Origin of the sequence: Salinibacillus xinjiangensis, assembly GCF_009649735.1 — a bacterium.
GTDB lineage: Bacteria > Bacillota > Bacilli > Bacillales > Alkalibacillaceae > Salinibacillus > Salinibacillus xinjiangensis.
In genome coordinates this window covers 1-56691 of the sequence record NZ_WJNH01000015.1, presented here as the reverse complement: position 1 = coordinate 56691, position 56691 = coordinate 1, and the positions used below count along the sequence as shown (strand labels likewise).

The following is a 56691-nucleotide window of genomic DNA, read 5'->3' as shown; positions in this document are numbered from 1 at the left end:
TCATCAAATTGGATTTCGCCTCCAACCGTCGGGATGCCAATACAATTTCCATATCCCGCTATGCCAGCCACTACTTCTTCAAACAAATACTTGCCTCTTGGCGTATTAAGGTTGCCAAATCGAAGAGAGTTTAATAACGCAATTGGCCGTGCTCCCATAGAGAAAACATCTCGAATAATTCCACCTACGCCAGTTGCTGCCCCTTGATATGGTTCAATGGCTGAAGGATGGTTATGGCTTTCAATTTTGAACACAACCGCTTGCTCGTCATCGATATCTACTATCCCCGCTCCTTCACCAGGTCCTTGTATGACTCGTTTCCCCTCCGTTGGGAATTTCTTCAAAACTGGCTTTGACGTTTTATAGCTACAGTGCTCCGACCACATAACCGAAAAAAGACCAAGCTCTGTATAGTTCGGTGTTCTCCCTAAAATTTCTTCAACTTTTAGAAATTCTTGTTCACTTAATCCCATTTGCAGGTATAGCTGTTGGTCCTTAATATCCGATGTATTTGGCTCAAGAAGTAATGACATGTTTTTCCCTCCAGTGCTTTAAAATCGATTGAAATAAACGAAGTCCATCCTCACTACCTAGCAAATTACTTACAGCTCGTTCCGGGTGTGGCATCATACCAAGGACATTTCCTTGTTTATTGATAACGCCAGCAATATCGTCCTTTGAGCCATTTGGGTTGTCGCCGACATAACGAAAAACAATTTGGTTATGTTGCTTCATGGCTTGCAAGGTTTGTTCATCGCAGTCATAGTTTCCCTCTCCGTGAGCAATAGGAATTGTAATCTGTTCTCCTACCTCATACAGAGATGTAAACATGGTGTGATTGGTTTCGACTCGTAGTTTGGTAGGACGGCACATGAATTTTAAATCACGATTTTGTTTCATGGCTCCAGGTAGTAATCCTGTTTCTAGTAATATTTGAAATCCATTACAAACACCAAGTACAGGTTTACCCGATTGGGCAGCCTCCTTGACCGCTGTCATAATAGGGGCAAACCGAGCAATCGCTCCCGACCGTAAGTAATCCCCATGGGAGAATCCACCTGGAAGTAGAACACCGTCAAAGGCAGATAAATCCGTATCTGTATGCGAAACATAGGAAACCTCTTCCCCTAATTCATCTTGAATCGCATGGTACATATCGATATCACAATTGGAACCTGGAAAAACGATGACCGCAAACTTCATTGCCCGACGACCTCCTCAATTTCATAGCTGTACTCTTCCATCACAGGGTTGGCTAACAGTCGCTTACACATATCCTCTATTTGAGCCTCCACATTTTCTGTATGGTCAACGGTTAATTCCATATATTTTCCGATTCTCACCTCTTCAACCAGTTGAAAGTCCATACTGTGCAAGGCACCCTTAACAGCCTTCCCTTGAGGATCTAAAACTCCTTGCTTGAGCGTGACATAAACCTTTACTTTAAACATGATGTACCCCCTTTAATCGCGTTAAGATTTCTTCGTATGCATCGGTTAAACTTCCGATATCTCTTCTAAACACATCTTTATCAAGCTTCTGTTCTGTAGCCTTATCCCATAAACGACAGGTATCTGGAGAAATTTCATCAGCTAAAATCAATTTACCTAGGTGGTTTAATCCAAACTCTAGCTTGAAATCCACCAGCTTTACTTCACACTGGTCAAAAGAGGCTATTAAAATATCATTGATTTTATAAGCCAATTGTTTGATCTCTTCCAGTTGTCTAGGCGTAGCCAATTGCAAGACGTCAATATGATCTTCATTAATAAGCGGGTCATCTAATTCATCGTCCTTATAATAAAATTCAATGATAGCTTTCGGCAGGATTGTTCCCTCTTCTTTACCAATCCGTTTGGATAGACTACCCGCCACAATGTTTCGTACGACCACCTCTATTGGAATGATTGTCGTTTCTGCGACCAATTGCTCTGTAGCCGAAATCTGAGTAACAAAGTGGTTTGGAACCTCATTTTCGTGCAATTTTTGAAAAAGAAGAGAGGATATTTCATTGTTGTAACGGCCTTTCCCATCGATGGTTGCTTTTTTAGCAGCGTTAAAGGCTGTCGCACTATCCTTATACTCCACCCATAGCACATGTCTTTGATTTGTTTGATACAGCCGCTTAGCTTTTCCTTCATAAACTAAGGTCTCTTTTTTCAATCGAATCCCCTCCGTTAAATCAATCTCATTATTTCACGCCTGAAGCTTCGTCCTGCATATGCCAAACATTTAAACTTGTAATGTGATCAAGAATAGTGACAAGCTCACTACCCGTAACGTTTATGTGCCCCACTTTCCGCTTCGGTTTCACACCATTTTTTCCATACAAATGCAAATGACCAGAACGGAAATTAGGTATATTTGCTACAACCTTATCGACATGCTCGCCCAAAATATTCATCATGACGACTGGGGTTTGTAATTCCGTTGACCCTAATGGCCACTGACAAATTGCACGAACATGTTGCTGGAATTGTGTCGTCTCACAAGCATTCAAGGTATAGTGCCCTGAATTATGTGGCCTAGGTGCCAGCTCATTAAGATAAATATGGCCCTCTTTCGTTAAAAACATCTCGACACCTAAAGTTCCAACCATATCAAGAGATTCAGCAAGGTCTATTGCAATATGTTGTGCTCGTTCATTGATAGATAGTTCAACCCGGGCCGGCACAATGGTTTGGAGTAAAATGTGTTCGTGGTGAATGTTTTCACCTACTGGAAAGGTCTTTGTTTCTCCTTTGCCATTTCGGTTGACAATGACAGAAATCTCTTTATCAAAATCAATAAACTTTTCCAATATACATGGGCCTTGCTCAAGCAGTTTCGCTGCCTCTTGAATATCGGACTGTGATTTCACCATCACCTGACCCTTTCCGTCATAACCCCCAGTACGTGTCTTCAATACACTAGGTATTCCGATTCTATCTATGGCTTGCTTCAGCTCATCATAAGAATTCACTAAATGATAAGGCACAAACGCTGCTCCACTTTTTTCAATCGCAATCTTTTCATTTGCGCGGTCCTGTGTCACTTGGATAAGCTCACTGCCTTGAGGTAAATTGGCGTTATCCTCTAGCCACGTTAGGACATCGTAGTCCACATTCTCAAACTCATATGTAACCACATCACTAACATCTGCAAGTTGTTTAGCAGCCTCTAAGTCGTCATAGGGTGCCACGATTTCTACATCTGCCAGCTGGCCAGTTGGTGAATTTGGTGTCGGGTCGAGCACCGCAACTTGGTAGCCCATCTCTTTAGCAGCAACGGCCATCATTCTCCCTAGCTGTCCTCCACCTATAATTCCAATTGTGCTTCCAGGTAAAATGATATCCATAGATTTATAGCTCCTTACTACTTTGTTCAGATTGTATACGTATTTGTTCACGACGTTCTTGAAGACGGTTATCAATCTCATCAAATTGTGTAGCTAACATTTCACAGGCTAGAAGACCTGCATTCGTTGCTCCTGCCTTACCAATGGCAACTGTTGCAACCGGCACACCTCCAGGCATTTGTACAATAGACAAAAGAGAATCGAGTCCATTTAGTGCCTTAGATTGCACAGGTACGCCAATTACAGGTAAAGTTGTTTTCGCTGCCACCATACCTGGTAAGTGAGCCGCTCCTCCTGCTCCTGCCACAATCACTTTGATTCCTCGTTCCTTTGCCTGTTCTGCATATTCAAACATCAAATCAGGAGTACGATGAGCCGATACCACTTTCTTTTCAAAGGGAACATGGCATTCCTCCAAAACCTCACACGTATGCCGCATCGTTTCCCAGTCTGATGTACTTCCCATAATCACACCGACAAGCGGTTTAGTCATGAAATCAACTCCTTTTAAGGTAAAAAAAGGTGCAGACCGCACTCTCTCAACATAAACTGAGAGAAAGCAGTCTGCACCCTTAATATCATAAAACGCATTATGATTCGTAGGTATACGAATACTTCCTCTCATAGTCTAGTTATTTACGGTAACTAGGTAGAAACTTTTGGGCCATATTCCCAACTTTATATGAGAGGTAATCATTTATTTTATTTTCATTTGTTAAATTCAACATCATTATAACATCTATTTCAGGTAAATAAAGATGTTTTTTAAAATTCACGAACATAAAACGATAATAAACAAACAATATTCGTCTTTACTCATAGGTCACCTTCCACATGAATAATCCCTGTGGTGGAGCCGTTAACCCTGCCAATGTACGGTCCTTGCCCGCAAGTATCGTTTGAACTTCCCCAGGACGCTTCTTCCCCTGTCCAACTTCCACTAGCGTTCCGGTAATAATGCGTACCATATTATATAAAAAGCCACTACCTTCAACTCGGATGGTCAGCTCATTTCCCTCTTGCAAGCATTCAACACGATAAATGGTTCGCACACGATCCCCAATAACCGTCGTTTTTGCTGAGCTAAATGAAGTGAAATCATGCGTTCCCTCCAAATATGGACAAGCCTCTTTCATTTTTTCTACATCCAACGGAAAGGGAACATGCCAATGATACTGACGTGTGAAAATGTTAGGGTCATACTGGTTTAAAATCTGATAGCGATATTCTTTAACTTTAACGCCAAAACGTGCATGAAAATCTTCAGGCACTTTTTCAACAGCCACGACGAAAATATCACCAGGTAATAAAGAGGAAAGGGCTTTTTTCCACTTTGATTCCTCAATATCTAAGAAAGTATCAAAATGAAAAACCTGCCCTTTTGCATGAACACCAGCATCTGTCCTTCCCGATGGGGTAATGCGAACGAACTGATTTCTGTGCATGCGCTTCAATGCCTGTTCAATTTCTCCCTGCACCGTACGCTTGGTCGGCTGTATTTGAAAGCCATAAAAAAAGGTGCCATCATACTGAATTGTACATTTCATTCTTTGCATCATCTTCATCCTTTACGACCTTGAAATCCAAAATCCTATCAATACAAGTATGAAAAAAATGAGAACAAATAGATCAGCCTTTTTCAATTTCAACTCTCTAAACTTAGTTCTACCTTCTCCACCGTTGTATCCTCTAGCCTCCATTGCCATCGCGAGCTCCTCAGCACGCTTAAAGGCACTAACAAACAACGGAACCAGTAATGGAACAACCGCTTTAATTCGTTCTTTGATAGGGCCTGTACGGAAATCGACCCCTCTTGATGCCTGTGCTTTCGAGATCTTATCGGTTTCCTGCATTAATGTCGGAATAAAACGAAGCGATATGGACATCATGAGAGCTAATTCATGAACAGGGAAACGAATTTTATTTAAGGGATGGAATAAACTTTCAATCGCATCTGTTATCGAAATCGGTGTAGTCGTTAAGGTTAAGAGACTAGTCATTAAAATTAATAAAAAGAACCGGAGAGAGATTTCAAGTCCCTTCCATATGGCACCTGAATAAATATCAAAATTTAAAACGGAAATTAACACGTCTCCTTCTTTTGTAACAACAAGATGAAGGATAAACGTGAAAATAATCAAAAACCAGACAGGCTTTAACCCTTTGAGAATAAAGCTTGGTGCAATTCTTGTTGAAATCGTACTTAGTAAGGCAAAAGCCGTTAAAATGGAGTAGCTCACCCAATTATTCGCTAAGAAAATAACAATAACAAAAATAAAGATTATAGCAATTTTCATTCTCGGATCTAAGCGATGAATCGGAGAGTGTCCAGGGACATATTGGCCAATAATAACGGAATTACTCACGCTGATGCCCCCCTTCTACAATCCTCGCGATCACTTCTGCCAGCTCATCCATGGATTGTCCATGATAATCAATGGGCTTTTGAAAGGTTTTTTCAAAGGAGTCTAGAAAGTCAATAACCTCCGGAACATCTAAACCGACTTTCTGTAATGCATCTCTTTGCCTGAAGACCTCAATTGGATTCCCCTCCATGTACAATTTCCCATGGTCCATAATGATGACATGATCTGCATATTGTAACGCATCCTCCATACTGTGTGTCACCAAAACGGTTGTCCGGTTCTTTTCCTTATGAAGACGATAAAACATATCCATGATTTCTTTTTGACCTCGAGGGTCTAGTCCTGCCGTCGGCTCATCTAACACCAATAAATTAGGTTCCATAATGAGAACGCCAGCAATCGCCACTCTTCTCATTTGTCCACCACTTAAATCAAATGGCGAGCGACTTAACAATTGGTCAGAAAGCTGAACAGACTTTAAGACTTCTGGTAATCGTTGATTGATTACCTCAGGCTCTACTCCAAAGTTTTGGGGACCAAATTTAATATCCTTTTCAATTGATTCTTCAAACAACTGGTGTTCAGGATACTGAAACACGACACCCACCTGTTTCCGCAGCTTCATAATATCCTTTTGTTTTTTGTCAGCAGTCAATACAAAATTGCCCATTTGGATTTTGCCCTCAGTTGGCTTAAGCAAGCCATTAAGGTGCTGTATAAGTGTGGACTTACCACTTCCAGTATGGCCGATTATAGCCACATACGAGCCAGAGGAAATGTGAAAGGATACATCCTCTAATGCTTTATATTCAAATGGGGTATTTTTTTGGTAGATATGACTTACCTTGTCGAATGTAATGTCCATAGTTCATCCATCAAATCCTTATGTGTTAAGGGCTCCTTGTGTAAGGAAATCCCTAGTTTGTTTAAATGTCTAGAAAGCTGTGTTACAAATGGCGTATCCAAACCAATTGCCTGTAGCTCGTCGTGTTTTTGGAATACTTCTCTTGGTGTTCCTTCAAACCAAACATTACCTTCATTCATGACAATCACTCGATCTGCAAACAACACTTCATTCAAGTCATGGGTAATGGTCACAACGGAAACATCACGATCTTGTCTCACTTGATGTACCGTATTCATGATTGAATTTCGGCCTTTGGGATCTAACATAGCTGTTGCCTCGTCTAAGATAATCAGTTCTGGCTCTACCGCAAGCACACTTGCAATGGCTACCCGTTGCTTTTGCCCACCTGAAAGATTATGAGGCTCGTGATTCACATATTCTTCCATATTTACAGCTTTTAGGCTGTAGGATATTCGTTTTTGCATATCCTCTCTAGGTATACCGTGGTTTTCTAAACCGAAAGCAACATCATCAATGACGGTTGTACCGACAAATTGATTATCAGGGTTTTGAAATACCATACCTACCTTTTTCCGTACATCCCAAATCGTTTCCTGATTTATAGGCAATTCCTGCACATGGATCGTACCTTGTTGAGGAGATAACAAACCATTCATCAACTTTGCAATCGTTGACTTTCCTGAGCCATTGTGGCCAATAATCGCTACCCACTCATTTGGTTTAATATGAAAAGACACACCCTTTAATGCCCAGTCTTCGCTATTAGGGTACTGAAAGGATACATCCTGGAATTCTATATAATGTCTCGGCTCCACTATAACCACCTCTTCTCTACTCCACTATTTCCTTGGTAATAGAATTTCATTTCCAAACTAACCTCTTAATTTTAACATAGAATACGTGCTAGTTATAAATTCAAATATATAATAACGGTCAAGATGTGTTAAAACAGCTTCCATTTGGACAGAGCCGGGATTCTGTCATTATGCTGATTAATCTTGTCTAAAGCTATAGCATACCTGTCAGAGTTAACATCCATTCAATTCAGACTTCCGAATATTCCCGTCACTTCTTCTCTTTATTCAGTCTACACCCTTCATTCATGTCACTATTCTTAATAATCCCGTCATAATTTCGCTTATTCACCTTCTTTTATGCCAAACAAAAAAGGCCGGTTCCACATCAAACGATGTAAACCGCCCTTTTCAACTAATCATTAAACTAGTTCAATGATCACCATTTTTGCACCGTCGCCACGTCTCTCACCAAGTTTTAGGATACGAGTGTAGCCACCTTGACGATCTTCATATCGTGGTGCAACATCAGTGAAAAGCTTTTGCAATGCGTTTTGCTCTCCCTCTTCACCTGCATCAACTTTACGTAAAAATGATTCTGCTTGACGGCGTGCATGCAAGTCACCGCGTTTACCAAGTGTAATCATCTTTTCAACTACTGAACGAAGCTCCTTCGCTTTTTGTTCAGTTGTCTCAATACGTTCGTGAACGATTAAGTCTGTTGCAAGATTGCGGAGTAACGCCATGCGTTGATCCGTTGTACGACCAAGCTTAGCATTAGCCATTTCGATTCCCTCCTTTTCATGAAACTCTCAAGCTGCCTTTTATCTTTAATCGTCGTTACGCAAGCCTAAGCCTAAATCATGAAGTTTGTGTTTCACTTCGTCGAGTGATTTACGTCCAAGATTGCGGACTTTCATCATGTCTTCTTCTGACTTCTGAGCGAGTTCTTGAACTGAATTGATTCCAGCACGCTTTAAACAGTTGTAAGAACGTACAGATAAATCCAATTCTTCAATGGTCATTTCAAGCACTTTTTCTTTTTGGTCTTCTTCTTTTTCTACCATGATTTCTGCGTTTTGTGCTTCATCTGTAAGGCCTACAAAAATGTTTAAATGCTCTGTGAAAATTTTAGCACCTAAAGATACTGCTTCTTCTGGTCGAATGCTTCCATCGGTCCAAACGTCTAATGTTAACTTATCAAAATTCGCCACTTGCCCTACACGTGTATTTTCCACCTGAAAGGTTACACGAGAAACTGGGGTGAAGATAGAGTCAACAGGAATAACACCGATTGGTTGGTCTTCCTTCTTGTTTTCTTCTGATGGACGATAGCCACGACCACGTTCTGCCGTAATGCGCATATGGAAATGTGCATTGCTTGATAGTGTTGCTATGTGAAGATCTGGATTTAAGATTTCGACATCACTATCATGGGTAATATCAGCAGCCGTAACAGTTCCTTCTCCCTGAACATCAATCTCCATCGTTTTAACATCGTCAGAGTAGATTTTTAATGCTAGCTTCTTAAGATTTAAAATGATGGTTGTAACATCTTCTACGACACCTTCTACAGTTGAAAATTCATGAAGTACTCCATCGATTTGAACAGATGTTACCGCAGCACCTGGGAGTGAGGATAATAGGATACGACGCAAGGAGTTACCCATTGTTGTTCCATATCCACGTTCGAGTGGTTCAACAACGAACTTTCCAAATGTTGCATCTTCACTTACTTCAACCGTCTCAATTTTTGGCTTTTCAATTTCGATCATTTATTAAAACCCTCCTTCAAAACGTCGAAACCCCGGCTAGACCCATGTCTAACCGAAATTCCTCAGGTAGGCAAGTTCCCCCGTTGTTATCACGTGAGATGAAAATGTCCTGTTGTGGCGTGCATGGATGTATAAAGCTATCATAACCCATTATAGACAGGGTAACAAATGTCTATACAAAACGATATTAAACACGACGACGTTTTGGTGGGCGGCACCCATTATGAGGTACTGGTGTAACATCAGAGATTGCTGTTACTTCAAGACCTGCAGCCTGAAGTGCACGGATTGCTGCTTCACGTCCTGCGCCAGGGCCTTTAACAGCTACTTCAATTGTTTTCACACCATTCTCCATTGCTGTTTTAGCAGATGCCTCTGCAGCCATTTGAGCCGCGAAAGGAGTAGACTTACGAGAGCCTTTAAAACCTAAAGCACCAGCACTGCTCCAAGCAATAGAGTTACCATGCGTATCCGTAATGGTTACAATTGTGTTGTTAAATGTTGAACGGATATGCGCGACACCTGATTCTATATTCTTTTTGACTTTACGCTTTCTGCGAGTTGCAGTATTTTTACGAGCCATTTAGTAGCTAACCTCCTTTATTTATTATTTACGTTTATTTGCAACAGTACGTTTTGGACCTTTACGAGTACGAGAGTTGTTCTTCGTGTTTTGACCTCTTACTGGTAATCCTCGACGGTGACGAATACCACGATAAGAACCAATCTCAATCAAACGTTTTACGTTTAATGATGTTTCACGACGAAGATCACCCTCTACAGTAAGGTTGTTTACTTCTGTACGGATACGACCTAATTCATCTTCAGTTAGATCACGTACACGAGTATCAGGAGAAACTCCTGCATCCTCAACAACTTTTGCTGCAGCTGATTTACCAATTCCATAAATATATGTTAATGATATTACAACTCTTTTATCACGAGGAATATCTACACCTGCTATACGTGCCATTTAGCCAAGCACCTCCTTATCCTTGTTTCTGTTTGTGTTTAGGGTTTTCACATATTACCATGACTTTCCCTTTACGGCGAATGACTTTACATTTTTCACAAATTGGTTTTACAGACGGTCTTACTTTCATTTCTCTTACCTCCTTTACTGGAGATTCACTTACTTATAACGATAGACAATTCGTCCTCTTGTTAAATCATACGGAGAAAGTTCAACTGTTACTTTATCTCCTGCTAATATTCGAATGAAGTGCATACGAATCTTACCAGAAACGTGAGCCAACACCGTGTGGCCATTTTCTAACTCAACTTTAAACATTGCATTCGGCAAAGTCTCAACGACTGTGCCTTCCATTTCAATAACATCATCTTTAGCCATCGAGTTGATCTCCCTTCTTCAAATCAATCAAATTCTCATTGATAAATTTTGATAAGGCAAAACGCAATTTACCGTTTGTAACTCGACCAGTTTCTAACAAGCTATTTCTTACTTCAGGTGATACATAATCACAAAGTTCAATGTGCTGTAAGTTTTTCAGTTTTGGTTTGTCATATTTTCGCTTATCACCATCTGCTAATGAAACAAATCGCTCATCAACAATATCAATGATAACCGCATATTGACCAAACTCTCGCCCCTGGACGACCCGAACAATTTGACCTATTCTGGGACTCGACTCAGATTCACTCAAAAATAATCACCTTCACTTAGGCTTTTGTTATTATTTCAAAACCATCTTCTGTAACGACTCATGCGTGCCCTAGATAAAGCACATCGTTTTCCATCAACAGTTACAACGGTCTATCTATTGTCAAGCGTTCTTATGAATTTATTTTTTCTAGCTTTTGATCGATATCTTCAAATACTAGACTGATTTCTCGGTCACCATCTACGGTTACAAGATAACCTTTTTGGTGATAAAAGTCTAGCAACGGTTTTGCTTGACTCATATTTACTTCTAAACGGTTCTTAACCGTTTCAGGCTTATCGTCATCACGCTGAATCAACTCTGCACCATCGACATCACATTTACCTGCAGTCTTTGGTGGGTTAAATTCAACATGATACGTTGCCCCACATTCTGGACATATTCTACGTCCAGTAAGGCGATCAACAAGCTTTTCTTCAGGAACATTGATATGAATAACATAATCAAGGCTTGAATTCATATCCTGTAAAAGGTTCTCTAAAGCTTCAGCTTGGGCAATGGTTCTAGGAAAACCGTCTAGCAAAAACCCTTTTTTACAATCAGGTTTACCTAAACGTTCACGAACAATACCTATTGTTACCTCGTCGGGGACAAGTTCACCTTTATCCATAAACGATTTTGCTTTGTTTCCTAGTTCTGTTCCTTCTTGAATCGCTGATCGGAACATATCTCCTGTTGAGATATGAGGGATACCATACTTTTCAACTATTTTATCTGCTTGGGTGCCCTTACCAGCACCTGGCAGACCCATTAAGATTAAATTCAAGCTCTTTCCCCTCGCTCTCATTTATCCATTCTAAGTCTTTTATTTGATGAATCCTTTATAATGTCGTTTCACTAGTTGGCTTTCTAATTGCTTCATCGTTTCCAATCCTACGCTGACCACGATGAGCAAGCTAGTTCCGCCAATTTGAACGGCAGAAGGTAAACCTGCAGCTGAACCTAACAAAATAGGTAATACAGAAACGGCTGCAAGGAAGATAGATCCAACAAATGTTAGACGATACATAACTCGTTTTAAATACGTCTCAGTATTCTTACCCGGACGAATACCAGGTACATACCCGCCTTGTTTCTTAAGATTTTCTGCCATTTGCTCTGGATTAACTTGAACAAATGTATAGAAATAAGTAAATGCAATAATTAAGGCTACATAAATGATCATTCCGATTGGCTCTTCGTAATTAAATACGCGTTCTATAAACGATGCAACATCTCCTTCAAAGAATTGCGCAACCGTTCTTGGAGCAATAATAAAGGAAATGGCAAAAATGACCGGAATTACACCAGCAGCATTTACTTTTAACGGCAGATGTGTAGATTGACCACCAACAGGTGAGCGATTCACAAGACGCTTCGCATACTGGACAGGTATTTTACGTAATGCCTGTTGAATGAAGATAACCCCAACAACAACGGCCAAGATCACAAGTACGATTAGAGCTAGAATTACCACGTTTAAGAACAATTGATCACCGGCACCGGTAATATATTGATCATACAATTGGTTAACTCCTTGAGGGATTGCTGCCACAATACCAGCAAAAATTAGAATAGATATTCCATTCCCCACTCCATTTGCCGTGATTTGCTCACCAAGCCACATTAAGAATGAAGTTCCTGCTGTTAATACGAGTGCAATAACGATATACGTTAATGGACCAGGATCTAGGATGAGCTGTCCACCTGAGATCGCGTTAAAGCCGACAGACATTCCAATTGCTTGAACAAAAGCTAGGACAACTGTTCCATAACGTGTTACCTGTGCTAACTTCTTTCGTCCCATTTCACCTTGTTTTTTCCATTCCGTGAATTTAGGAACAACATCCATTTGTAGTAACTGAACTACAATGGATGCGGTAATATAAGGCATAATCCCCATTGCGAAAATGGAAAATTGACTTAAAGCCCCACCACCAAACGTATCTAATAATCCAAATACATTGGATTGGTTCATGAAGTGTAGTGCATCTTTATCCGAAAATGGAACCGGAATAAAAGTACCTAGACGGAAAATGACAAGTGCCATTAGCGTATAAAGGATTTTCCGTCTAATATCAGCTACGCGCATAAAATTGGAGAGAGTACGGAACATTAAATCACCTCAGTTTGACCGCCCGCCGCTTCGATAGCTTCCTTAGCTGAAGCAGAAAACTTGTGAGCTTTTACGGTTAGTTTCTTTTCAAGATTACCTTTACCAAGTACTTTCACTCCAGTTTTTAGCTTGCTTACAGCACCTGTTTCAAGTAACAATTCTGGAGTTACTTCTGTACCGTCTTCAAAACGATTTAACGTTTCAAGATTAATAATGGCATATTCTTTACGGTGAATATTAGTAAAACCGCGCTTAGGTAGTCTTTGGAAAAGTGGCATTTGACCACCTTCAAAACCTGGACGAACACCGCCACCAGAACGAGCCTTTTGTCCTTTATGACCACGACCTGATGTTTTACCGTTTCCTGAAGACATTCCACGACCTACTCGATTACGAGTCTTACGAGTACCCTTTTCAGGTTTTAATTCATGAAGTTTCATGGTAGCACCTCCTCTTAAAACTAATGTAAATTACGCTTCTTTCACTGCAACAAGATGGGACACCTTATTCACCATACCGCGAATCTGCGGTGTGTCTTCATGAATAACTGTTTGGCGAATTTTTTTAAGTCCTAGAGCTTTTACTGTTGCGCGTTGATCTTCTGGTCTTCCGATTACGCTTCTATTGAGGGTAATTTCCAATTTGTTTGCCATGTTATATCCCTCCTTATCCTAGCAATTCTTCTACTGACTTACCACGTAGTTTTGCAACATCTTCAGCTTTTTTAAGATTTTTAAGTCCGTTAATTGTTGCACGTACCATGTTGATTGGTGTGTTGGATCCTAAAGATTTTGAAAGGATATCACCAATACCGGAAAGCTCTAATACCGCACGTACTGGTCCACCAGCGATAACACCAGTACCTTCTGCAGCAGGCTTAAGAAGGATATTTCCAGCACCAAATTCTCCGATGATTTCGTGTGGAATTGATGTACCAACGATAGGTACTTCAACAAGATTCTTCTTCGCATCCTCAATAGCTTTACGTATTGCATCTGGAACCTCTTGTGCTTTACCTGTTCCAAAGCCAACATGACCATTTTTATCTCCTACAACTACTAGAGCTGTAAAACGGAAACGACGTCCACCTTTAACAACTTTCGCTACACGATTAACTGTAACTACACGTTCTTCAAGATCCAACTTGTTCGGATCAATATTTACACGCATTCTTTTCCCTCCTTTTACGATTAAAATTCAAGTCCTGATTCGCGAGCTCCTTCAGCTAGAGCTTTAATACGTCCGTGATACAAGTAACCTCCGCGATCAAATACGACTGATTTAAATCCATTATCAATAGCGCGCTTAGCAACTAGTTCTCCAACCTTCTTAGCTGCTTCCACATTTCCAGTTGTTTCAAGATCGAAATCTTTATCTACTGTAGATGCGCTCGCAACTGTCACACCATTAATGTCGTCAATAACTTGAGCGTAGATGTGCTTGTTGGAACGGTACACGTTAAGACGCGGACGAGCATCAGTACCGAATAGATTACGACGCACACGCGCATGACGCTTTTTACGTACTGCGTTTTTATCTTGCTTTGTGATCATCTAGGTCACTCCTTTCTGTTCCTTGCCTGAACATTATTTAGCAGTTTTACCTTCTTTACGACGTACATATTCGCCTTCATAACGGATACCTTTACCTTTGTAAGGCTCTGGTGGGCGGATAGCACGGATGTTAGCAGCAACAGCGCCAACCTTCTCTTTATCAATACCTTTAACAACGATCTTTGTGTTTGATGGTACTTCTACTTCAATACCTTCAACAGAATCAAGTTCAACTGGATGTGAATATCCAGCATTCACTACTACCTTGTTACCTTGCTTTTGAGCACGGTAACCAACCCCGTTGATTTCAAGAGCTTTTTCGAAGCCTTTTGATACACCTTCAACCATGTTAGCGATCAGGCTACGAGTAGTACCATGCAAAGCACGATGTTCTTTATTATCACTTGGACGCTCAACAGTTAGAACGTTATCTTCAATTTTAATATTCATGTCAGGGTTGAATGAACGAGTCAATTCGCCTTTTGGTCCTTTGACTACAACATTACCTTCGTTAACGTTAACCTCTACCCCTTCAGGAATTTCCAATGGTTTTAGTCCTATACGAGACATTCCTTACACCTCCTGTCGTGATGGTTATTCATTACCATATATAAGCAAGAACTTCGCCACCAACTGATTGTTGACGAGCTTCTTTATCAGTTAAAACACCTTTTGATGTTGAAACGACTGCAATACCTAAACCATTAAGAACGCGTGGTAATTCGTCTGCTTTTGCATAAACGCGTAATCCTGGTTTACTAATCTTTTTAAGTCCTGTAATAACACGTTCGTTGTTAGCTCCGAATTTAAGGAACAAACGAAGGATGCCTTGCTTGTCGTCACTAACAAATTCGTAGTCACGAATAAACCCTTCACGCTTTAGAATATCTGCAATCTCTTTTTTCAAGTTTGAAGCAGGTACTTCTAATTTTTCATGACGTACCATGTTAGCGTTACGAATACGTGTTAGCATATCTGCAATTGGATCTGTCATTGTCATTGTTCATTACCTCCTTCCCTATTTTCGGGATTACCAGCTTGCTTTTTTAACGCCTGGGATTTGACCTTTATATGCTAGTTCGCGGAAACAAATACGGCAAAGCTTAAATTTACGAATAACTGAATGTGGGCGTCCACAACGTTCACAACGTGTGTATTCGCGAACTTTAAACTTTTGGTCGCGTTTTTGTTTCGCAATCATAGATTTTTTCGCCATAATTGACCTCCTTTATTCTCTCGGAGCTATTTTTTAAACGGCATTCCGAGTTGAGTTAATAGTTCACGAGCTTCTTCATCTGTGTTTGCTGATGTAACAATCACGATATCCATACCACGAACTTTATCAACCTTATCATAGTCAATTTCAGGGAAAATCAATTGTTCTTTAACACCTAAAGTGTAGTTTCCACGACCATCAAAAGCTTTGTTTGAAATACCACGGAAGTCACGTACACGTGGTAATGAAACAGCAATAAGCTTTTGTAGGAAATCGTACATACGCGCTCCGCGAAGTGTAACCTTAGCACCGATTGGCATTCCTTCACGTAAACGGAAACCTGCAATTGATTTCTTAGCACGAGTAACAACAGGCTTTTGCCCTGTGATTAATGTTAGTTCTTCAACCGCATTATCAAGCGCTTTTGCGTTTTGAACTGCGTCACCAACACCCATATTGATTACGATTTTTTCAATTCCTGGTACTTCCATAACTGATTCGTAGTTGAATTTTTCCATTAGGGATGGAACGATTTCTTTATTGTATTGTGATTTCATTTCGTTCATCATATAGCCCTCCTTTCGCCGTTAGATTATTTATCTAAAGGTTCACCGGATTTTTTAGCGATACGCACTTTTTTTCCGTTAACTTCGCTGTAACCAACACGAGTTGGTTCACCTGATTTCGGATCAACCGGCATGACATTAGAAACATGAATAGCAGCTTCTTGAGTTAAAATGCCACCTTGTGGATTATCTTGAGAAGGTTTTGCGTGTTTTTTCACTTGGTTGACACCTTCTACAAGAACACGTTCTTTCTTAGGATAGGCTTCAAGAACAGTACCTTGCTTGCCTTTATCCTTACCTGAGATAACCAAAACTTTGTCACCTTTTTTTACATGCATGACTAGCGCACCTCCTTACAAGGCTTCATCTTAATTAGGTTTATAATACTTCTGGAGCTAGAGAAACAATTTTCATAAATTTGTTGTCACGAAGTTCACGTGCAACTGGTCCAAAAATACGAGTACCACGTGGGCTCTTATCGTCACGAATAATAACAGCAGCGTTTTCGTCAAAACGAATGTATGAACCATCCTTACGGCGAACTCCGCTCTTAGAACGCACAATAACAGCTCTTACAACTTCCCCTTTTTTGACAACGCCACCTGGTGTTGCTTGTTTTACTGAGCAAACAATAACATCACCAATATTAGCAGTCTTACGACCAGATCCTCCAAGTACTTTGATCGTAGATACTTCACGAGCACCAGAGTTATCTGCAACTTTTAACCGACTCTCTTGTTGTATCATAGCGGTGTTACCTCCCTTCGGAACAATTAACCTTTATCACTATTAAATAATAACCGCTTCTTCTACAATTTCCACTAAACGAAAACGTTTTGTAGCTGATAACGGGCGAGTTTCCATGATACTAACGATATCGCCTTTTTTAGCTTGGTTGTTCTCATCATGTGCTTTGAACTTCTTAGAGTACTTTACACGCTTACCATAAAGTGAATGGAACTTATACGTTTCAACCAATACAGTGATGGTTTTATCCATTTTGTCTGAAACTACACGACCAGTATAAACTTTACGATCATTACGTTCACTCATCGAGGCAGACCTCCTCTCAAAATTATCGATTATTATTCAGTAAGCTCTCTTTCACGAACTACAGTTTTCATACGAGCGATTGATTTACGTACCTCGCGAATGCGAGCTGTGTTTTCAAGCTGGCCAGTCGCAAGTTGGAAACGTAAATTGAAAAGCTCTTCTTTTAGTGATTTTACTTTTTGCTCAATTTCGGCAGTGGTTAGATCTCTGATTTCATTAGCCTTCATTATTTTCACCACCAATTTCTTCACGTTTTACGAACTTTGTCTTAATCGGTAGTTTGTGAGAAGCAAGACGTAATGCTTCACGAGCAACTTCTTCAGATACACCAGCAATTTCAAACATAATCTTCCCTGGTTTTACAACTGCTACCCATCCTTCTGGGGCACCTTTACCAGAACCCATACGTACTTCCAATGGTTTAGCTGTCTTAGGTTTATCTGGGAAAATTTTGATCCATACTTTACCACCACGTTTCATATAACGTGTCATGGCAATACGTGCCGCCTCGATTTGGCGACTTGTGATCCAAGCACCATCTAATGCCTGTAGTCCATATTCACCGAACGAAACATTAGTACCGCCTTTTGCACGGCCTTTTAAGTTTGAACGAAATTGTTTACGATATTTAACACGTTTTGGCATTAACATTTTGCTTATCCCCCTTCCTTAATTATCTTTCTTCGTTGGAAGGACCTCACCACGGTAGATCCACACTTTAACACCTAACTTACCGTAAGTAGTGTCTGCTTCTGCAGTACCATAATCAATGTCTGCACGAAGTGTGTGAAGTGGTACAGTACCTTCGCTGTAATGTTCAGCACGAGCAATATCTGCTCCAGCTAGACGACCTGAAACCTGTGTTTTAACACCTTTAGCTCCTGCGCGCATAGCACGTTGGATAGCTTGCTTTTGTACACGACGGAATGAAACACGGTTTTCTAATTGACGAGCAATATTATCAGCAACTAATGTTGCGTCTAATTCAGGTTTTTTCACCTCAACGATGTTGATGTGAACCTTTTTGCCAGTAAGGTTGTTTAGAGACTTACGAAGTGCTTCAACTTCGGAACCGCCTTTACCAATAACCATACCAGGCTTAGCAGTGTGAACTGTAATATTTAAACGACTTGCTGCACGTTCAATCTCAACTGAAGATAAAGCAGCATCCTTTAAACGATTTTCAATATATTCACGAATCTTAATGTCTTCATGTAATAGTTCTGAATAATCATTTCCTGCATACCATTTTGATTCCCAGTCACGAATAACGCCTACTCGTAGACCTACAGGATTAACTTTTTGACCCACAGATTATCCCTCCTTCTTTTCTGATACCGTAATCGTAATATGGCTTGTGCGTTTATTGATTTGTGAAGCGCGTCCTTGAGCACGAGGGCGGAATCTCTTAAGTGTAACTCCCTCATTAACGAATGCTTCAGAAACCACTAAGTTTTCTGGATCTAGCTCATAGTTATGCTCCGCATTTGCAATAGCAGATTTTAAAACCTTTTCTACAATTGGAGAAGCCGCACGATTCGTATGGCTTAGGATAGCAAAAGCTTCGCCAACGTTTTTTCCTCGAATTAAGTCAACAACTAACCGAGCCTTACGAGGAGCGATACGGACGGTTTTAGCAACGGCTTTAGCTTGCATTTTGTGTGCCTCCTCTCATTTAGCGTTTTGTTTTCTTATCGTCGCCAGCATGACCTTTAAAGGCACGTGTAGGTGCGAATTCACCTAGTTTATGGCCGACCATATCTTCTGTGATATAAACTGGTACATGCTTGCGTCCATCGTAAACCGCAATGGTTTGCCCTACAAAGTTAGGGAAAATTGTTGAACGACGTGACCAAGTTTTAATAACTTGCTTTTTACCTGTTTCGTTCAAGTCTTCTACTTTTTTCATTAAATGATCATCAACGAAAGGTCCTTTTTTCAAACTACGACCCATCAGTAAACCTCCCTTCGCGATTGACAGACTAAATGATTATCTGTGTCTTACAATCCCGCTATTTTTTCTTACGACGACGTACAATAAATTTATCGGATGCTTTATTGCGTTTACGCGTTTTAAGACCAAGAGTTGGTTTGCCCCATGGTGACATTGGAGATGGAAGTCCGATTGGTGCACGACCTTCACCACCACCGTGTGGGTGATCAACTGGGTTCATAACAGAACCACGTACTGTTGGGCGTTTACCTTTCCAACGATTACGTCCTGCTTTACCAACATTGATAAGTTCATGTTCAAGGTTTCCTACTTGACCAATTGTTGCACGGCAAGTACCAAGAACCATACGAGTTTCACCAGAAGCTAAACGTACAAGTACATATTTACCTTCTCTACCTAGAATTTGTGCTTGAGCACCTGCTGAACGGACTAATTGTCCTCCGCGACCAGGTTTCAATTCAATGTTATGAATTGTTGTACCTACAGGGATATTTTTAAGCTCTAAAGCATTTCCTAGTTTAATGTCTGCACCTTCACCAGATTGGATTTCTTGACCTACTTGTAGGCCTTTAGGTGCTAAGATATAACGCTTTTCACCGTCAGCGTAATGAATTAAAGCAATGTTTGCTGTACGGTTTGGATCATACTCAACAGTGGCAACGCGACCTGGTATACCATCTTTATCGCGTTTGAAATCGATAATACGGTATTTACGCTTGTGACCGCCACCTTGATGACGAGTAGTTAATCGACCTTGGTTGTTACGACCAGCTCTTTTGCTGAGTGGAGCAAGCAAGGTTTTCTCAGGTTTGTTCGTCGTGATTTCAGCAAAATCAGATGCTGTCATGTTACGACGACCGTTTGAGGTTGGCTTAAACTTTTTGATCGCCATCTCAATTTCCCTCCTTTAATTGTTTGTTATTTATTCGACACCTTCAAAGAAGTCTAGTTCTTTACTGTCTTCTGAAAGCTGCACAACCGCTTTTTTACGGTCTGGGCGATAGCCTCCATAACGTCCCATTCTTCTAAATTTACCTTTTTGGTTAAGAGTGTTTACTTTTTCTACTTCAACACCGAAAATAACCTCTACTGCTTTTTTGATTTCTGTTTTGTTAGCTTTCGGGTCAACTTCAAATGTGTACTTTTTGTCGACCATCAAGTCCGCAGAAGCTTCCGTAATGACAGGGCGCTTAATAATATCGCGTGGATCTTTCATTATGCAAGCACCTCCCCTGCTTTTTCGGCTGCATCTTTTGTGATGACTAATTTGTCATGCGTTAACAGATCAAGTACATTAACCTCTTCAACAGTTAACACTTTAACACCTTGGATGTTGTTTGCAGAACGTGCAACATTCTCATCATTCTCAGCAGTAACAATCAATGTGTCATTGTCTACTTTTAAACCTTCTAGCATTTTTACAACTTCTTTTGTTTTTGGTGCATCAAAAGAAAGAGCGTCTAAAACAACTACTTTTTCTTCTTGCACCTTAGAAGATAGTGCAGATCTAAGAGCTAAACGGCGCACCTTTTTAGGTAGCTTGTAGCTGTAGCTGCGAGGAGTTGGTCCGAATACAGCTCCTCCTCCTACCCATTGCGGGGAACGGATAGAACCTTGACGTGCACGACCAGTTCCTTTTTGACGCCATGGCTTACGGCCACCGCCACTAACTTCTGAGCGATTTTTCACTTTATGCGTACCTTGACGCAATGAAGCACGTTGAGCTTGAACCGCTTCATGTAAAACGTGAGTATTTGGTTCGATTCCAAAAACGGATGCTGATAGCTCGATATCTTCAAGCTTTGAACCGTCTTGTTTAAATAGTGCTACTTTAGGCATGACAGATCCTCCCTTCATTTAATAGTCTTTTACGCCTTTACCGCACTTGTAATTTCAAGATAAGATTTTTTGGCACCTGGTACATTACCTTTAATAAGTAATAGATTGTTTTCAGTGTCTACCTTTACAACTTCTAGGTTTTGAATTGTCACAGTGTTTCCACCCATTTGACCCGGTAATTTTTTACCTTTAAATACGCGCATTGGATCAATAACACCCATTGCACCTGGGCTTCTGTGATAATGAGAACCGTGAGTCATAGGTCCGCGAGATTGGTTATGACGCTTAATAGCACCTTGGAAACCTTTCCCTTTAGAAGTTCCTGTTACATCTATCTTTTCACCAGCTTCAAAAATATCTACCTTAACCTCTTGACCGACTTCATAGTCATCAAGATTTGCATTACGGATTTCGCGAATGTAGCGCTTAGGGTTTGTGTTTGCTTTTTCAGCATGACCCTTTTCAGGTTTATTTGATCGAACTGCTTTTTTATCGGCTACACCCAATTGAACGGCTTCGTAACCGTCGTTTTCCAATGTTTTAAGTTGTAAAACAACGTTTGGTTCTGCTTGAACTACTGTTACTGGAACCATTTCTCCATTTTCAGAGAAAAGCTGAGTCATGCCAATTTTTCGACCTAAGATTCCTTTCGCCATCCGTTACACCTCCTAATAATTCAATTATTTTATAGTTTAATTTCAATGTCCACGCCAGACGGAAGATCCAAACGCATAAGAGAATCAACAGTCTGTGGAGTTGGGTTCACAATATCGATTAAACGTTTGTGTGTACGCATTTCGAATTGCTCACGAGAATCCTTGTACTTGTGTACCGCACGAAGGACTGTGTAAACTGTTTTTTCTGTAGGAAGCGGAATTGGTCCTGAAACATTAGCACCAGAACGCTTTGCTGTCTCTACAATTTTCACAGCTGATTGATCTAAAATCCTGTGATCATATGCTTTTAAACGAATACGAATCTTTTCTTTTGCCATTACTTTCCCTCCTTCTTCGCCCATATTTAAATAGACATACTCCGTGAAAATTTCCTCAACGCCCGCCATGGCAAAGGGGCCGGGTGTTTCAGCAACCTTTCACATCATCGCCTTTAACGACCAACATTACTAATTATATAGAATTTAAAGGCGTTTTGCAACCATGAAATATATTATTCATGTTTGACACTTGTAATATTATACATACATAATCGTGTGATTTCAACATAGGAATTAAATTGGCTTAAATTTCCGTTTGCTGATGCTTTTTGTTTTAACGGAGAAGGACATGAACTTTACTGTCGATTCGTTTTCAAAACGTACTCCATCTTTCTAATATGCTAGGCACAAATATATTCCGAACAAAATAGAAAACAGGTAGCAAGATTATTGCTACCTGTTTATTACGGATCCGTTTAATTAAAACTTACTTTTCAATTGTTGATACAACGCCAGCGCCTACTGTACGTCCACCTTCACGAATTGAGAACTTTGTACCGTCTTCAATTGCGATTGGTGAAATAAGTTCAACAGTCATCTCAACGTTATCTCCAGGCATTACCATTTCAACGCCTTCAGGAAGTTGGATAACACCAGTTACGTCCGTTGTACGGAAGTAGAACTGTGGACGATAGTTTGAGAAGAATGGAGTATGACGTCCACCTTCTTCCTTTGATAGAACATAAACTTCAGCTTTGAAGTTAGTATGTGGTGTAATTGAACCTGGCTTTGCAAGTACTTGACCACGGTTGATATCTTCACGAGCAACCCCACGAAGAAGTGCCCCAATGTTGTCTCCAGCTTCAGCATAGTCAAGAAGCTTACGGAACATTTCAACACCAGTTACAGTAGTCTTAGAAGGCTCTTCAGCAAGACCGATAATCTCAACTTCGTCACCAACTTTAACTTGTCCGCGCTCTACACGTCCAGTTGCAACTGTACCACGACCAGTAATAGAGAATACGTCCTCAACTGGCATCATGAATGGCTTGTCAGTGTCACGGTCTGGAGTTGGAATGTACTCATCAACTGCATCCATTAGTTCATAAATTTTGTTTTGGTACTCTTCGTCACCTTCAAGTGCTTTAAGAGCAGAACCTTGGATAACTGGTACATCGTCACCAGGGAATTCGTACTCAGAAAGTAGGTCACGTACTTCCATTTCTACTAATTCAAGTAGTTCTTCATCGTCTACCATGTCGCACTTGTTTAGGAATACAACAATTGCAGGTACACCTACTTGACGAGATAGAAGGATGTGCTCACGAGTTTGTGGCATTGGGCCATCTGCTGCAGATACAACTAGAATAGCTCCGTCCATTTGTGCTGCACCAGTGATCATGTTTTTAACATAGTCAGCGTGTCCTGGGCAGTCAACGTGTGCATAGTGACGGTTGTCAGTTTCGTACTCAACGTGTGCAGTAGAGATTGTGATACCACGTTCACGCTCTTCTGGAGCACCGTCGATAGAATCATATGCACGTGCTTCACCTGTACCATACTTGTTGAAAAGTGTAGTAGTGATAGCTGCAGTTAAAGTAGTTTTACCATGGTCAACGTGACCGATTGTCCCAATGTTAACGTGGGATTTGGAGCGATCGAATTTTTCTTTACTCATTTATGTTTCCTCCTTAAAATAAATATTTCTTATGGATTTTTATTTATTATTTACTCGGAAGTATGTACACAGGATGGACATACTTCCAAGCCTCTACCTTCATTTATAATGGAAGATTATGAAAAAATCAATTATCCACCATTATTTTTTTTGATAATTTCTTCTGAAATAGATTTTGGTACTTCTTCATAGTGACTGAAGTGCATAGTATAAGTACCACGACCTTGTGTGTTTGAACGTAATGCAGTTGCATAACCAAACATTTCAGCAAGTGGTACAAAGGCATTAACAACTTGCGCATTACCGCGAGCGCCCATACCTTCTACACGTCCACGACGAGAAGTAACATCACCCATAATGTCACCCATGTATTCTTCAGGGATGACAACTTCAACCTTCATCATTGGCTCAAGTATAACTGGGTTACACTTATTCTTAGCAGCCTTTAATGCCATTGAAGCGGCAACTTTAAATGCCATTTCATTAGAGTCAACATCATGATAAGAACCATCATACAATGTTGCTTTAACGTCAATTAGTGGATAACCAGCTAACACACCATTTTCAAGGGATTCTTGAATACCTTGTTCAACTGATGGAATGTATTCACGTGGTACAACACCACCAACGATTTTGTTTACGAATTCAAAGCCTGCACCTTCTTCATTTGGCTCAAATTTAACCCAAACGTGTCCGTATTGTCCACGACCACCTGATTGACGTACAAACTTTCCTTCTACTTCTGCAGAAGAACGGAATGTTTCACGATAAGCAACCTGTGGCGCACCAACATTTGCTTCTACTTTGAATTCACGCTTTAAACGGTCAACGATAATATCAAGGTGAAGCTCACCCATACCAGAAATGATTGTTTGACCAGTTTCAGTGTTTGTTTCAGTTTTGAAGGTTGGATCTTCTTCAGCCAACTTACCTAGAGCAACTGACATTTTGTCTTGGTCTGCTTTAGATTTTGGCTCGATCGCAACAGAGATAACTGGTTCAGGGAATTCCATAGACTCTAAGATGACTTTGCTTTTCTCGTCTACTAGAGTATCTCCAGTACCAGTATCCTTCAAACCTACTGCAGCTGCAATATCCCCAGCGTATACAGTTGAAATTTCTTCACGGGAGTTAGCGTGCATTTGAAGGATACGTCCAACACGCTCACGCTTATCCTTTGTTGAATTCTTTACATATGAGCCCGAGCTCAATGTACCAGAATACACACGGAAGAAAGTCAATTTACCTACATACGGGTCTGTTGCAACCTTAAAGGCAAGTGCTGAGAATGGCTCGTTGTCGTCTGCTTTACGAACAACCTTTTCATCTGTGTCAGCAACATGACCTTCAATTGGTGGTACATCTAATGGTGATGGTAGGTAATCAATTACCGCATCAATTAATAATTGTACCCCTTTATTTTTGAAAGCAGAACCACAAAGTACTGGGTAGAATTCAACACTTAGAGTAGCTTGACGAATAGCGTTTTTAAGTTCTTCGTTGGAGATTTCTTCTCCTTCAAGATATCTCATCATTAGATCTTCATCTAATTCAGCTACCGCTTCAACTAACTTCGTGCGATATTCTTCTGCTTGGTCCTTGTATTCATCAGGAATAGGGCGTGCTTCAGCGCGCGTTCCTAAATCATCAAGGTAATAGTAAGCTTCCATGGTCACAAGGTCAATGATTCCTTCGAATTGATCCTCTGCACCAATTGGAAGTTGGATCGGGTGTGCATTTGCACCTAGACGTTCGTTTAAAGTACCAGTTGAGAATAAGAAGTCTGCCCCAATCTTATCCATTTTGTTAACAAAAACAATACGTGGTACTCCATAAGTTGTTGCTTGGCGCCAAACTGTTTCAGTTTGCGGCTCAACACCTGATTGAGCATCCAATACAGCAACGGAACCGTCTAATACACGAAGAGAACGTTCAACTTCTACTGTGAAGTCCACGTGACCTGGTGTATCGATAATGTTGATACGATGGTCTTTCCATTGAGCAGTTGTTGCAGCGGAAGTAATGGTAATCCCACGCTCCTGCTCTTGTTCCATCCAGTCCATTTGGGAAGCACCTTCATGTGTTTCCCCAATTTTATGGATACGTCCTGTGTAGAAAAGAATACGTTCTGTAGCAGTGGTTTTACCGGCATCAATGTGAGCCATAATCCCAATGTTACGTGTTCTTTCCAAGGAGAACTCTCTAGCCATGAATTTTTCTCCTTCCTAGAGTAAAGTTTAGTTGAATGAATGTTATTACCAACGATAGTGAGCAAATGCTTTGTTTGCTTCAGCCATTTTGTGCATATCCTCACGCTTCTTAACTGCTGCACCAGTGTTGTTTGCAGCATCAAGAATTTCGTTTGCAAGACGTTCTTCCATCGTCTTCTCTCCACGTTGACGTGAATAAAGTACGATGTGACGAAGACCTAATGCCTGACGACGTTCTGGGCGAACCTCAACTGGTACTTGGTAGTTTGAGCCACCAACACGGCGAGCACGAACTTCAAGTACAGGCATTACGTTCTTCATTGCTTGTTCAAAAACTTCCATAGCATCTTGGCCACTGCGTTCTTGAACTAGTTCAAAGGCTTTATATAAAAGTTTTTGAGCAGTACCACGCTTACCATCTACCATGATTTGGTTGATAAGGCGAGTTACTAGTTTTGAATTGTAAATTGGATCTGGTAACACATCACGCTTAGCTACTGGACCTTTACGAGGCATACGTTCCCCTCCTTTCATTTTGCGCTATCTTTCTAGTGAGTATAAGATTATTTCTTAGGTCTTTTTGCACCGTATTTAGAACGGCCTTGTTGACGACCTTCAACACCTGCAGTATCAAGAGCTCCACGAACGATGTGATAACGCACACCTGGTAAGTCCTTAACACGTCCACCACGAATTAACACAACACTATGCTCTTGAAGGTTGTGCCCAATTCCAGGAATGTAAGCAGTAACCTCGATGCCGTTTGTTAAACGAACACGAGCATATTTACGAAGTGCTGAGTTTGGCTTCTTAGGAGTTAGGGTACCCACACGAGTACAAACCCCACGCTTTTGTGGTGAAGATTGATTTGTTAACGTCTTTTTAAAGCTGTTATAGCCTTTGTTAAGTGCTGGTGAGTCAGTTGATTTAACTTTTGACTTACGACCTTTACGCACTAATTGGTTAATAGTTGGCATTGTTTATTTCCTCCCTTCTTCCATTGTTGTAATACCACACATCCAGGTGGTTCATATAAAGGTAAAAAACAAAGTCTTAGCGGGAAACTCCACTAAAATCTTTATTTTCTAATAGCGACTGTAGCTGCCCCAACATCTATGCCACACGCTTTTCCTAACTGTTTCATAGAGTCAACATGTGAAATCGGAATTCCTGTTTCCTTAGCAAGACGAACTACTTTTTCTGTTACTCGTCGCTCGGCATCTTCGGCAACAATCACTTCTTCGATCTCGCCGTTTTTTATAGCCTTAATTGTCTGTTTAGTACCGATTACGGCTCTCGACTTATCCTGTGCTACTTTTTCATAAGACATTTTTAATCCTCCAAAGCAACAAGGGGTAAATAGAACACCTTGAATATATTATCATCCTGAAATACGAAAGTCAACCATGATTTATGATTCAAGGTATTCTATTTCTTTACCTTTTCAAACACTTGTTACTGAGTTGTGATTTCTTCACTAGTGACTTCAGAAACAATTTCTTGTTGTTCTTGATTCTTCTTCATTTCAATTCGGCGATATCGATTCATACCAGTACCAGCCGGAACGAGTTTACCAATAATCACATTTTCTTTCAGGCCTAGTAATTCATCTCGTTTACCCTTAATGGCTGCATCTGTTAAGACTCTTGTTGTTTCTTGGAAGGATGCAGCTGATAAGAATGAATCAGTTTCAAGTGATGCCTTCGTAATACCTAGGAGCACTGGTCGACCAACAGCAGGCTGTTCACCATTAAGCAATGCTTTTTGGTTTGCATCCTTGAATTGGAAGGTTTCGATAAGTGAGCCAGGTAATACATCAGACTCTCCTGATTCAACCACACGAATTTTTCTAAGCATTTGTCGTGCCATAACCTCAACGTGCTTATCTGAGATTTCAACACCTTGCATGCGATAAACTTTTTGTACTTCCTTAAGAATGTACTGTTGTACACCTTGCGTGCCACGTACCTTGAGTAACTCTTTAGGGTCCACAGAACCTTCAGTTAGTTCTTGGCCGGCCTCCACTTGATCTCCAACACTAACCTTGAGTCGCGCGTTATACGGAGTCGTGTACGTACGGCTTTCAACGTCGCCTTGGACGACAATTTCTAACTTATCCTTGACTTCACTGACATTCTGTACAGTACCGTAGATTTCACTGATAACAGCTTGCCCTTTCGGATTACGCGCCTCAAATAGCTCCTGGATACGCGGTAGACCTTGTGTAATATCGTCTCCCGCAACCCCGCCTGTATGGAAGGTACGCATAGTAAGCTGTGTACCAGGTTCACCAATGGATTGAGCTGCAATAATACCGACAGCCTCACCAACTTCAACCTCTTGACCAGTTGCCAAGTTACGTCCGTAACACTTCTTACATACCCCGTGCCTTGTGTTACACGTGAACACAGAACGGATGTAAACTTCTTCAATACCTGCATTAATAATATCTTTTGCTTTGTCTTCGGTAATAAGTTCGTTACGGCCTACAATTACTTCGTCTGTTTCAGGGTGACGATGTGTTTTGTAGCTAGTACGCCCGATGAGACGGTCGATCAATGGAACAATAATTTCGTCTCCATCTCTTAAAGTGCTGACAAACAATCCGCGGTCTGTGCCACAGTCATCCTCACGCACAATAACATCTTGGGCAACATCGACCAAGCGGCGTGTTAAGTAACCTGAGTCAGCCGTCTTAAGCGCCGTATCCGCCAGACCTTTACGAGCACCGTGAGTGGAAATAAAGTATTCCAATACGGTTAAACCTTCGCGGAAACTTGATTTAATTGGAAGTTCAATGATTCGACCAGATGGATTGGCCATCAAGCCACGCATACCCGCTAACTGAGTGAAGTTTGAAGCATTACCACGAGCTCCAGAATCACTCATCATAAAGATTGGGTTTGTTGGCTCTAAGGATTGCATCAATTTGTCTTGAATAATATCTTTTGCTTCAGTCCAAATTGCAATGACTCGGTCGTATCTTTCCTCTCCAGTAATTAAACCACGACGGAACTGCTTTACGACTTTATCGATTTTTTCTTGGGCTTCATCTAAAATAACCTGCTTCTCTGGTAATACAACAATGTCGGACACACCAACTGTAATACCAGCTTTTGTTGAGAATTCAAATCCTAAATCCTTCATTCGGTCAAGCATTTTAGATGTTTCCGTGATCTTGTAGCGTTTAAATACTTCTGCAATAATGTCGCCAAGAATACCCTTCTTAAACGGCAGAATAATATCCCGCTTAGCAATCTCTTCTTTAATATCCGTACCCTTAGGAACGAAATATTTTTCAGGTGTTTTCACCTCAAGATTGAAAGGTGTTGGCTCATTCATATAAGGGAACGCGTTTGGTAGCATGTTGTTAAAAATCAGCTTACCAACCGTTGTTAAGAGCAACATATTATTTTGTTCTTCTGTAAAAGTAAGGTTCTTTAAGGAACCAGCATATACTGCGACTCTTGTATGGAGATGAACATATCCATTTTGATATGCCATAACTGCTTCGTTCAAGTCTTTAAAGACCTTACCTTCACCAATTGCATTTTTTCTTTCCAAGGTTAGATAGTAGTTACCCAACACCATATCCTGTGAAGGTGTAACAACTGGCTTTCCATCCTTAGGGTTCAAGATGTTTTGTGCAGCAAGCATTAAAATTCGCGCTTCAGCTTGTGCCTCTGCTGATAGCGGAACGTGCACAGCCATTTGGTCACCATCAAAGTCCGCGTTATATGCTGTACAAACCAATGGATGTAAGCGAATGGCGCGTCCTTCAACTAGTGTTGGTTCAAATGCTTGAATACCTAATCTATGAAGAGTAGGTGCACGGTTTAGTAATACCGGGTGCTCTTTGATCACTTCTTCAAGCACATCCCAAATTTCCGGGTGCAAACGTTCAATTTTACGCTTGGCTGATTTTATATTGTGAGAAATACCACGATCGACAAGCTCCTTCATAACGAAAGGCTTGAACAGTTCGATGGCCATCTCTTTCGGTAAACCACATTGATACATTTTTAGGTTAGGTCCCACCACAATAACGGAACGACCAGAATAGTCAACACGCTTACCTAATAGGTTTTGTCGGAAACGACCTTGCTTCCCTTTCAACATATGTGATAGAGATTTTAATGGTCTATTTCCTGGCCCCGTAACAGGACGACCTCTACGCCCGTTATCAATTAACGCATCAACCGCTTCCTGAAGCATACGCTTTTCATTTTGTACGATAATACTTGGAGCGCCTAAGTCTAATAAACGCTTTAAGCGATTGTTACGATTAATTACACGACGATATAGATCGTTTAAATCTGAAGTAGCAAATCGACCACCATCCAGCTGTACCATTGGGCGTAGCTCAGGCGGAATAACCGGTAACACATCTAAAATCATCCATGATGGATCGTTACCTGAGTTACGGAATGATTCCAACACTTCTAATCGTTTAATAGCTCGAGTTCGACGTTGACCCTGAGCTGTTTTTAGCTCTTCCTTAAGGGTGTCAACCTCTGTTTCTAGGTTGATATCCTGAAGTAGTTTACGAATTGCCTCCGCACCCATTTGAGCTTGGAAAGTCGCGCCGTACTTTTCACGGTACTGGCGATATTCCCTTTCGGATAACAATTGTTTCTTTTCTAGAGGAGTGTCACCTACATCGGTCACAATATATGCCGCAAAGTAAATGACCTCTTCAAGCGCACGTGGAGACATATCAAGCACAAGTCCCATACGACTTGGTATTCCTTTGAAATACCAAATATGAGAGACAGGGGCAGCGAGTTCAATATGCCCCATTCGCTCTCTTCGTACTTTTGATTTTGTAACCTCTACTCCACAGCGGTCGCAGACAATTCCTTTGTAACGCACACGCTTATACTTTCCACAATGACATTCCCAGTCTTTTTGTGGACCGAAAATACGTTCACAAAACAAACCGTCTTTTTCTGGCTTTAATGTACGATAATTAATTGTTTCTGGCTTTTTTACCTCACCATAAGACCACGAACGGATTTTATCTGGTGAAGCCAAACCAATCTTCATAAATTCAAAGTTATTTACATCTAACAAGGAGCCTACCTCCCTTATAGTATCCGAATTTACCTAAGCTCATCTTTACCCATTCACATCTTCGCGTTGTTCCATGTTTACATTCAACTGTTCAGCTGATTGCTCTTCTTCTTCCATGTCACGCATTTCAATTTCAGACTCATCACCTGAAAGGATTTTGACATCCATTCCAAGGCTTTGTAGTTCTTTAATCAATACTTTAAAGGATTCTGGAACGCCTGGTTCGGGTACGTTATCTCCTTTAACGATTGATTCATATGTCTTCACACGTCCAACAACATCGTCAGACTTCACAGTGAGAATTTCTTGAAGTGTATAGGCAGCACCATAAGCTTCGAGTGCCCAAACCTCCATCTCACCAAAACGTTGTCCACCGAACTGCGCCTTACCACCCAATGGTTGCTGTGTAACGAGTGAGTATGGACCAGTTGAACGGGCGTGTAATTTATCATCAACCATGTGTGCAAGTTTAATCATGTACATGACACCAACGGAAACGCGGTTATCAAATGGTTGACCAGAACGTCCATCATAAAGGACTGTTTTCGCATCTCTTGAAAGTCCTGCTTCTTCTAATGTATCCCATACATCATTATCAGAAGCTCCATCAAATACTGGTGTTGCAACATGAATACCTAGCTGTCTAGCGGCCATACCAAGGTGTAATTCAAGTACCTGACCAATGTTCATACGTGATGGTACACCTAATGGATTAAGCATAATATCGACCGGTGTTCCATCTGGCATAAACGGCATATCTTCCTCAGGTAAAATACGGGAAATAACACCCTTGTTTCCGTGACGACCAGCCATTTTATCCCCTTCATGGATTTTACGTTTTTGTACCACATAAACACGAACGAGTTGGTTCACACCTGGTGGTAGTTCATCTCCGTCTTCGCGGTTAAAGATCTTAACATCTAAGACGATACCGCCACCACCATGTGGTACACGTAACGAAGTGTCACGTACTTCACGTGCTTTTTCACCGAAGATTGCGTGAAGTAGTCTTTCTTCGGCTGTTAACTCTGTGACACCTTTAGGGGTTACTTTACCTACCAATAAGTCCCCATCCGTAACCTCTGCACCAACGCGGATAATGCCACGTTCATCTAAATTACGTAAAGCATCTTCACCAACGTTTGGTATATCTCGAGTAATTTCTTCAGGCCCTAATTTGGTATCTCGCGCTTCTGACTCATACTCTTCAATATGAACAGATGTATAAACGTCGTCTTTCACGAGACGTTCACTCATGATGATAGCATCCTCATAGTTGTAACCATCCCATGTCATAAATGCAACGAGAACGTTTTGTCCTAAAGCAAGTTCCCCTTGTTCCATGGAAGGACCATCAGCAAGGATTTCACCTTTTTTAACTCTCTCTCCCATTTCAACAATCGGGCGTTGGTTATAACATGTTCCTTGGTTTGAGCGAATAAACTTTTGCAATTTATATTTATCCACATCGCCTTTAACTTCTTTGCCATCAACTTCAGACACGCGGCGAACATGGACTTCTTTCGCTTCCACACGTTCTACAATACCGTCATAGCGTGAAACAACAGCAGCACCTGAGTCTTTCCCTGATACATATTCCATACCAGTACCCACAATTGGTGACTTAGGTTGTAGCAATGGAACAGCTTGACGTTGCATGTTTGCACCCATTAACGCACGGTTCGAGTCATCGTTTTCTAAGAATGGAATACAAGCGGTCGCTGCCGATACAACCTGCTTAGGCGATACGTCCATATAATCAATTCGATCCTTAGGTACAACGGTGTTTTCCCCGCGGAAACGCGCAATAACTTCATCATCTTGGAACGTTCCATCTTCAGCAAGAATAGCATTGGCCTGCGCGACAACATAATTATCCTCTTCATCAGCTGTTAGGTAATCAATTTGTTCCGTTATCTTACCTGTGTCTGGGTCTACACGACGATAAGGGGTTTCGATAAAGCCAAATTCATTTACCTTAGAATATGAAGATAAGGAGTTAATCAAACCGATGTTCGGACCTTCAGGCGTTTCAATCGGACACATACGACCGTAGTGTGAGTAGTGAACGTCACGCACTTCAAATCCGGCACGTTCACGAGTTAACCCACCAGGCCCTAGAGCTGAAAGACGTCGTTTATGCGTTAACTCAGCAAGAGGGTTTGTTTGGTCCATGAATTGTGAGAGCTGCGAGCTCCCGAAAAATTCTTTAATGGAAGCAATGACTGGTCGAATATTGATTAGCTGCTGAGGTGTGATAGAATTCGTATCCTGAATGGACATACGTTCACGAACGACTCTTTCCATTCTTGATAAACCAATGCGGAATTGGTTTTGCAACAACTCACCTACAGAACGCAAACGACGATTTCCTAAATGGTCAATGTCATCTGTATCTCCTACACCATGTAAAATGTTAAAGAAATAACTGATAGATGAAATAATATCTGCAGGTGTAATATGTTTAACTGATTTATCTACGCCACCATTTCCAATTACCTTTAAGGTTCTTTCACCTTCAGGATCAGATGGGTCTATAATTTTAACAGCTTGAACGCGAACAGGGTCATCCAACACACCCTCATGTGGTTCTAAAATTTGTTCACCAAGACTTTCTTCTGTACGTTCCAATAATGGTAACAATTTATTCAGTAGTCGGCGATCAATTTTATCACCCTTACGTCCTAACACTTCACCTGTTTCTTCATCCACAACCGTTTCTGCCAACGTTTGATTAAATAGACGGTTTTGGATATGAAGTTTTTTGTTCATTTTGTAACGACCCACGCGCGCTAAGTCATAACGCTTTGGATCAAAGAAACGTGAAATCAATAGGCTTTTCGCACTTTCCACTGTTGGTGGTTCTCCAGGACGAAGGCGCTCATAAATTTCTAATAGAGCCTTTTCACTGTTTTCCGTATTATCTTTATCCAATGAATTTTTTAGAAACTCATTTTCACCGATTAAATCAACAATTTCCTCATCAGTGCCAAAACCTAAGGCACGCAAAAGAACGGTAATCGGGAGTTTACGTGTACGGTCAATACGTACATGTACGACATCCTTAGCGTCTGTTTCAAATTCAAGCCAAGCCCCTCTGTTAGGGATAACCGTCGTCGTAAATCCTTTCTTTCCGTTCTTGTCAATCTTTTCACTGAAGTAAACACTTGGGGAGCGAACTAACTGAGATACAATTACACGCTCGGCGCCATTGATCACAAAAGTACCAGTATCGGTCATAAGTGGGAAATCTCCCATAAACACTTCTTGTTCTTTTACCTCTCCGGTTTCTTTGTTTAACAGTCGCACCTTAACGCGTAGAGGAGCGGAATAAGTGACGTCTCGCTCTTTTGATTCACCTACTGGATACTTTGGTTCTCCAAGACTATAATCTACGAATTCTAAAGATAAATTTCCTGTAAAATCTTCAATAGGAGAAATGTCTTGGAACATCTCTTTCAAACCCTCATCTAAAAACCATTGATAGGAAGCAGTTTGGATTTCGATTAGGTTTGGTAACTCTAACACTTCACTAATACGTGCGTAAGATCTACGCTTGCGTAGTCGACCGTATTGAACTAGTTGACCTGTCAACTGATTCACCCCTCGAACTTGCATATTTAATGTAAAATAAGAACAATTCGGCAAAAATGGCATGCCGAACGAGCTTGCTAGAGAATGAAAATATTCTTAACAAGCATATATATCACATCCGTTTAACGATCATGAATTCATTAAACGAATGAATAATCCTGAATAATGCAAGAACCACAATCTCATTTGTGGTACAATAAATAATAACGTAATCATGAAAAAGGTTTATAGACTTTCTATCTAACTGGTTATGTAAAATCTCACTGATGTTTCACTAATCAATCACCATTTATATTCGATTTTATTAGTATAACCAAAACGATTCACAGCCTATACATAAAGAATTATAAAATTCTTCTTGACAAGAAAAAGTTATTATTGGCATTTTCCAATAATAGCATAGCTTGATTTGTCAGTCAAATTTTTCCGCCTTTAAAATGTAATACCCTTTTTCTTTGGCCACAACACTTACATCATCGTAAATTTCCTCTAACTTCTTCCTTGCCGATGGTGCCCCTTGCTTCTTTTGAATAACAACCCACAACGTGCCATGATCAACAAGAAATTCGTAGCTTTGTTCAAGAATAGAATGAACCACTTGCTTTCCTGCCCGGATAGGCGGATTCGTCAAAATAGCTGCAAATTGATGACCCGAAACCCCTACAAAGAGGTTGCTTTCCATAACCGTAACGTTATCTACCTGGTTATGATGTGCATTATGCTTCGCCAACTCTATTGCTCTTTTATTAATATCAATCATATATACATGCCTATCTCGATAAGAGCTTGCAACACTTAATCCGATGGGACCATATCCACAGCCGACATCTAAAAAGTCCCCTTTAGCTTCTGGTTCTTCAAACGCTTCTATTAATACCCTTGAGCCAAAGTCTACTTCACCCTTCGAAAAAACGCCAAAATCAGAAGTGAAGGCGAAGGATCGATTACGCAAGGTGTATTCCCATGTTGTTGGGTTACTTTTACTCTTTGGATCATTCGAATAATAATGCTCGGACAAATTCCACACCATCCCGCAATTAACAAAGTACTTTTACAGCTAGTTATCTCCGTATGCTTCAAAAACATACGAAATTTAACATTTTCGCCTATGTTTTAACCATAAATTATTTTCCTGAAACTAAAATAAAAGCTCGCCGGATACCAGCGAGCTTCTTATTTAATCATTTTTCAAAATTACTTCAATTCGATTGAAGCGCCAACTTCTTCTAACTTACCTTTAAGTTCTTCAGCTTCTTCTTTAGAAGCTCCTTCTTTAACAGGCTTTGGAGCGTTATCTACTAAGTCTTTTGCATCTTTCAAGCCAAGACCAGTGATTTCACGTACTGCTTTAACAACCTTAATCTTAGAAGCACCAGCGTCAGTTAGTACTACGTCAAATTCTGTTTGCTCTTCAGCAACCTCGCCACCAGCAGCTCCACCAGCTACAGCAACTGGAGCAGCAGCAGTTACACCAAATTCTTCTTCAATAGCTTTAACTAGATCGTTCAATTCAAGAACGGACATTTCTTTAATTGCATCAATAATTTGTTCTTTAGTCATTTTTGTTTCCTCCTTAAAAATTTTTATAATGTATATTTTCGTTGCGTTATCATCTAACTCATGAGATTAAACTTAAGCTTCTGCTTCTTCCTTTTGTTCCGCAATGGCCTTTGTAGCGTATGCGAAGTTGCGTACAGGTGCTTGTAGCACGCTGAGTAGCATTGAAAGTAGTCCTTCGTAATTTGGAAGATCTGCAAGTTCCTTGATTTGTTCAAGTGTTGCAACGTTACCTTCAATAACTCCACCTTTAATTTCAAGGTCTTCGTGTTCTTTAGCAAAGTTGTTTAACACTTTTGCCGGAGCCACAACATCCTCTTCACTAAATGCGATAGCTGTTGGACCAACCAAAACATCGTCAAGTCCTTCAAGTCCTGCCTCAGCAGTAGCACGACGTGTCATTGTGTTTTTGTAAACCTTGAAATCAACGTTCGCCTCACGTAGCTGTGTACGTAATTCAGTAACTTCTTCAACATCCAAACCACGATAGTCAACAAGAATAGTTGATTGACTAGTCTTTAGCTTGTCTGCAATTTCAGATACAACTTGTTTTTTGTGTTCGATTACCTCGCTCACCTTTCCACCTCCTACAATCTGTTTATACCGATCAGTGTATTGGTTTCGTAAGCATTAAAAATGCCTCCACCAAATGACAGTGGAGGCATGTATTTATATCCTGCAAAACATACACATTACAATGTATGCTATCTTCAGATTCAACACACCTCGGCAGGAAATTAAGCGTTCAATACGCACCTACTGTCTTCGGTATTTCGTATATTTATTTAACAACATTGACTATTATATTGAACTCAATACAGAATGTCAATTGTTATTTTTTTCTTAGTAATTAGAAACGTCTACGCGGACGCCAGGTCCCATTGTAGATGCAATAGATACATTACGCATGTAAGTACCTTTAGAAGATTGAGGCTTAACTTTAACAATTTGCTCAGCTAGAGCGTTAAAGTTTTCAACTAGCTTCTCATCTTCAAAAGAAACCTTACCAATTGGAACGTGAATGTTTCCTGATTTATCTACACGGTATTCAACCTTACCAGCTTTTACTTCTTTTACTGCCTTTTCAACTTCAAAAGTTACAGTGCCAGTTTTAGGGTTTGGCATTAGGCCTTTTGGTCCTAATACACGTCCTAGCTTACCAACCTCAGCCATCATGTCCGGAGTTGCTACTACAACATCAAAATCAAACCAACCTTGGTTAATTTTGTTGATGTAATCTTGCTCTCCTACATAGTCGGCTCCAGCCGCTTCTGCTTCCTTCGCTTTATCACCTTTAGCGAAAACAAGAACTTTTTGTGTTTTACCAGTTCCATTAGGAAGTACCATTGCTCCACGGATTTGTTGGTCAGCTTTTTTAGGGTCTACACCTAAACGGAAAGCCGCTTCAACTGATTCATCAAACTTAGCTGTTGCTGTCTTTTTAACAACTTCTACAGCTTCTGAAATTTCATATGCTTTTGTACGATCAACAAGCTTTAGCGCTTCTTCATACTTTTTGCTTTTCTTAGCCATTCTAATTTTCCTCCTCGAAATGTGGTTTTAACGGTTAAGGTCTTACCTCCCACTAATAAAGGTTGCGTTGGGTGAAATGATCCCCCCGCAACCTTTTTCACTTCCACTGAAAGCGTGGGATTAGTCTTCGATCACAATACCCATACTACGCGCTGTACCTTCAACCATACGCATAGCAGCTTCCACGTCAGCAGCATTTAAATCAGGCATTTTTGTTTCTGCGATTTCACGAACCTTATCGCGATTAACAGTCGCAACTTTGTTGCGATTTGGTTCGCCTGATCCAGAATCAATACCAGCTGCTTTCTTCAAAAGAACCGCAGCAGGTGGGGTTTTTGTAACAAATGTAAATGAACGGTCTTCAAAAACCGTGATTTCAACCGGAATAATCATGCCAGCTTGTTCAGCTGTACGTGCGTTGAATTCTTTACAGAAGCCCATGATATTAATACCAGCTTGACCTAATGCAGGACCTACTGGTGGTGCTGGGTTTGCTTTCCCTGCAGGAATTTGTAATTTTACAACTTTGATTACTTTTTTAGCCACGAGACACACCTCCTTAAGTCCGTGATGTGGTATTTGGGGTTTGCCCCCTCCCACTAATTTTTATGCTGTAAATCCTCATACTCTAGGCATAAAGAACATAAAAATTTTAGCATCTTTAATCACCAAATGCAAGGGGGTAAATATAATTTACAGCTTTTCAACCTGGGAAAACTCTAATTCTACAGGAGTTTCTCTACCAAACATATTTACATGGACTTTAATTTTTTGTTTATCTAAGTCAATATGTTCTACAGTACCTGTGAAATTAGCAAATGGACCATCTGTAACCCGAACATTTTCCTGTAGTTCGATGTCGATATCGGTGACGGGCTCGTCCATTCCTAGCTTTTTCAATACATCTTCCACTTCTTCCGGTAAGAGAGGGATAGGTTTGGAACCAGATCCAGTTGAGCCAACAAAGCCTGTAACTCCCGGTGTATTACGCACTACATACCATGAGTCATCTGTCATGACCATCTCAGCTAGCACATATCCCGGGAAAAATTTCTTTTTAGCTGTTTTTCTTTTACCATTCTTGATTTCTGTTTCCTCTTCTTCAGGAACAATGACACGGAATATTTTATCCTGCATCCCCATTGATTCAACACGTTTTTCTAAATTTGTTTTTACCTTGTTTTCATACCCCGAATACGTATGAACTACATACCATCTTTTTTCCATAGCTTAGGACAATCTTTCTGTCCTTCCCTCCCTTACACGAAATTAATCATTCCTACTCTTATTATTCTCAAAACCAACTGTACTACGCATCATTTAACAAATGCTACATCCTATGAAACAAGTCATCTATTGGATAAATGAAGTTTTAAAGCAAATTGAAAAAACCCGTAAAACGGGTTTTTTGGCTCATATGACTATATTTTACATTATAGCATATTTATCGTTCGTTTATTCAAAAAATAGTTCTAAGATTTGCGAGATTCCTGTATCTACTAATGCAAAAAAGATCGTTACGAAAGCAACCGTAGTGACAACTGTAATTGTATATTTAGTTAGCTCCTTGCCTTTAGGCCAGCTAACTTTCTTCATTTCGCGAACGACATCTTTAAGAAACTTCATATTCGGACCCCCAACCTGCCAAAACTGTTATTTTAAACCACCTAGATTAATAAGTTGAATTTAGGGCGATAGTATTCGTTCAAACTATGCCTCTATTTTCACCACTATTTTGTTTCTTGATGTAGCGTGTGTTTTCCACAATGTTTACAGTACTTTTTTATTTCTAATCTTCCAGACTCTGATTCTGAGTTTTTATAAGAAGAATAATTTCTATTATGGCACTCAGTACAAGCTAGAATAACTTTTTTACGCATATAATCATCCCTTAATAGGGTTTTTCACTTCTATAAATTTAGCATGCAAGACAAGCTCTGTCAATCTACGCTAAAGGGATAACTCATTCAGTTCAAGATAACGTTCCAATTTTCGTTTCACACGTTGTAAAGCGTTATCAATTGACTTTACATGTCGGTTAAGCTCGACAGAAATTTCCTGATACGAGCGACCGTCCAGGTATAGGTTTAATACTTTACGTTCTAGTTCACTTAAAATTTCACTCATTTTATCTTCCATATCTCCGTATCGTTCACGGGTGATAAGCAGTTCTTCTGGATCCATCGTCTTAGACCCTTCTAATACATCCAACAAAGTCCGGTCTGATTCTTCATCATAAATAGGCTTGTCCAAGGATACATAAGAATTCAGAGGAATATGCTTCTGCCTGGTGGCCGTCTTAATCGCTGTGATGATCTGTCTAGTAACACAAAGTTCCGCAAAGGCTTTAAAAGAAGAAAGCTTGTCCTTTTGAAAGTCACGAATGGCCTTGTACAATCCAATCATTCCCTCCTGGACAATATCTTCACGATCTGCGCCAATTAAGAAATAGGTCCTCGCCTTGGCCCGAACAAAGTTTTTATACTTGTTTATGAGATATTCAAGCGCATAGCTATTCCCTTCATGGACTAACGCCACAACCTCTTCATCTGGTGTAAGTTCTAAATCGAGATCTTGATTTTCATGATCTTCAAGTCTGATGGTCACACAGGATTCCCCCTGAAAATTCAAATAATGCCATGATTATAGACATATTATACAGGAATTGTCAAAATTGAGTCAATGTTAGCTACAATTTATCTTTTTCCTCGACGCCATTTCTCAAAAACCTCTAAAACATCTTCGTTAAGTGGTATTTTAGAACGAACTTTTTTAGAGTGCTGCACCTGAACATCCTGCTCAATTTCTCTTTCAATATTATCCACTTCAATTAACAACTCTCGTGCTGATATACGTAGAGCACCTTGTGCGAATATCGTCCTCTGTTCCGTATAGTCTGATGTTGCAACATACACTTGTGTTTTAATATTTTTGACTTCACCTACTAGCTTCTCAATTCGTTCATCTGCCGTTTCATTTTCACGGGTGAAAATGACTTGAACTCTACGATATTGGGTCATTTTTTCAATTCCCGGTACTTCATAGGCATCAAATACCACGATAACTCGATTTCCCATATAGGCTTGGTAATCCGCCATCTTTTCAATCAGCAAATCTCTCGCTTGTGCTAAGTCCTTATCTCTAAGGGCTTGTAATTCAGGCCATGCCCCAATTACATTATAACCATCAACAATCAGCACATCCATCTTTTATTCACCAAGCGGGGAGCGTTTTCGATATACTTCATACATGAGTAAGCTTGCCGCTACAGAAGCATTTAGCGATGTGACCTTCCCTTTCATAGGTAAACGTACTAACCAATCGCACTTATCCCTTACTAAACGGCTTATCCCCTTCCCTTCACTACCTACGACTAGAGCAAGAGGCATATCGCCATTTAATTCGCGATAATCTTCATCCCCTTTGGCATCTGTACCGACAACCCAGATGTTTTTCTCCTTCAACTCATCAATCGTTCTGGCAATATTGGTCACTCGGGCTACGGGTATATATTCCACCGCTCCAGTTGAAGCTTTTACAACCGTTTGAGTTAACTGTACAGAACGTCGTTTAGGGATGATAACTCCGTGGGCGCCCACCGCATCAGCTGTCCGCAATATCGATCCTAAATTATGCGGATCTTCTAGCTCGTCTAAAATAATAAAAAACGGTGTTTCATTTCGGTTATTGGCCAAATCATATAAATCATCCAGTGACGCGTAATCGTAGGCTGCAATTGATGCTGCCACACCTTGATGATGTTCTCCAATTTGGTCAAGCTTCTTTTTAGGAACCTGTTGGACTACAATACCGTTTTTCTTCGCTAACTGCTGGATTTGTTTTGCTGATTGAGGCTTTAAATTCTCCAGCATCATCACTTTATTCATAGTCCGCCCTGATTTTAACGCTTCAATTACAGGGTTTTTACCGACAATCCATTCTTCTCTCATCTACTAACGCTCCTTTCCTCTATATTTTGAATGGCGGATTCAATAAGCTCTTCTAACCGCTCAATATTCCCACTTAAATAATGGAAACCAAGTAATGCTTCAAAAGCAGTGCTATATCGATAGGTCATCACATCCGTGTTTTTTGGTACTGAATTAGACTTTGCATTACGACCTCTACGCACTACAGCTTGCTCCTCCTCACTTAAGAGCTCCTTGTCCAACCAATCCTTAAGGACAACGGACTGTGAGGTTGCCGCAACAAACCGCACCGTGGAGCGGTGCAGCTGCTGCGGATGAACTATTCCCTTTTTAATCAAATATTCGCGAATATATTTATCATAAATGACATCCCCCATATAGGCGAGGGTTAAACTTTTTAGTTGTTTAGCATTGATGGTATTTTCAAGCATAGCTAGCCTCTTTTCCAACGCGTTCCTTGTGGAGTATCCTCTAAAATAATATTTTGTTCCTTTAAATCATCTCTGATTTGGTCGGCTAATGTAAAGTTGCGATTTCTTCTCGCTTCATTTCTCTTTTCGATTAATTCCTCAATGTCATCATCAAGGAGCTCATCAGCATCGTCCGTAATGGAGACACCTAATATCTTCATCAAGTCATCAAAGGCTTGAACAAACGACTCAATAACTTTCGTAGATGTGTTCTGCTCCTGTAAATAAACATTTGCTTCCTTTGCCAGATCAAACAAAACAGAGATGGCATTCGCCGTGTTAAAATCATCATCCATTTCCTCATAAAAACGGCTCTTTAGCTCATTTATTTTTTCAATCCATTCTTGATGGTCCACCAAGTCCGTGCTAGCCTTTTGGCGGTGAACTAGATTAACTCTAGCTGTTTTTATTCTTTCTAAGCTGTTTTTGGCGCTTTCGAGAAGTGTGTTACTAAAATTAATCGGGTTACGATAATGCACACTTAGCATAAAAAAGCGGACAACATTGGGATCGTGCTGCTGAATAATATCGTGAACTAAAATAAAGTTCCCTTGAGATTTAGACATTTTTTCATTGTCAATATTAATATAACCATTGTGCATCCAATAATTTGCAAAGGTCTGTTCATTTAACGCTTCAGATTGTGCAATCTCGTTTTCATGGTGAGGGAATGACAGGTCCTGCCCACCAGCATGAATATCGATTGTATCGCCTAAATACTTTTTCGCCATTGCTGAACATTCAATATGCCAGCCAGGGCGACCTTTCCCCCAAGGACTATCCCAGGAAATTTCATTTGGCTTAGCCGGCTTCCATAATGTGAAATCTAAGGGGTCCTCCTTCTTTTCCCCGACTTGAATTCGAGCACCTGATCGTAGCTCATCAAGAGACTGGTGGGAAAGCTTACCATACTCATCGAAGGAGCGCGTCTTAAAGTAGACATCACCGTCAACCTCATAGGCATACCCTTTATCAATTAGTTTTTGGATAAAGGCTATGATATCCTCCATGGTTTCTGTTACTCTCGGATGATGGTCCGCCTCTTGTACACCAAAAGCACCCACATCCTCCTTATAGGCTTGAATAAAGCGGTTAGCTACATCAGGCACTTCCTCACCAAGCTCGTTGGCAGCCTTAATCAATTTATCGTCAACATCAGTGAAATTAAGAACATAATCAACATCAAAGCCCTTGTGTTGAAAATAGCGTCTTACCGTATCAAATACTATGGCCGGACGAGCATTTCCGATGTGTATATAGTTATATACTGTAGGCCCGCAGACATACATCTTTACCTTCCCTTTTTCAATCGGTTCAAACGTTTCTTTTTGTCTCGTTAATGTGTTATATAATTTGATTGACAATATGGCTCACTCCTTTTTTAGATTCTCTACTTCAAATTGAAGGCGTTCAATTTCCTTTGCTAAGGATTCGATTTTATCTGAAACCGGGTCTGGTAATTTGTGATGATCAAGGTCATTACGAACTTTCACCCCGTCCTGCACGACCACCTTCCCTGGAATACCTACGACTGTAGAATTATCAGGCACATCACGTAAGACAACAGAGCCTGCTCCGATTTTTGAATTTTCCCCAATGGTAATGGACCCTAGCACTTTCGCTCCTGATGCTACGAGTGCGTTATCTTTAACCGTTGGGTGTCTTTTCCCTTTTTCTTTACCTGTACCGCCGAGGGTGACACCTTGAAATAGGGTTACATTATCGCCAATTTCGCACGTTTCCCCAACAACCACACCCATACCGTGGTCGATAAAAAAGCGTCTTCCAATCTTGGCACCTGGGTGAATTTCGATTCCAGTAAAAAAGCGGCTAATTTGCGAGATAAGACGTGCCATAAAAAAGAGTTTGCGGTTAAAACAAGCATGGGCCACCCGATGTGCCCAAATGGCATGTAAACCTGAGTATAATAAGATAACTTCAAAGCGATTTCTAGCTGCAGGATCCTGATCAAAAACAACATCAACGTCTTCCTTCAGCATTTTAAAAAACCTACCCATACCTGTCCCCTCCTTACGATTACTATAGATTCCTCTCCCTGTTTTGAAGGTATAAAAAAACGCCTCTGTATATTACATACAGAGACGTGTCACACGCGGTTCCACTCTGTTTAGGAATTTGGACATTCCTCAACTTGTGTCTGTTAACGGTAGATAACCGCCCTTATTTACTTTCATTCAATAAGGGGCTCTGAGGTGCATTTCAAAAGGCGTCCGTTGAATTACTCTCAGCCGGTGGTAATTCTCTCTGTAAACAGACAGACACTTTTTACTTCTCCTCATCAACGCTCGGTATATTTATAACAGGCTAGTCCTTTCCCTTCCACCTGCATAGGTACTTTTCTTTATTATACTATATTATAAACGAAAAAAATTGTGTTTTTAACCGATTTGTTTAATGACACTTTGTAAGCGAACTTTTACCGTGTCTTTGCCTAGTAAGTAAATGGCATCAGGCAGTTCTGGACCGTGTGTCTGCCCTGTTGTTGCCACACGAATTGGCATGAATAGTTTTTTACCCTTTGCTCCTGTATCTTTTTGAACCGCCTTAATCGACTTCTTAATTTCACCGGGCTCAAAGTTTTCTAATTCATCAAGCTTGGTTAAGAAGGTTTCCATAACTTCTGGAACCTGTTCCTCGTTAAGAACCTTCATGCTATCCTCATCATACTCAATTTCTTCCTTGAAGAATAGCTCTGTTAGCTCTACAATTTCTGCCCCATAGCTAAGCTGCTCTTTATAAAGTGAAATTAAATCTTCAGCCCATTTTTGTTGTTTCTCATCCATGTTCTCTGGCACTTTTCCCGCTTTCACTAAGTGAGGCATAGCAAGCTTTATGACATCCTCTAATTCAGCCGCTTTAATATATTGGTTGTTCATCCACTTTAGTTTGTGTGGGTCAAAGACAGCTGGAGAGGTTGCTAAACGCTCTGGGTCAAAGATCTTAATGAATTCTTCTCTTGTGAATAGCTCTTCTTCTCCTACTGGTGACCATCCAAGTAAGCCAATAAAGTTAAATAACGCATCAGGTAAGTAGCCTAAATCAGCATATTGTTCAATAAATTGAATGATGCTCTCATCACGCTTACTTAGCTTTTTACGTTCTTCATTTACAATAAGGGTCATGTGACAGAAGGTTGGAACCCCCCAATCAAACGCCTCATAAATCATCATTTGCTTAGGGGTATTAGAAATATGGTCTTCCCCACGTAGCACATGAGAAATTTTCATTAAGTGATCATCTACCGCCACCGCAAAGTTGTAGGTTGGGGTTCCATCCTTTTTCATAATGACCCAATCCCCGAAATCTGATGATTCAAAGGTGATATTTCCTTTGACAATGTCCTTAAAACGATAAGTCTTACCTTGAGGAACACGGAAACGCAGACTTGGTTGACGTCCTTCCGCTTCAAACTGCTTTATTTCTTCTTCTGTTAGATCACGGTGCGCTCCTGAATATCTCGGAACCTCACCTCGTGCTTTTTGTTCTTCTCTCTCTTGATCTAATTCCTCTTCCGTCATATAGCATTTGTAGGCAAGGCCTCTTTCTAGCAATTCATCGGCATACTTTTTATAAATATCTAAACGGTCCATCTGACGATATGGGCCATAATCGCCACCTACATCAATACTTTCATCCCAATCGATTCCTAACCATTTTAGATACTTTAACTGTCCAAGGTCTCCACCCTCAACATTACGCTTTTGGTCTGTATCCTCAATCCGAATAATAAACTTTCCACCTGTTGAACGAGCAAACAAATAGTTAAATAATGCTGTACGTGCATTTCCAATATGTAGATGACCAGTTGGACTAGGTGCATATCTTACACGAATATCCGTTGACATATGAATCCCCTTCCTATCTTTTCGCTAATAATACTGCCGCTTGTGCAGCGATACCTTCTTTTCTGCCGGTAAATCCTAATTTTTCCGTTGTTGTTGCTTTAATATTAATTTGGGATTCTTCCGCCTCGAGAAGGTTGGCTAAATTCCCTCTTATTTGATTAATATAAGGAGCCATCTTAGGTGCTTGCGCAATAATCGTACAATCTATATTACCAAGTTGAAAGCCTTTTGCCTTCACCATTTCCCAAACCTGGGATAATAATTCCTTTGAATCCGCATCTTTAAAGGCTGGGTCTGTATCAGGAAAGTGCTTCCCAATATCTCCTTCCCCTAAAGCACCTAGGCAAGCATCTGCCACTGTATGCAAAAGCACATCTGCATCGGAATGTCCAAGGAGTCCTTTTTCGTAAGGAATGGTGACCCCACCTATAATACAAGGTCTACCTTCAACAAGTTGATGCACATCATATCCTGTTCCTATTTTGACATCCAAGGAGTTATCCTCCCTTCCTCTGAGCAAGTTTATTGCCTTTTCAATATCCTCTGGTGAAGTTAATTTAAAATTATCATAACTACTTTGAACGATGTCTACATGATGACCCAGTCGCTCAACTAAAGAGGCATCATCTGTACCAATAAATTGGTCCTGATTGGCTTGTTCATGTGCCGCTTTAATGACTGAGTATTGAAACCCTTGTGGGGTTTGAGCTGACCACAGCATGTCCCTTTTCAAGGTTTCCAAGCGGCCATCTTCCGCTCTCTTAATTGTATCTGTCACAGGTACAGCTAACAATGCTGCCCCTTTTGCTGAAGCACTTTCTACAAGTTCGTGAATATGCTGTTTTTCTACAAAGGGTCTGGCCCCATCATGAATGAGTACAATTCCATCAGGCTTACAGGCTTGTAGGCCATTATAAACACTGTGCTGACGTTCAGAACCCCCATCAATGACATCGGCAACCTTTGTGATGCTATATTCTTCGAGCAAGGCCTTCATCTCTGCGCGTTCATTTGGATTGACAACCAAATAAATACCAGAACACCATTCATCCTGTTCAAATACACTTAGAGTATGAACGATAAGTGGTTTCCCTGCAAGTTCTAAAAATTGCTTGTTTTTCCCCATCCTCATTCGTTTACCAAGCCCTGCAGCTAGAACAACTGATTGATAATTCATTACAATAGTACCGCCTTTATGTATGTACAATGTCTTATTTAAAATAACAAAAGCGATAACAATACCGTTTTTGTTATCACTTTTGTTAACGTCTCTATTATTATTCCTTTTTTATAAAGCTTTTTCAAGTAATTTTGGCTTTGCAAAGATCATTCTACCTGCAGATGTTTGTAAAACACTGGTTACGATGACTTCAATAGTCTTACCAATATAGTTTCTGCCTTCCTCGACGACGATCATTGTACCATCATCTAAGTAAGCAACACCCTGTTTGTCTTCCTTACCATCTTTAATGACATGGACATTTAATTCCTCGCCCGGAAGAACAACCGGCTTAACCGCATTCGCTAAATCATTAATATTTAACACTTCAACATTTTGAAACTCACAAACTTTGTTAAGATTAAAGTCATTTGTTACCAAAATACCTTCTAGCTTTTTAGCAAGCTTCACAAGCTTACTATCCACTTCCTGGACATCCTCAAAATCCCCTTCATAGATTTGTACATCTATCGGGATTTCCTTTTGCATTCGGTTTAATACATCTAAACCTCGACGTCCTCGATTTCGTTTTAACACATCAGAGGAATCGGCGATATGCTGTAATTCCTCCAATACAAACTGAGGAATCACAACCGTACCCTCTAAAAATTTCGTCTGACAAATATCTGCAATTCGACCATCAATTATGACGCTAGTATCTAATATTTTGGCTTTCATATGAAAGTCTTCAACACTTTCCTCTTCCTCAACAGCTTTACGCTTTTCTTTTCTTGGAGTGGATAGCAGGTTAACAAACTCGTTTCTCCGTTTAAAACCAACCTGAAAACCAAGGTACCCTAGAATCACCGTTAGAAAAATCGGAATCACCTGTGAGACAAGCTGTATTTGGATATCTTGGATTGGGATATTAATTAAAAGGGCAATAATCAGACCTATAATTAATCCAATACTACCAAATAACAAATCTATAACAGGTACTTTGACCAACGTTTCCTCGACCCATCTTAGGAACTCGACTATATAATCGACTAACCAAAATGTAGATAAGAATAATATAATTGCACCCAATAACGTACCGATGTATGGTGACAACAACCATGCAGGACTTTCTAAGCCTGTTAAACTCAGTAGATCAGGTACATATAAATAACCAATCGTACCACCTGCTACCACTATGAAAAGCTGAATAATCTTTTTCAGCATCAAATATTCACCTCCTAAAAACTAGTATTACCAAAAAATACAAAAATAATAAGTATAAAAATAATTGCTACAACTACCAAATACAAATATTTGGTAGTAATTTATTATAGCACGCTAAGCGCTTTTCGTCAAAATGGCAAAACAAGTTATTTTAACACTTAATTTACAATGTGTCAAACTGATTACAAATTACCGAAAATTCACTTTTTGTTAGGGTTTGAATCATAAAAGTCCTATTCTAAAGCGACTTTTAGCGCATCCTGTACTGTATTCACGCCGACAATTTCTATGTCAGTGTCTGGTGACCAACCGGTAAGATTTCGTTCTGGTAATATAACTCTTTTGAAGCCTAACTTTGCTGCCTCTTGAACTCGTTGCTCAATCCTGGAAACACGTCTTACCTCTCCTGTAAGTCCGACTTCCCCAATTAATACATCGTCAGGTTTTGTGGATTGATCACGGAAACTTGATGCGATACTTACGGCAACAGCTAAATCAATAGCCGGCTCATCTAATTTCACACCCCCAGCAACTTTTACGTAGGCATCCTGATTTTGTAGCAATAATCCCGCTCTTTTCTCCAATACCGCCATCAACAAAGGAACTCGGTTGTGATCCAATCCCGTTGCCATTCTTCGTGGATTACCAAAACTTGAAGGTGAAATAAGAGATTGAATTTCTACAAGTACGGGCCTAGTCCCCTCCATGGAGGCAACAATAGTTGAGCCTGCTACCCCAGCAGAACGTTCCTCAAGAAAAACCTCTGAAGGGTTTGTGACCTCCAGCAGTCCTTCTTCCTTCATTTCAAAAATACCCATTTCATGAGTGCTTCCAAAACGGTTCTTCACACTTCTAAGAATACGAAAAGTGTGATGGCGTTCCCCTTCAAAGTACAGCACCGTATCCACCATATGCTCTAATAAACGCGGTCCCGCAATTGAACCTTCCTTCGTCACATGCCCAACAATGAAAATAGGAATACCGTTTTGCTTAGCAATTCTCATAAATTCAGCAGTCGATTCTCTTACCTGTGAGACACTACCAGGTGCAGAAGTAATCTCACTATGATAGACGGTTTGAATCGAGTCTACTACTACAAATGATGGTTTCATTTCTCGAACAGCCTCCGCTAGCGCCTGTAAATTTGTCTCTGACATGACGAATAGATTATCGGTCTTAATCGCCAATCGATTAGCTCTGAGCTTGGTTTGTCGTACGGATTCTTCCCCTGAAATATATAAAACTTTTAACGGTTTTTGCGCAAGCTGGGATGAAATCTGTAAAAGAAGCGTGGATTTTCCTATTCCCGGGTCACCACCTATTAATACTAAAGAACCTGGTACAATCCCCCCACCTAGTACGCGATTGAATTCTCGCATATTCGTTGTTACACGAGGCTCATCTTGCGTTTCAATTCCAGTAATGGATTCAGGTTTTCCTGCCTTTTGTGAACCTACAGAACTTGAATGACGTGTTTTTGTAAATTCCTTTTCTTCCACCATTGTATTCCATGTATGACAGGCAGGGCATTTCCCCATCCATTTTGGTGACTCATACCCACATTCCTGACATACGTATTTTATTTTTGTTTTTGCCATGATATCCTTCCTTTTTAAAACTATCACTTTTATATACGAACGAGATAGGTTGTATGTTGCATTTTTTTGTGAACATTTTGTGAAAATAATAAATCGATTATTTCTATTATAAAAAATATCGGAAGGCAATGCCTCCCGATATTTTTGTGTTTTTATTCACTTTAATGGTTCAAAGTTAAAATTTCTAGGCTTTAACATGAATGTTTCCGTCTTTATCGACGTCAATTTTTACCTTTTGACCTTTTTGAACTTTTCCTTTCAGTAGTTCCTCAGATAACAAGTCTTCAATATTTTTTTGTATGGACCTTCTTAGTGGACGGGCACCATATTCAAGGTCTACACCTTCATCAGAAATTTTCTCAACAGCTTTATCTGTGACATCAAAATCAATTTCTTGTTCCACAAGGCGTGCTCTAAGCTGATCAATCATTAAGGTAACAATTTCTTTCAGGTGTTTCTTCTCAAGGGAATGGAAGACAATTAATTCATCCACACGGTTTAAAAACTCTGGGCGGAAGGCTTTTTTCAGCTCATCTAATACCTTTGATTTCATTTGTTTAAAGTCTTGTTGCTCATCGCCTAATGTAAAGCCTACGTATTTATTACGGCGTAATTCCTGCGCACCAACATTTGATGTCATAATTAAGATGGTGTTGCGGAAATCAACTGTACGCCCTTTTGAATCGGTTAAACGTCCATCCTCTAGTACTTGTAGGAGAATATTAAATACCTCTGGGTGAGCCTTTTCGATTTCATCTAACAGCACAACAGAATAAGGCTTTCTACGCACCTTTTCAGTTAGTTGCCCACCTTCTTCATATCCAACATAGCCTGGAGGTGAACCAACAAGGCGAGACGTGGAGTGTTTCTCCATATATTCAGACATATCAACACGAATCATCGCATCCTCATCACCAAACATGGATGATGCCAATGCACGAGCTAATTCCGTCTTACCCACACCTGTTGGTCCAAGGAAAATAAATGAACCAATTGGACGTTTCGGGTCCTTCAGGCCAGCACGCGCTCTTCGAATGGCTTTTGATATAGCCTTAACCGCTTCATCCTGACCAATCACACGGTCATGTAGCGTTTCCTCTAAATTAAGAAGTCGATCACTTTCGTCTTTAGCAAGCTTAGATACAGGTACTCCAGTCCAGGTTGAGACGACACTTGCGATATCTTCCACGGTCACTTCAGAGCTTTCCTGACCTTGTTTTTCCTTCCACTCATTTTGCGTTTTTTCTAGCTGTTCTCTCAAACGTTGCTCGTTATCTCTTAAGGATGCTGCCTTTTCAAATTCTTGACTTTGCACAGCTGCATCCTTCTCTTTTCGCACTTCTTCTAGCTTTTGCTCAAGTTCCTTTAAATTTGGTGGAGCCGTATAGGAACGAAGGCGTACCTTTGATGCCGCTTCATCAATAAGGTCAATTGCTTTATCAGGTAAGAAGCGGTCGGTAATATAACGGTCCGAAAACTTAACAGCTGATTCAATTGCATCGTCTGTGATGGTCACACGGTGATGTGCCTCATAGCGGTCACGGAGTCCTTGTAAAATTTGAACAGACTCTTCATTTGTTGGTTCATCAACTTGAATCGGCTGGAAGCGTCGTTCTAGAGCCGCGTCTTTTTCAATATATTTGCGATACTCATCTAAAGTCGTAGCCCCGATACATTGCAATTCGCCTCTTGCTAATGCCGGTTTTAATATGTTAGAAGCATCAATGGCCCCTTCTGCACCGCCAGCACCAATTAAAGTATGAAGTTCATCAATGAATAGAATAATGTTACCTGCCTGGCGAATCTCTTCCATAACTTTTTTCAAGCGGTCTTCAAATTCACCACGATATTTAGTACCAGCTACAACAGTTCCCATATCAAGGGTCATGACGCGTTTATCACGTAATATTTCAGGAATTTCATTGTTTACAATTTGTTGTGCTAAGCCTTCTGCAATGGCCGTTTTACCAACACCAGGCTCCCCAATTAAAACAGGGTTATTTTTCGTACGACGACATAATACCTGCACAACTCGCTCAATTTCCTGGCTTCTACCAATCACTGGGTCAATATGGTCCTCACGTGCAATGGCCGTTAAGTCACGAGCCAATGAGTCTAGCGTAGGGGTGTTGGCACTTGATGACTGACGTCCACCTCCACGTTGACTCGCTGTCGATTCATTGCTTCCAAGCAATTGAAGAACCTGTTGACGTGCTTTATTTAAACTAACTCCTAGGTTATTTAGAACTCTTGCCGCAACGCCTTCTCCTTCACGAATTAATCCAAGAAGAATGTGTTCCGTACCAACATAGGAGTGTCCTAGTTTCCGAGCCTCATCCATTGATAGTTCAATAACCTTTTTCGCTCGAGGAGTGTAGTGAATCGTTTTATTGGCTTGCTCCCCTTTACCAATTAGCTGCTCTACCTCTTGCTGTATCTTATCTGGGGCAACATCTAAGGTAGTAAGGGCTTTGGCTGCAATCCCTTCCCCTTCTGTTACAAGTCCAAGTAAAATATGCTCAGTACCAATATTATTATGCCCAAGTCTCATTGCCTCTTCTTGTGCTAAAGCTAGCACCTTTTGCGCACGTTCTGTAAACCGACCAAACATCATATTAATGACCTCCTTACTCTTGTTCTAGATTCAGTCTTTCCCTAATTAGGGTCGCTCTTTTCACATCTCGTTCTTCTGGAGTCAAACCTTTTTTAGCATATTGTTGTAAAAAGCCTGGTTGAGTTAAAATCATCAGCTCATTTAAAATGGTTTTTGATACATTTTGGATTAACCCTAAATCAATTCCTAATCGAACATCTGAGAGGCACTTGGATGCTTCTTTGGATTGGATGATTCGACTATTGGCTAAAATTCCATAGGAACGGAAGATTTTATCTTCTAATTGAATAGCGGAATTTTTCATTAAGCGTTGACGCGCATTTCTTTCCTGTTCAATTAACTGTTTAACAACACTTTTTAGATCCTCCACAATGTCTTCTTCAGATTTACCTAATGTAATCTGGTTGGAAATTTGAAATAGGTTTCCTAATGCTTCGCTTCCTTCACCATATATTCCTCTAACCACAAGACCTAGTTGGTTAATAGCAGGTATAATTTGATTCATTTGCTGTGTAATCACCAAAGCCGGTAAGTGCATCATCACAGAAGCTCGCATTCCTGTTCCAACATTAGTTGGACAACTGGTTAAGTAGCCTCTATTTTCATCAAAGGCATAGCTGATTTTTTCCTCTAACCAATCATCTAATTTTGAGGCATAGTCTAAAGCCCCTTCCAGTTGAAAGCCTGGTTGATAAAGCTGAATGCGAATATGGTCCTCCTCATTGATCATGACCGATACTTGTTCATCTTCAGAGATTAGGGCTGCACCTGTTTTTTGATTTTCAGCTAAGGAAGGGCTTATTAGGTGTTTCTCAACTAATACCCGTTTTTCAATAGGTTCAAGCTGAGACATACGGACAAGCTCTAAGTTAGCATTTTTTCCTAATGAGTGTTCCGCAAAATGATCCGCAAATACATCTAGCACTTTCTCTAAAGTCTTCTCATCTGCCACGATAGGAAAAGGATACTCTTTAAAATTTCGGGCTAGGCGAATTCGACTACTGAGAACGATATCATTATCTTCTGCTTCTTCCTTTAACCATGGACTAATCGCCTCATTAATAAACTGTTGTAATGACATTATGATTCACCGTCCTCGGCATTACTTAATTTCTTCTCCAATTCTCGGATTTGATCACGCATTTTTGCCGCCTCTTCAAATTCTTCTTTCTCAATTAAGTTTTGTAGCTGTAGACGATACTGTTGAAGATTTCTCTTTAGATGTAAATTTCCCCCTACTCGTTTCGGGATTTTTCCATCGTGTTTTGTGTTACCGCTGTGGACTCTACGGAAAATTGGATTTAAATGCTGATCAAAGGTTTTATAACAATTTTCACAACCAAATTTCCCAACTCTCGTGAATTCTTGATAGGTCATGCCACATTTTTCACATTTCGTCACACTCGCATTATGGAAGGCTTCCTTTTGATTCCCTGATAAGGATGCTCCTGAGTCGAAGTTAAATAAACCAGATAATAAATGATGGAAGGAGAAATTATGGTCATGATAGTCCATATACCCCATCTCCTGGGCACAGTATTCACAAAGATGCATTTCTTTCTTATCCCCATTTACTACCTGTGTAAAATGTACGGTTGCTGGTCTTTTCTTGCACTCCTGACATTCCATGCCATTTCAACCTCCCTTACTGTTCCTACTTATATTTCAATACCTCTAGCATCGCAACCAAAATTTTGGAACGCAATTCATCTCGAACAGGTAATTGCACCGAAATCACATTACGATGAATGGCACTTATCATAATTTTAGCTTCTCGCACAGAAATAATTTCCTCTTCTAGAAGTCGTTCAATAATATCAATTGCTGATTGCTGAGCAATTTTGGGTTGAGCAAGTTGGATAATCTGTTCAATTAATTCCACCTTACTTTGGGGTTTAACGCGAATAATCCGAATATATCCACCACCGCCACGCTTACTCTCCACAAGATAGCCTTTCTCTAAAGTAAATCTTGTGTTAATGACATAATTGATTTGAGATGGTACACATTGAAATCGATCTGCTATTTCACTACGTTTGATTTCAATTGCGCCCTGATGACTAGATTTCAGCACTTCCTTTAAATAATTCTCTATAATATCGGATATATTCCGCATCTTCCCTCCTCCTTAAAACAAACGAATTCCACAATTTAACCTTTTCGCATTAAAGTTTGACTTTGACTATCTTTGACTTTACTTTTTATTATACTCAATTTATGCTCAGTTGCAAATATTATGTATAACGTTGAACGAAAAAACTGTATTCAAAGTTCACAGGGATTGTCTAGCCACGAACTTCTCAATGCTAAGAAGATAAAAAAGGTATTGAATAAAGAATTAGACATTATTATAAGGATAACCTTCAAAAGATAAATCAAACCCTCCTATCCTAGATTGATTACGAATAGAAGGGTTACACAGTTATTTGTTTTCGAATAAATAAGTTACATGCTCCACTCTGGTTAAGTGCTCCAATAAATCATTACGATCAATATATTGTCCCTTTTCCAATTCAATTACTAAGCGTCTTTCTTCATTACTCTCACTTTCAATTTCCATTTTACGAATCATTAAATCAAAATGTTCAAAAATAGCAAGGATTTCACCTAGCTTAGCTTCTTTCTTTAACAAAAGACGTACCTTTCTCTCCCCTTTATTTAGAGAAAAAAGAGTCTCAATATGATTTAAAAAGATAAGACTTAACAACACCACCATCGTTGTTAATACGGCCGGTCCATACATACCAGCCCCAATAACAAGTCCTAACCCTGCAACTGTCCAAATTGATGCTGCTGTTGTAAGTCCTCGTATGGTCATCCCATGCACCATGATTGTACCAGCACCCAAAAAACCAATCCCACTAATTACATAGGATGGGATTCTCGCTGGGTCAAATCGTATGCTGTCATATTTATCTAAATATTGATCAAAACCATAAAGAGATAAAAGCATCATTAAACAAGCCCCGACACCAACCAATATATGTGTCCGAAAACCGGCTGAATGGTTTTTTAGTTCTCTTTCAAAACCAATAATTCCGCAAAGTGCTGCTGCTAATATAATTCTGAATGTCATTAGGTCAAAATGTTCTCCTAGCCAAGACCAAGATAATAAGTCAACCAAAGCTTCATCCCCCCATAACTGCTATTCATAGTAAGGAAAATAGTTGTATATGTATCATTATATTTGTTTCATGCAAGGAAAATGATAGACAAAAACTACCTTATCTATATATTCTACTAACAGTTCTATTTTTCCTACATGGGATAAACAGGTCTTAATGAGAATAATGGTTATATTAAAGTGCGAAATTATATTGTAGAACAATAATGGGGAAGTTACTTTGAAGTAAAAAAACAATTACGAAGGTTAAGGAATTCATCTTAGTGCTTTTTCCTTGGGGATAAGGGGCAAGCCCTGGCGTAACATATTTATGCCTGTCCACAGGATTGATTTATGACTAGAAGTAATAACGTACTAGAACAGGGCGTGACTTTTCATAGAACCATTTTATCGAACATAAAAAAGGCCAAGAAGAAAAATTCTTCTTGGCCTTTTGCCCAGCAGCGTCCTACTCTCGCAGGGGAAAAACCCCAACTACCATCGGCGCTGGAGAGCTTAACTTCTGTGTTCGGAATGGGAACAGGTGTGACCTCTCCGCCCTTGCTACTGGACTTGTGTTTTTGAAGATGTTTTGAGTACCTTCAAAACTAGATAAGAAGTAGATCAAGATGACGTTTGCGTTTGTGCTGTCTAGCTCCGGCTCCTAGGTCCTCGCCGTCATAAGCATAATCCACTCCGTGGCATAAACCGCCACTACGTGTATTCTGCTTATGCGGTCGGACCTAACCGGTCGTCTCCGCTTTTGGTTTTAAGTTAAGTCCTCGATTGATTAGTATCCGTCAGCTGCACGTGTCACCACGCTTCCACCTCGGACCTATCTACCTCATCGTCTTTGAGGAATCTTACTCATTTCAAATGATGGGAAATCTCATCTAAAGGGGGGCTTCATGCTTAGATGCTTTCAGCACTTATCCCTTCCACACGTAGCTACCCAGCTATGCTCCTGGCGGAACAACTGGTACACCAGCGGTGTGTCCATCCCGGTCCTCTCGTACTAAGGACAGCTCCTCTCAAATTTCCAACGCCCACG

The 56691-nt window shown here is 40.3% G+C and carries 70 protein-coding genes, 2 rRNA genes, 1 pseudogene, 1 riboswitch and 2 other annotated features (1 of these 76 only partly in view); all 73 genes and pseudogenes read right to left on the bottom strand.

The genetic code is table 11. The features are described from left to right. A protein-coding gene (gene purL / locus GH754_RS17420) for a phosphoribosylformylglycinamidine synthase subunit PurL (RefSeq protein ID WP_153729933.1) crosses the window boundary here: on the bottom strand, positions 1–533 show its beginning. 1690 nt of this gene lie to the left of the window's left edge; the window shows 533 of its 2223 coding nt (coding positions 1–533); the start codon lies at positions 531–533; its stop codon lies off the left edge, out of view. Next, positions 517–1203: a phosphoribosylformylglycinamidine synthase subunit PurQ gene (gene purQ, locus GH754_RS17415; RefSeq protein ID WP_153729932.1), complete on the bottom strand. Its 687-nt coding sequence runs from the start codon at positions 1201–1203 to the stop codon at positions 517–519. The genes purL and purQ overlap by 17 nt, the downstream gene beginning before the upstream one ends. Further along, positions 1200–1451 (bottom strand): phosphoribosylformylglycinamidine synthase subunit PurS, encoded by a 252-nt coding sequence (gene purS / locus GH754_RS17410; protein ID WP_153729931.1) that lies wholly within the window; start codon positions 1449–1451, stop codon positions 1200–1202. Before purS ends, purQ begins: the two co-directional genes overlap by 4 nt. Further along, entirely contained in the window at positions 1444–2163 is a 720-nt protein-coding gene (purC, locus tag GH754_RS17405; protein ID WP_153729930.1) for a phosphoribosylaminoimidazolesuccinocarboxamide synthase, read from the bottom strand. Before purC ends, purS begins: the two co-directional genes overlap by 8 nt. A gap of 28 nt (positions 2164–2191) precedes the next feature. Next, positions 2192–3337 carry a 5-(carboxyamino)imidazole ribonucleotide synthase gene (gene purK / locus GH754_RS17400; protein ID WP_153729929.1) on the bottom strand — a complete coding sequence of 382 codons (1146 nt, stop codon included), beginning with the start codon at positions 3335–3337 and terminating at the stop codon, positions 2192–2194. Between the two features lie 4 nt (positions 3338–3341). After that, complete coding sequence (gene purE / locus GH754_RS17395; RefSeq protein ID WP_153729928.1) at positions 3342–3830, bottom strand: 5-(carboxyamino)imidazole ribonucleotide mutase; 489 nt, start codon at positions 3828–3830, stop codon at positions 3342–3344. A gap of 111 nt (positions 3831–3941) precedes the next feature. Beyond that, positions 3942–4043: riboswitch (purine riboswitch) on the bottom strand. Positions 4044–4149: 106 nt separating this feature from the next. Beyond that, positions 4150–4896: a tRNA pseudouridine(38-40) synthase TruA gene (truA, locus tag GH754_RS17390; protein WP_153729949.1), complete on the bottom strand. Its 747-nt coding sequence runs from the start codon at positions 4894–4896 to the stop codon at positions 4150–4152. Positions 4897–4905: 9 nt separating this feature from the next. Continuing rightward, positions 4906–5703 (bottom strand): energy-coupling factor transporter transmembrane component T family protein, encoded by a 798-nt coding sequence (locus GH754_RS17385; protein ID WP_323742089.1) that lies wholly within the window; start codon positions 5701–5703, stop codon positions 4906–4908. Next, positions 5696–6568, bottom strand: coding sequence for an energy-coupling factor ABC transporter ATP-binding protein (locus tag GH754_RS17380; protein WP_153729927.1), 873 nt, complete (start codon positions 6566–6568; stop codon positions 5696–5698). Before GH754_RS17380 ends, GH754_RS17385 begins: the two co-directional genes overlap by 8 nt. Further along, the gene (locus tag GH754_RS17375; protein ID WP_323742088.1) at positions 6544–7386 is read right to left on the bottom strand and encodes an energy-coupling factor ABC transporter ATP-binding protein; all 843 of its coding nucleotides are present in this window, start codon (positions 7384–7386) and stop codon (positions 6544–6546) included. Before GH754_RS17375 ends, GH754_RS17380 begins: the two co-directional genes overlap by 25 nt. 401 nt (positions 7387–7787) lie before the next feature. Beyond that, positions 7788–8150, bottom strand: a complete 363-nt coding sequence (rplQ, locus tag GH754_RS17370) for a 50S ribosomal protein L17 (protein WP_153729926.1) — start codon at positions 8148–8150, stop codon at positions 7788–7790. 45 nt (positions 8151–8195) lie between these two features. Next, the gene (locus GH754_RS17365) at positions 8196–9140 is read right to left on the bottom strand and encodes a DNA-directed RNA polymerase subunit alpha (RefSeq protein WP_153729925.1); all 945 of its coding nucleotides are present in this window, start codon (positions 9138–9140) and stop codon (positions 8196–8198) included. Positions 9141–9327: 187 nt separating this feature from the next. Next, positions 9328–9723: a 30S ribosomal protein S11 gene (gene rpsK, locus GH754_RS17360; protein WP_153729924.1), complete on the bottom strand. Its 396-nt coding sequence runs from the start codon at positions 9721–9723 to the stop codon at positions 9328–9330. A gap of 24 nt (positions 9724–9747) precedes the next feature. Then, a complete protein-coding gene (rpsM, locus tag GH754_RS17355; RefSeq protein WP_153729923.1) occupies positions 9748–10113 on the bottom strand; it encodes a 30S ribosomal protein S13 in 366 nt (121 codons plus the stop codon). 16 nt (positions 10114–10129) lie between these two features. Further along, complete coding sequence (rpmJ, locus tag GH754_RS17350) at positions 10130–10243, bottom strand: 50S ribosomal protein L36 (RefSeq protein WP_003156543.1); 114 nt, start codon at positions 10241–10243, stop codon at positions 10130–10132. 29 nt (positions 10244–10272) lie between these two features. Further along, positions 10273–10491, bottom strand: coding sequence for a translation initiation factor IF-1 (gene infA, locus GH754_RS17345; protein WP_153729922.1), 219 nt, complete (start codon positions 10489–10491; stop codon positions 10273–10275). Next, positions 10484–10804 (bottom strand): KOW domain-containing RNA-binding protein, encoded by a 321-nt coding sequence (locus GH754_RS17340; protein ID WP_153729921.1) that lies wholly within the window; start codon positions 10802–10804, stop codon positions 10484–10486. The genes infA and GH754_RS17340 overlap by 8 nt, the downstream gene beginning before the upstream one ends. 130 nt (positions 10805–10934) lie before the next feature. Then, positions 10935–11588, bottom strand: a complete 654-nt coding sequence (locus GH754_RS17335; protein ID WP_153729920.1) for an adenylate kinase — start codon at positions 11586–11588, stop codon at positions 10935–10937. Between the two features lie 39 nt (positions 11589–11627). Continuing rightward, the gene (secY, locus tag GH754_RS17330; protein ID WP_153729919.1) at positions 11628–12917 is read right to left on the bottom strand and encodes a preprotein translocase subunit SecY; all 1290 of its coding nucleotides are present in this window, start codon (positions 12915–12917) and stop codon (positions 11628–11630) included. Continuing rightward, a complete protein-coding gene (rplO, locus tag GH754_RS17325) occupies positions 12917–13357 on the bottom strand; it encodes a 50S ribosomal protein L15 (RefSeq protein ID WP_153729918.1) in 441 nt (146 codons plus the stop codon). Before rplO ends, secY begins: the two co-directional genes overlap by 1 nt. 30 nt (positions 13358–13387) lie before the next feature. Further along, positions 13388–13570 (bottom strand): 50S ribosomal protein L30, encoded by a 183-nt coding sequence (gene rpmD / locus GH754_RS17320; RefSeq protein ID WP_153729917.1) that lies wholly within the window; start codon positions 13568–13570, stop codon positions 13388–13390. A 13-nt stretch (positions 13571–13583) separates the two neighbouring features. Further along, positions 13584–14087, bottom strand: coding sequence for a 30S ribosomal protein S5 (rpsE, locus tag GH754_RS17315; RefSeq protein ID WP_153729916.1), 504 nt, complete (start codon positions 14085–14087; stop codon positions 13584–13586). A gap of 20 nt (positions 14088–14107) precedes the next feature. Then, entirely contained in the window at positions 14108–14470 is a 363-nt protein-coding gene (rplR, locus tag GH754_RS17310; RefSeq protein WP_153729915.1) for a 50S ribosomal protein L18, read from the bottom strand. A gap of 33 nt (positions 14471–14503) precedes the next feature. After that, a complete protein-coding gene (rplF, locus tag GH754_RS17305) occupies positions 14504–15040 on the bottom strand; it encodes a 50S ribosomal protein L6 (RefSeq protein WP_153729914.1) in 537 nt (178 codons plus the stop codon). A gap of 31 nt (positions 15041–15071) precedes the next feature. Beyond that, on the bottom strand, positions 15072–15470 hold the full coding sequence (gene rpsH / locus GH754_RS17300) for a 30S ribosomal protein S8 (RefSeq protein WP_153729913.1): 399 nt from the start codon (positions 15468–15470) through the stop codon (positions 15072–15074). Positions 15471–15500: 30 nt separating this feature from the next. Further along, positions 15501–15686, bottom strand: a complete 186-nt coding sequence (locus tag GH754_RS17295; RefSeq protein WP_153729912.1) for a type Z 30S ribosomal protein S14 — start codon at positions 15684–15686, stop codon at positions 15501–15503. Between the two features lie 26 nt (positions 15687–15712). Continuing rightward, complete coding sequence (gene rplE / locus GH754_RS17290) at positions 15713–16252, bottom strand: 50S ribosomal protein L5 (RefSeq protein WP_153729911.1); 540 nt, start codon at positions 16250–16252, stop codon at positions 15713–15715. A gap of 26 nt (positions 16253–16278) precedes the next feature. Next, the gene (rplX, locus tag GH754_RS17285; RefSeq protein ID WP_153729910.1) at positions 16279–16590 is read right to left on the bottom strand and encodes a 50S ribosomal protein L24; all 312 of its coding nucleotides are present in this window, start codon (positions 16588–16590) and stop codon (positions 16279–16281) included. A gap of 40 nt (positions 16591–16630) precedes the next feature. After that, the gene (gene rplN, locus GH754_RS17280; protein ID WP_153729909.1) at positions 16631–16999 is read right to left on the bottom strand and encodes a 50S ribosomal protein L14; all 369 of its coding nucleotides are present in this window, start codon (positions 16997–16999) and stop codon (positions 16631–16633) included. Positions 17000–17041: 42 nt separating this feature from the next. After that, complete coding sequence (gene rpsQ / locus GH754_RS17275; RefSeq protein WP_153729908.1) at positions 17042–17305, bottom strand: 30S ribosomal protein S17; 264 nt, start codon at positions 17303–17305, stop codon at positions 17042–17044. Positions 17306–17337: 32 nt separating this feature from the next. Next, complete coding sequence (gene rpmC, locus GH754_RS17270; RefSeq protein WP_153729907.1) at positions 17338–17532, bottom strand: 50S ribosomal protein L29; 195 nt, start codon at positions 17530–17532, stop codon at positions 17338–17340. Next, a complete protein-coding gene (gene rplP / locus GH754_RS17265) occupies positions 17522–17956 on the bottom strand; it encodes a 50S ribosomal protein L16 (RefSeq protein ID WP_153729906.1) in 435 nt (144 codons plus the stop codon). The genes rpmC and rplP overlap by 11 nt, the downstream gene beginning before the upstream one ends. Before the next feature lie 18 nt (positions 17957–17974). After that, positions 17975–18616, bottom strand: coding sequence for a 30S ribosomal protein S3 (rpsC, locus tag GH754_RS17260; protein WP_323742087.1), 642 nt, complete (start codon positions 18614–18616; stop codon positions 17975–17977). Positions 18617–18619: 3 nt separating this feature from the next. After that, the gene (gene rplV / locus GH754_RS17255) at positions 18620–18961 is read right to left on the bottom strand and encodes a 50S ribosomal protein L22 (RefSeq protein WP_153729905.1); all 342 of its coding nucleotides are present in this window, start codon (positions 18959–18961) and stop codon (positions 18620–18622) included. A 19-nt stretch (positions 18962–18980) separates the two neighbouring features. After that, positions 18981–19259: a 30S ribosomal protein S19 gene (gene rpsS, locus GH754_RS17250; RefSeq protein ID WP_153729904.1), complete on the bottom strand. Its 279-nt coding sequence runs from the start codon at positions 19257–19259 to the stop codon at positions 18981–18983. 58 nt (positions 19260–19317) lie between these two features. Next, positions 19318–20151: a 50S ribosomal protein L2 gene (gene rplB / locus GH754_RS17245; RefSeq protein WP_153729903.1), complete on the bottom strand. Its 834-nt coding sequence runs from the start codon at positions 20149–20151 to the stop codon at positions 19318–19320. Positions 20152–20181: 30 nt separating this feature from the next. Further along, positions 20182–20475: a 50S ribosomal protein L23 gene (gene rplW, locus GH754_RS17240; RefSeq protein ID WP_153729902.1), complete on the bottom strand. Its 294-nt coding sequence runs from the start codon at positions 20473–20475 to the stop codon at positions 20182–20184. Next, complete coding sequence (rplD, locus tag GH754_RS17235) at positions 20475–21098, bottom strand: 50S ribosomal protein L4 (protein ID WP_153729901.1); 624 nt, start codon at positions 21096–21098, stop codon at positions 20475–20477. Before rplD ends, rplW begins: the two co-directional genes overlap by 1 nt. Before the next feature lie 29 nt (positions 21099–21127). Further along, positions 21128–21754: a 50S ribosomal protein L3 gene (rplC, locus tag GH754_RS17230; RefSeq protein WP_153729900.1), complete on the bottom strand. Its 627-nt coding sequence runs from the start codon at positions 21752–21754 to the stop codon at positions 21128–21130. Between the two features lie 29 nt (positions 21755–21783). Beyond that, a complete protein-coding gene (gene rpsJ, locus GH754_RS17225) occupies positions 21784–22092 on the bottom strand; it encodes a 30S ribosomal protein S10 (RefSeq protein WP_153729899.1) in 309 nt (102 codons plus the stop codon). A 427-nt stretch (positions 22093–22519) separates the two neighbouring features. Then, positions 22520–23710, bottom strand: a complete 1191-nt coding sequence (tuf, locus tag GH754_RS17220) for an elongation factor Tu (RefSeq protein ID WP_153729898.1) — start codon at positions 23708–23710, stop codon at positions 22520–22522. A gap of 131 nt (positions 23711–23841) precedes the next feature. Further along, positions 23842–25920: an elongation factor G gene (gene fusA / locus GH754_RS17215; protein WP_153729897.1), complete on the bottom strand. Its 2079-nt coding sequence runs from the start codon at positions 25918–25920 to the stop codon at positions 23842–23844. Between the two features lie 45 nt (positions 25921–25965). Next, positions 25966–26436 carry a 30S ribosomal protein S7 gene (gene rpsG / locus GH754_RS17210; RefSeq protein ID WP_153729896.1) on the bottom strand — a complete coding sequence of 157 codons (471 nt, stop codon included), beginning with the start codon at positions 26434–26436 and terminating at the stop codon, positions 25966–25968. 47 nt (positions 26437–26483) lie between these two features. Continuing rightward, positions 26484–26897, bottom strand: coding sequence for a 30S ribosomal protein S12 (rpsL, locus tag GH754_RS17205; RefSeq protein ID WP_153729895.1), 414 nt, complete (start codon positions 26895–26897; stop codon positions 26484–26486). Between the two features lie 101 nt (positions 26898–26998). After that, positions 26999–27250 carry a 50S ribosomal protein L7ae-like protein gene (locus GH754_RS17200; protein WP_153729894.1) on the bottom strand — a complete coding sequence of 84 codons (252 nt, stop codon included), beginning with the start codon at positions 27248–27250 and terminating at the stop codon, positions 26999–27001. Positions 27251–27375: 125 nt separating this feature from the next. Continuing rightward, positions 27376–30993, bottom strand: a complete 3618-nt coding sequence (rpoC, locus tag GH754_RS17195; RefSeq protein WP_153729893.1) for a DNA-directed RNA polymerase subunit beta' — start codon at positions 30991–30993, stop codon at positions 27376–27378. A 45-nt stretch (positions 30994–31038) separates the two neighbouring features. Beyond that, positions 31039–34596, bottom strand: coding sequence for a DNA-directed RNA polymerase subunit beta (rpoB, locus tag GH754_RS17190; RefSeq protein WP_323742086.1), 3558 nt, complete (start codon positions 34594–34596; stop codon positions 31039–31041). A gap of 403 nt (positions 34597–34999) precedes the next feature. Next, positions 35000–35605 (bottom strand): class I SAM-dependent methyltransferase, encoded by a 606-nt coding sequence (locus GH754_RS17185; RefSeq protein ID WP_153729891.1) that lies wholly within the window; start codon positions 35603–35605, stop codon positions 35000–35002. Positions 35606–35781: 176 nt separating this feature from the next. Next, positions 35782–36147 carry a 50S ribosomal protein L7/L12 gene (rplL, locus tag GH754_RS17180; RefSeq protein WP_153729890.1) on the bottom strand — a complete coding sequence of 122 codons (366 nt, stop codon included), beginning with the start codon at positions 36145–36147 and terminating at the stop codon, positions 35782–35784. Between the two features lie 72 nt (positions 36148–36219). Beyond that, on the bottom strand, positions 36220–36720 hold the full coding sequence (gene rplJ, locus GH754_RS17175; protein WP_323742085.1) for a 50S ribosomal protein L10: 501 nt from the start codon (positions 36718–36720) through the stop codon (positions 36220–36222). A 47-nt stretch (positions 36721–36767) separates the two neighbouring features. Further along, positions 36768–36931 (bottom strand) — a sequence feature (ribosomal protein L10 leader region). Positions 36932–36987: 56 nt separating this feature from the next. Beyond that, positions 36988–37677, bottom strand: coding sequence for a 50S ribosomal protein L1 (gene rplA, locus GH754_RS17170; protein WP_153729889.1), 690 nt, complete (start codon positions 37675–37677; stop codon positions 36988–36990). 120 nt (positions 37678–37797) lie between these two features. Continuing rightward, complete coding sequence (rplK, locus tag GH754_RS17165; protein ID WP_323742084.1) at positions 37798–38223, bottom strand: 50S ribosomal protein L11; 426 nt, start codon at positions 38221–38223, stop codon at positions 37798–37800. 147 nt (positions 38224–38370) lie between these two features. Beyond that, a complete protein-coding gene (gene nusG / locus GH754_RS17155) occupies positions 38371–38904 on the bottom strand; it encodes a transcription termination/antitermination protein NusG (protein WP_153729888.1) in 534 nt (177 codons plus the stop codon). Positions 38905–39132: 228 nt separating this feature from the next. Then, a complete protein-coding gene (gene secE / locus GH754_RS17150) occupies positions 39133–39303 on the bottom strand; it encodes a preprotein translocase subunit SecE (RefSeq protein WP_153729887.1) in 171 nt (56 codons plus the stop codon). Between the two features lie 104 nt (positions 39304–39407). Beyond that, positions 39408–39557: a 50S ribosomal protein L33 gene (rpmG, locus tag GH754_RS17145; RefSeq protein ID WP_153729886.1), complete on the bottom strand. Its 150-nt coding sequence runs from the start codon at positions 39555–39557 to the stop codon at positions 39408–39410. A gap of 70 nt (positions 39558–39627) precedes the next feature. After that, positions 39628–40278, bottom strand: a complete 651-nt coding sequence (gene sigH, locus GH754_RS17140) for an RNA polymerase sporulation sigma factor SigH (RefSeq protein ID WP_407690678.1) — start codon at positions 40276–40278, stop codon at positions 39628–39630. Between the two features lie 95 nt (positions 40279–40373). Then, positions 40374–40883 (bottom strand): NYN domain-containing protein, encoded by a 510-nt coding sequence (locus GH754_RS17135; RefSeq protein WP_153729884.1) that lies wholly within the window; start codon positions 40881–40883, stop codon positions 40374–40376. A gap of 3 nt (positions 40884–40886) precedes the next feature. Then, entirely contained in the window at positions 40887–41627 is a 741-nt protein-coding gene (gene rlmB, locus GH754_RS17130; protein WP_153729883.1) for a 23S rRNA (guanosine(2251)-2'-O)-methyltransferase RlmB, read from the bottom strand. Then, positions 41624–42037 carry a Mini-ribonuclease 3 gene (locus GH754_RS17125; protein ID WP_153729882.1) on the bottom strand — a complete coding sequence of 138 codons (414 nt, stop codon included), beginning with the start codon at positions 42035–42037 and terminating at the stop codon, positions 41624–41626. Before GH754_RS17125 ends, rlmB begins: the two co-directional genes overlap by 4 nt. A 2-nt stretch (positions 42038–42039) precedes the next feature. Next, on the bottom strand, positions 42040–43440 hold the full coding sequence (gene cysS / locus GH754_RS17120) for a cysteine--tRNA ligase (RefSeq protein WP_153729881.1): 1401 nt from the start codon (positions 43438–43440) through the stop codon (positions 42040–42042). Positions 43441–43446: 6 nt separating this feature from the next. Then, a complete protein-coding gene (epsC, locus tag GH754_RS17115; RefSeq protein WP_153729880.1) occupies positions 43447–44094 on the bottom strand; it encodes a serine O-acetyltransferase EpsC in 648 nt (215 codons plus the stop codon). Positions 44095–44171: 77 nt separating this feature from the next. Next, positions 44172–44388: a binding site (T-box leader), on the bottom strand. A gap of 87 nt (positions 44389–44475) precedes the next feature. Then, positions 44476–45942: a glutamate--tRNA ligase gene (gltX, locus tag GH754_RS17110; RefSeq protein ID WP_153729879.1), complete on the bottom strand. Its 1467-nt coding sequence runs from the start codon at positions 45940–45942 to the stop codon at positions 44476–44478. Between the two features lie 13 nt (positions 45943–45955). After that, positions 45956–46435 (bottom strand): 2-C-methyl-D-erythritol 2,4-cyclodiphosphate synthase, encoded by a 480-nt coding sequence (gene ispF / locus GH754_RS19760; RefSeq protein ID WP_228550300.1) that lies wholly within the window; start codon positions 46433–46435, stop codon positions 45956–45958. A 33-nt stretch (positions 46436–46468) separates the two neighbouring features. After that, positions 46469–47119 (bottom strand): annotated as a pseudogene (gene ispD, locus GH754_RS19755) (2-C-methyl-D-erythritol 4-phosphate cytidylyltransferase); the annotation flags it as partial. Positions 47120–47230: 111 nt separating this feature from the next. Next, entirely contained in the window at positions 47231–48325 is a 1095-nt protein-coding gene (locus tag GH754_RS17100; RefSeq protein WP_153729877.1) for a PIN/TRAM domain-containing protein, read from the bottom strand. Between the two features lie 233 nt (positions 48326–48558). Beyond that, positions 48559–49923: a DNA repair protein RadA gene (gene radA / locus GH754_RS17095; protein ID WP_153729876.1), complete on the bottom strand. Its 1365-nt coding sequence runs from the start codon at positions 49921–49923 to the stop codon at positions 48559–48561. 184 nt (positions 49924–50107) lie between these two features. Continuing rightward, the gene (gene clpC, locus GH754_RS17090) at positions 50108–52537 is read right to left on the bottom strand and encodes an ATP-dependent protease ATP-binding subunit ClpC (protein WP_153729875.1); all 2430 of its coding nucleotides are present in this window, start codon (positions 52535–52537) and stop codon (positions 50108–50110) included. Between the two features lie 13 nt (positions 52538–52550). Then, positions 52551–53618: a protein arginine kinase gene (locus GH754_RS17085; protein ID WP_153729874.1), complete on the bottom strand. Its 1068-nt coding sequence runs from the start codon at positions 53616–53618 to the stop codon at positions 52551–52553. Further along, on the bottom strand, positions 53618–54166 hold the full coding sequence (locus GH754_RS17080) for a UvrB/UvrC motif-containing protein (RefSeq protein ID WP_153729873.1): 549 nt from the start codon (positions 54164–54166) through the stop codon (positions 53618–53620). The genes GH754_RS17085 and GH754_RS17080 overlap by 1 nt, the downstream gene beginning before the upstream one ends. Positions 54167–54191: 25 nt before the next feature. Continuing rightward, complete coding sequence (locus GH754_RS17075; protein ID WP_153729872.1) at positions 54192–54653, bottom strand: CtsR family transcriptional regulator; 462 nt, start codon at positions 54651–54653, stop codon at positions 54192–54194. A 306-nt stretch (positions 54654–54959) separates the two neighbouring features. Then, positions 54960–55613, bottom strand: a complete 654-nt coding sequence (locus GH754_RS17070) for an MgtC/SapB family protein (RefSeq protein ID WP_153729946.1) — start codon at positions 55611–55613, stop codon at positions 54960–54962. A 483-nt stretch (positions 55614–56096) separates the two neighbouring features. Further along, a 5S ribosomal RNA gene (rrf, locus tag GH754_RS17065) occupies positions 56097–56212 on the bottom strand. Positions 56213–56410: 198 nt separating this feature from the next. Beyond that, positions 56411–56691: ribosomal RNA gene (locus GH754_RS17060) — 23S ribosomal RNA — on the bottom strand; the annotation flags it as partial.

What these genes read in the sequence shown, in the direction of transcription:
- rpsS (WP_153729904.1), bottom strand. Translation starts at nt 19,259, where the DNA reads ATGGGTCGTAGTTTGAAAAAAGGACCTTTCGTTGATGATCATTTAATG.
- rlmB (WP_153729883.1), bottom strand. Translation starts at nt 41,627, where the DNA reads ATGAGAGAAGAATGGATTGTCGGTAAAAACCCTGTAATTGAAGCGTTA.
- clpC (WP_153729875.1), bottom strand. Translation starts at nt 52,537, where the DNA reads ATGATGTTTGGTCGGTTTACAGAACGTGCGCAAAAGGTGCTAGCTTTA.
- fusA (WP_153729897.1), bottom strand. Translation starts at nt 25,920, where the DNA reads ATGGCTAGAGAGTTCTCCTTGGAAAGAACACGTAACATTGGGATTATG.
- infA (WP_153729922.1), bottom strand. Translation starts at nt 10,491, where the DNA reads ATGGCTAAAGATGATGTTATTGAAATGGAAGGCACAGTCGTTGAGACT.
- rplD (WP_153729901.1), bottom strand. Translation starts at nt 21,098, where the DNA reads ATGCCTAAAGTAGCACTATTTAAACAAGACGGTTCAAAGCTTGAAGAT.
- rplV (WP_153729905.1), bottom strand. Translation starts at nt 18,961, where the DNA reads ATGCAAGCTAAAGCCGTTGCTAAAACCGTCCGTATCGCTCCTCGTAAG.
- GH754_RS17080 (WP_153729873.1), bottom strand. Translation starts at nt 54,166, where the DNA reads ATGGAATGTCAGGAGTGCAAGAAAAGACCAGCAACCGTACATTTTACA.
- rpsL (WP_153729895.1), bottom strand. Translation starts at nt 26,897, where the DNA reads ATGCCAACTATTAACCAATTAGTGCGTAAAGGTCGTAAGTCAAAAGTT.
- rplC (WP_153729900.1), bottom strand. Translation starts at nt 21,754, where the DNA reads ATGGCGAAAGGAATCTTAGGTCGAAAAATTGGCATGACTCAGCTTTTC.
- rplP (WP_153729906.1), bottom strand. Translation starts at nt 17,956, where the DNA reads ATGTTAATGCCAAAACGTGTTAAATATCGTAAACAATTTCGTTCAAAC.
- rpmG (WP_153729886.1), bottom strand. Translation starts at nt 39,557, where the DNA reads ATGCGTAAAAAAGTTATTCTAGCTTGTACTGAGTGCCATAATAGAAAT.
- GH754_RS17085 (WP_153729874.1), bottom strand. Translation starts at nt 53,618, where the DNA reads ATGTCATTACAACAGTTTATTAATGAGGCGATTAGTCCATGGTTAAAG.
- purE (WP_153729928.1), bottom strand. Translation starts at nt 3,830, where the DNA reads ATGACTAAACCGCTTGTCGGTGTGATTATGGGAAGTACATCAGACTGG.
- rpsK (WP_153729924.1), bottom strand. Translation starts at nt 9,723, where the DNA reads ATGGCTCGTAAAAATACTGCAACTCGCAGAAAGCGTAAAGTCAAAAAG.
- rplA (WP_153729889.1), bottom strand. Translation starts at nt 37,677, where the DNA reads ATGGCTAAGAAAAGCAAAAAGTATGAAGAAGCGCTAAAGCTTGTTGAT.
- rplL (WP_153729890.1), bottom strand. Translation starts at nt 36,147, where the DNA reads ATGACTAAAGAACAAATTATTGATGCAATTAAAGAAATGTCCGTTCTT.
- rplX (WP_153729910.1), bottom strand. Translation starts at nt 16,590, where the DNA reads ATGCATGTAAAAAAAGGTGACAAAGTTTTGGTTATCTCAGGTAAGGAT.
- GH754_RS17100 (WP_153729877.1), bottom strand. Translation starts at nt 48,325, where the DNA reads ATGCTGAAAAAGATTATTCAGCTTTTCATAGTGGTAGCAGGTGGTACG.
- rpmJ (WP_003156543.1), bottom strand. Translation starts at nt 10,243, where the DNA reads ATGAAAGTAAGACCGTCTGTAAAACCAATTTGTGAAAAATGTAAAGTC.
- rpmD (WP_153729917.1), bottom strand. Translation starts at nt 13,570, where the DNA reads ATGGCAAACAAATTGGAAATTACCCTCAATAGAAGCGTAATCGGAAGA.
- GH754_RS17125 (WP_153729882.1), bottom strand. Translation starts at nt 42,037, where the DNA reads ATGCTTGAAAATACCATCAATGCTAAACAACTAAAAAGTTTAACCCTC.
- GH754_RS17295 (WP_153729912.1), bottom strand. Translation starts at nt 15,686, where the DNA reads ATGGCGAAAAAATCTATGATTGCGAAACAAAAACGCGACCAAAAGTTT.
- purS (WP_153729931.1), bottom strand. Translation starts at nt 1,451, where the DNA reads ATGTTTAAAGTAAAGGTTTATGTCACGCTCAAGCAAGGAGTTTTAGAT.
- rpsE (WP_153729916.1), bottom strand. Translation starts at nt 14,087, where the DNA reads ATGCGTGTAAATATTGATCCGAACAAGTTGGATCTTGAAGAACGTGTA.
- rplW (WP_153729902.1), bottom strand. Translation starts at nt 20,475, where the DNA reads ATGAAAGATCCACGCGATATTATTAAGCGCCCTGTCATTACGGAAGCT.
- GH754_RS17200 (WP_153729894.1), bottom strand. Translation starts at nt 27,250, where the DNA reads ATGTCTTATGAAAAAGTAGCACAGGATAAGTCGAGAGCCGTAATCGGT.
- GH754_RS17380 (WP_153729927.1), bottom strand. Translation starts at nt 6,568, where the DNA reads ATGGACATTACATTCGACAAGGTAAGTCATATCTACCAAAAAAATACC.
- GH754_RS17070 (WP_153729946.1), bottom strand. Translation starts at nt 55,613, where the DNA reads ATGACATTCAGAATTATATTAGCAGCAGCACTTTGCGGAATTATTGGT.
- purQ (WP_153729932.1), bottom strand. Translation starts at nt 1,203, where the DNA reads ATGAAGTTTGCGGTCATCGTTTTTCCAGGTTCCAATTGTGATATCGAT.
- secE (WP_153729887.1), bottom strand. Translation starts at nt 39,303, where the DNA reads ATGAAGTTTCTTAAAGATGTCGTTCGCGAAATGAAGAAAGTTAGCTGG.
- GH754_RS17075 (WP_153729872.1), bottom strand. Translation starts at nt 54,653, where the DNA reads ATGCGGAATATATCCGATATTATAGAGAATTATTTAAAGGAAGTGCTG.
- secY (WP_153729919.1), bottom strand. Translation starts at nt 12,917, where the DNA reads ATGTTCCGTACTCTCTCCAATTTTATGCGCGTAGCTGATATTAGACGG.
- epsC (WP_153729880.1), bottom strand. Translation starts at nt 44,094, where the DNA reads ATGGGTAGGTTTTTTAAAATGCTGAAGGAAGACGTTGATGTTGTTTTT.
- rpsJ (WP_153729899.1), bottom strand. Translation starts at nt 22,092, where the DNA reads ATGGCAAAAGAAAAGATTCGTATTCGTTTAAAAGCATATGATCACAGG.
- rplE (WP_153729911.1), bottom strand. Translation starts at nt 16,252, where the DNA reads ATGAACGAAATGAAATCACAATACAATAAAGAAATCGTTCCATCCCTA.
- rpsQ (WP_153729908.1), bottom strand. Translation starts at nt 17,305, where the DNA reads ATGAGTGAACGTAATGATCGTAAAGTTTATACTGGTCGTGTAGTTTCA.
- nusG (WP_153729888.1), bottom strand. Translation starts at nt 38,904, where the DNA reads ATGGAAAAAAGATGGTATGTAGTTCATACGTATTCGGGGTATGAAAAC.
- rplF (WP_153729914.1), bottom strand. Translation starts at nt 15,040, where the DNA reads ATGTCTCGTATAGGACTAAAACCATTGGAAATTCCTGAAGGGGTAGAG.
- GH754_RS17365 (WP_153729925.1), bottom strand. Translation starts at nt 9,140, where the DNA reads ATGATCGAAATTGAAAAGCCAAAAATTGAGACGGTTGAAGTAAGTGAA.
- GH754_RS17135 (WP_153729884.1), bottom strand. Translation starts at nt 40,883, where the DNA reads ATGGATGTGCTGATTGTTGATGGTTATAATGTAATTGGGGCATGGCCT.
- rpsM (WP_153729923.1), bottom strand. Translation starts at nt 10,113, where the DNA reads ATGGCACGTATAGCAGGTGTAGATATTCCTCGTGATAAAAGAGTTGTA.
- rplO (WP_153729918.1), bottom strand. Translation starts at nt 13,357, where the DNA reads ATGAAACTTCATGAATTAAAACCTGAAAAGGGTACTCGTAAGACTCGT.
- gltX (WP_153729879.1), bottom strand. Translation starts at nt 45,942, where the DNA reads ATGTCAACGGATATTCGTGTAAGATATGCACCTAGTCCAACTGGTCAT.
- rpsG (WP_153729896.1), bottom strand. Translation starts at nt 26,436, where the DNA reads ATGCCTCGTAAAGGTCCAGTAGCTAAGCGTGATGTGTTACCAGATCCA.
- radA (WP_153729876.1), bottom strand. Translation starts at nt 49,923, where the DNA reads ATGGCAAAAACAAAAATAAAATACGTATGTCAGGAATGTGGGTATGAG.
- purK (WP_153729929.1), bottom strand. Translation starts at nt 3,337, where the DNA reads ATGGATATCATTTTACCTGGAAGCACAATTGGAATTATAGGTGGAGGA.
- rplQ (WP_153729926.1), bottom strand. Translation starts at nt 8,150, where the DNA reads ATGGCTAATGCTAAGCTTGGTCGTACAACGGATCAACGCATGGCGTTA.
- truA (WP_153729949.1), bottom strand. Translation starts at nt 4,896, where the DNA reads ATGATGCAAAGAATGAAATGTACAATTCAGTATGATGGCACCTTTTTT.
- rpmC (WP_153729907.1), bottom strand. Translation starts at nt 17,532, where the DNA reads ATGAAGGCTAATGAAATCAGAGATCTAACCACTGCCGAAATTGAGCAA.
- tuf (WP_153729898.1), bottom strand. Translation starts at nt 23,710, where the DNA reads ATGAGTAAAGAAAAATTCGATCGCTCCAAATCCCACGTTAACATTGGG.
- rplR (WP_153729915.1), bottom strand. Translation starts at nt 14,470, where the DNA reads ATGATCACAAAGCAAGATAAAAACGCAGTACGTAAAAAGCGTCATGCG.
- rplN (WP_153729909.1), bottom strand. Translation starts at nt 16,999, where the DNA reads ATGATACAACAAGAGAGTCGGTTAAAAGTTGCAGATAACTCTGGTGCT.
- rpsH (WP_153729913.1), bottom strand. Translation starts at nt 15,470, where the DNA reads ATGACAATGACAGATCCAATTGCAGATATGCTAACACGTATTCGTAAC.
- rplB (WP_153729903.1), bottom strand. Translation starts at nt 20,151, where the DNA reads ATGGCGATCAAAAAGTTTAAGCCAACCTCAAACGGTCGTCGTAACATG.